45 protein-coding genes and 4 pseudogenes are annotated in these 51,374 nt (G+C 57.7%); 17 read left to right on the top strand and 32 right to left on the bottom strand.

Annotated features, from left to right (window positions below):
* The first annotated feature begins 95 nt into the window (after positions 1–95).
* Positions 96–889, top strand: a pseudogene (locus tag KMP13_RS16820) (IS5 family transposase).
* A 150-nt stretch (positions 890–1,039) separates the two neighbouring features.
* Here the strand turns inward: KMP13_RS16820 and modC are convergent.
* The 5 genes from modC to KMP13_RS16795 all read right to left on the bottom strand — a co-directional run bounded on the left by modC (position 1,040) and on the right by KMP13_RS16795 (position 5,244).
* Positions 1,040–2,116, bottom strand: coding sequence for a molybdenum ABC transporter ATP-binding protein (gene modC / locus KMP13_RS16815; protein ID WP_215267138.1), 1,077 nt, complete (start codon positions 2,114–2,116; stop codon positions 1,040–1,042).
* Positions 2,116–2,811, bottom strand: a complete 696-nt coding sequence (gene modB / locus KMP13_RS16810) for a molybdate ABC transporter permease subunit (RefSeq protein WP_215267137.1) — start codon at positions 2,809–2,811, stop codon at positions 2,116–2,118. Before modB ends, modC begins: the two co-directional genes overlap by 1 nt.
* Before the next feature lie 9 nt (positions 2,812–2,820).
* Complete coding sequence (gene modA, locus KMP13_RS16805) at positions 2,821–3,573, bottom strand: molybdate ABC transporter substrate-binding protein (RefSeq protein WP_251363916.1); 753 nt, start codon at positions 3,571–3,573, stop codon at positions 2,821–2,823.
* Between the two features lie 169 nt (positions 3,574–3,742).
* Positions 3,743–4,303 (bottom strand): chemotaxis protein CheD, encoded by a 561-nt coding sequence (locus tag KMP13_RS16800; protein ID WP_215267135.1) that lies wholly within the window; start codon positions 4,301–4,303, stop codon positions 3,743–3,745.
* Between the two features lie 23 nt (positions 4,304–4,326).
* On the bottom strand, positions 4,327–5,244 hold the full coding sequence (locus KMP13_RS16795; protein WP_215267134.1) for a CheB methylesterase domain-containing protein: 918 nt from the start codon (positions 5,242–5,244) through the stop codon (positions 4,327–4,329).
* Positions 5,245–5,846: 602 nt separating this feature from the next.
* Between KMP13_RS16795 and KMP13_RS16790 the strand changes: the two genes are divergently transcribed.
* From KMP13_RS16790 to KMP13_RS16755, 8 genes are all read left to right on the top strand, one after another.
* Positions 5,847–6,134, top strand: a complete 288-nt coding sequence (locus KMP13_RS16790) for an STAS domain-containing protein (protein ID WP_215267133.1) — start codon at positions 5,847–5,849, stop codon at positions 6,132–6,134.
* Positions 6,131–6,505, top strand: coding sequence for a response regulator (locus KMP13_RS16785; RefSeq protein ID WP_215267132.1), 375 nt, complete (start codon positions 6,131–6,133; stop codon positions 6,503–6,505). Before KMP13_RS16790 ends, KMP13_RS16785 begins: the two co-directional genes overlap by 4 nt.
* Position 6,506: 1 nt before the next feature.
* A complete protein-coding gene (locus KMP13_RS16780; RefSeq protein ID WP_215267131.1) occupies positions 6,507–8,657 on the top strand; it encodes a chemotaxis protein CheA in 2,151 nt (716 codons plus the stop codon).
* The gene (locus KMP13_RS16775; protein WP_215267130.1) at positions 8,641–9,129 is read left to right on the top strand and encodes a chemotaxis protein CheW; all 489 of its coding nucleotides are present in this window, start codon (positions 8,641–8,643) and stop codon (positions 9,127–9,129) included. Before KMP13_RS16780 ends, KMP13_RS16775 begins: the two co-directional genes overlap by 17 nt.
* Positions 9,126–9,980 carry a CheR family methyltransferase gene (locus tag KMP13_RS16770; protein WP_215267129.1) on the top strand — a complete coding sequence of 285 codons (855 nt, stop codon included), beginning with the start codon at positions 9,126–9,128 and terminating at the stop codon, positions 9,978–9,980. The genes KMP13_RS16775 and KMP13_RS16770 overlap by 4 nt, the downstream gene beginning before the upstream one ends.
* Before the next feature lie 33 nt (positions 9,981–10,013).
* Complete coding sequence (locus KMP13_RS16765; protein ID WP_215267128.1) at positions 10,014–10,400, top strand: response regulator; 387 nt, start codon at positions 10,014–10,016, stop codon at positions 10,398–10,400.
* Between the two features lie 56 nt (positions 10,401–10,456).
* Positions 10,457–10,729: a hypothetical protein gene (locus KMP13_RS16760; RefSeq protein ID WP_251363912.1), complete on the top strand. Its 273-nt coding sequence runs from the start codon at positions 10,457–10,459 to the stop codon at positions 10,727–10,729.
* Positions 10,730–10,909: 180 nt separating this feature from the next.
* Positions 10,910–12,406 (top strand): caspase family protein, encoded by a 1,497-nt coding sequence (locus KMP13_RS16755; protein WP_215267126.1) that lies wholly within the window; start codon positions 10,910–10,912, stop codon positions 12,404–12,406.
* A 2-nt stretch (positions 12,407–12,408) separates the two neighbouring features.
* Here KMP13_RS16755 and KMP13_RS16750 read toward each other — a convergent pair whose 3' ends face one another.
* Positions 12,409–13,248 (bottom strand): M15 family metallopeptidase, encoded by an 840-nt coding sequence (locus KMP13_RS16750; protein WP_215267125.1) that lies wholly within the window; start codon positions 13,246–13,248, stop codon positions 12,409–12,411.
* A 167-nt stretch (positions 13,249–13,415) separates the two neighbouring features.
* Here KMP13_RS16750 and KMP13_RS16745 point away from each other — a divergent pair, with 167 nt between their 5' ends.
* Positions 13,416–14,000 (top strand): OmpA family protein, encoded by a 585-nt coding sequence (locus tag KMP13_RS16745; protein ID WP_353055723.1) that lies wholly within the window; start codon positions 13,416–13,418, stop codon positions 13,998–14,000.
* A 44-nt stretch (positions 14,001–14,044) separates the two neighbouring features.
* Positions 14,045–16,165: a serine/threonine protein kinase gene (locus KMP13_RS16740; protein WP_215267124.1), complete on the top strand. Its 2,121-nt coding sequence runs from the start codon at positions 14,045–14,047 to the stop codon at positions 16,163–16,165.
* On the opposite strand, the gene KMP13_RS16735 is transcribed toward KMP13_RS16740, so the two are convergent.
* The 22 genes and pseudogenes from KMP13_RS16735 to tssA all read right to left on the bottom strand — a co-directional run bounded on the left by KMP13_RS16735 (position 16,162) and on the right by tssA (position 44,689).
* Positions 16,162–16,884: a PP2C family protein-serine/threonine phosphatase gene (locus KMP13_RS16735; protein WP_215267123.1), complete on the bottom strand. Its 723-nt coding sequence runs from the start codon at positions 16,882–16,884 to the stop codon at positions 16,162–16,164. The genes KMP13_RS16740 and KMP13_RS16735 overlap by 4 nt on opposite strands.
* The gene (tagF, locus tag KMP13_RS16730; protein WP_215267122.1) at positions 16,881–17,564 is read right to left on the bottom strand and encodes a type VI secretion system-associated protein TagF; all 684 of its coding nucleotides are present in this window, start codon (positions 17,562–17,564) and stop codon (positions 16,881–16,883) included. Before tagF ends, KMP13_RS16735 begins: the two co-directional genes overlap by 4 nt.
* Positions 17,564–21,133 carry a type VI secretion system membrane subunit TssM gene (tssM, locus tag KMP13_RS16725; RefSeq protein ID WP_215267121.1) on the bottom strand — a complete coding sequence of 1,190 codons (3,570 nt, stop codon included), beginning with the start codon at positions 21,131–21,133 and terminating at the stop codon, positions 17,564–17,566. The genes tagF and tssM overlap by 1 nt, the downstream gene beginning before the upstream one ends.
* The gene (gene icmH, locus KMP13_RS16720) at positions 21,133–22,548 is read right to left on the bottom strand and encodes a type IVB secretion system protein IcmH/DotU (RefSeq protein ID WP_215267120.1); all 1,416 of its coding nucleotides are present in this window, start codon (positions 22,546–22,548) and stop codon (positions 21,133–21,135) included. Before icmH ends, tssM begins: the two co-directional genes overlap by 1 nt.
* 12 nt (positions 22,549–22,560) lie before the next feature.
* A complete protein-coding gene (tssK, locus tag KMP13_RS16715; protein ID WP_215267119.1) occupies positions 22,561–23,901 on the bottom strand; it encodes a type VI secretion system baseplate subunit TssK in 1,341 nt (446 codons plus the stop codon).
* Between the two features lie 63 nt (positions 23,902–23,964).
* Positions 23,965–25,368, bottom strand: coding sequence for a type VI secretion system-associated FHA domain protein TagH (tagH, locus tag KMP13_RS16710; protein ID WP_215267118.1), 1,404 nt, complete (start codon positions 25,366–25,368; stop codon positions 23,965–23,967).
* Positions 25,369–25,374: 6 nt separating this feature from the next.
* Positions 25,375–25,674 (bottom strand): PAAR domain-containing protein, encoded by a 300-nt coding sequence (locus tag KMP13_RS16705; RefSeq protein WP_215267117.1) that lies wholly within the window; start codon positions 25,672–25,674, stop codon positions 25,375–25,377.
* Positions 25,675–25,733: 59 nt separating this feature from the next.
* Complete coding sequence (locus KMP13_RS16700; RefSeq protein WP_215267116.1) at positions 25,734–26,327, bottom strand: DUF6931 family protein; 594 nt, start codon at positions 26,325–26,327, stop codon at positions 25,734–25,736.
* A 9-nt stretch (positions 26,328–26,336) separates the two neighbouring features.
* Positions 26,337–28,448: a type VI secretion system Vgr family protein gene (locus KMP13_RS16695; RefSeq protein ID WP_215267115.1), complete on the bottom strand. Its 2,112-nt coding sequence runs from the start codon at positions 28,446–28,448 to the stop codon at positions 26,337–26,339.
* Between the two features lie 60 nt (positions 28,449–28,508).
* The gene (locus KMP13_RS20985) at positions 28,509–31,106 is read right to left on the bottom strand and encodes a type VI secretion system contractile sheath domain-containing protein (protein WP_353055724.1); all 2,598 of its coding nucleotides are present in this window, start codon (positions 31,104–31,106) and stop codon (positions 28,509–28,511) included.
* 519 nt (positions 31,107–31,625) lie between these two features.
* Positions 31,626–32,123: pseudogene (gene tssB / locus KMP13_RS20645) on the bottom strand (type VI secretion system contractile sheath small subunit); the annotation flags it as partial.
* Positions 32,116–32,976: an ion transporter gene (locus KMP13_RS16685; RefSeq protein WP_215267113.1), complete on the bottom strand. Its 861-nt coding sequence runs from the start codon at positions 32,974–32,976 to the stop codon at positions 32,116–32,118. The pseudogene tssB (KMP13_RS20645) and the gene KMP13_RS16685, both read right to left, overlap by 8 nt.
* A gap of 29 nt (positions 32,977–33,005) precedes the next feature.
* Positions 33,006–33,959: a hypothetical protein gene (locus KMP13_RS16680; protein WP_215267112.1), complete on the bottom strand. Its 954-nt coding sequence runs from the start codon at positions 33,957–33,959 to the stop codon at positions 33,006–33,008.
* Between the two features lie 38 nt (positions 33,960–33,997).
* Positions 33,998–36,718 (bottom strand): type VI secretion system ATPase TssH, encoded by a 2,721-nt coding sequence (tssH, locus tag KMP13_RS16675; protein ID WP_215267111.1) that lies wholly within the window; start codon positions 36,716–36,718, stop codon positions 33,998–34,000.
* Between the two features lie 13 nt (positions 36,719–36,731).
* Complete coding sequence (gene tssG / locus KMP13_RS16670) at positions 36,732–37,757, bottom strand: type VI secretion system baseplate subunit TssG (protein ID WP_215267110.1); 1,026 nt, start codon at positions 37,755–37,757, stop codon at positions 36,732–36,734.
* A complete protein-coding gene (gene tssF, locus KMP13_RS16665) occupies positions 37,721–39,598 on the bottom strand; it encodes a type VI secretion system baseplate subunit TssF (protein ID WP_215267109.1) in 1,878 nt (625 codons plus the stop codon). The genes tssG and tssF overlap by 37 nt, the downstream gene beginning before the upstream one ends.
* A gap of 3 nt (positions 39,599–39,601) precedes the next feature.
* Entirely contained in the window at positions 39,602–40,099 is a 498-nt protein-coding gene (gene tssE, locus KMP13_RS16660; RefSeq protein WP_215267108.1) for a type VI secretion system baseplate subunit TssE, read from the bottom strand.
* Positions 40,092–40,895: a type VI secretion system accessory protein TagJ gene (locus KMP13_RS16655; protein ID WP_215267107.1), complete on the bottom strand. Its 804-nt coding sequence runs from the start codon at positions 40,893–40,895 to the stop codon at positions 40,092–40,094. Before KMP13_RS16655 ends, tssE begins: the two co-directional genes overlap by 8 nt.
* 71 nt (positions 40,896–40,966) lie before the next feature.
* Positions 40,967–41,470, bottom strand: a complete 504-nt coding sequence (locus tag KMP13_RS16650; protein WP_215267106.1) for an Hcp family type VI secretion system effector — start codon at positions 41,468–41,470, stop codon at positions 40,967–40,969.
* Between the two features lie 67 nt (positions 41,471–41,537).
* On the bottom strand, positions 41,538–43,034 hold the full coding sequence (tssC, locus tag KMP13_RS16645) for a type VI secretion system contractile sheath large subunit (RefSeq protein WP_215267105.1): 1,497 nt from the start codon (positions 43,032–43,034) through the stop codon (positions 41,538–41,540).
* A 14-nt stretch (positions 43,035–43,048) separates the two neighbouring features.
* The gene (gene tssB, locus KMP13_RS16640; protein WP_215267104.1) at positions 43,049–43,561 is read right to left on the bottom strand and encodes a type VI secretion system contractile sheath small subunit; all 513 of its coding nucleotides are present in this window, start codon (positions 43,559–43,561) and stop codon (positions 43,049–43,051) included.
* A gap of 69 nt (positions 43,562–43,630) precedes the next feature.
* Positions 43,631–44,689, bottom strand: a complete 1,059-nt coding sequence (gene tssA / locus KMP13_RS16635; RefSeq protein ID WP_215267103.1) for a type VI secretion system protein TssA — start codon at positions 44,687–44,689, stop codon at positions 43,631–43,633.
* Positions 44,690–44,864: 175 nt separating this feature from the next.
* Here tssA and KMP13_RS16630 point away from each other — a divergent pair, with 175 nt between their 5' ends.
* From KMP13_RS16630 to KMP13_RS16605, 6 genes are read left to right on the top strand one after another with little or no spacing between them, the layout of a single operon-like run.
* Positions 44,865–45,713: a hypothetical protein gene (locus KMP13_RS16630; RefSeq protein ID WP_215267102.1), complete on the top strand. Its 849-nt coding sequence runs from the start codon at positions 44,865–44,867 to the stop codon at positions 45,711–45,713.
* Positions 45,714–45,748: 35 nt separating this feature from the next.
* Entirely contained in the window at positions 45,749–46,177 is a 429-nt protein-coding gene (locus tag KMP13_RS16625) for a hypothetical protein (protein WP_435370369.1), read from the top strand.
* Between the two features lie 3 nt (positions 46,178–46,180).
* Complete coding sequence (locus KMP13_RS16620; protein WP_215267101.1) at positions 46,181–46,798, top strand: MotA/TolQ/ExbB proton channel family protein; 618 nt, start codon at positions 46,181–46,183, stop codon at positions 46,796–46,798.
* A gap of 4 nt (positions 46,799–46,802) precedes the next feature.
* Entirely contained in the window at positions 46,803–47,213 is a 411-nt protein-coding gene (locus KMP13_RS16615; RefSeq protein ID WP_215267100.1) for an ExbD/TolR family protein, read from the top strand.
* A complete protein-coding gene (locus KMP13_RS16610; RefSeq protein ID WP_215267099.1) occupies positions 47,210–47,617 on the top strand; it encodes an ExbD/TolR family protein in 408 nt (135 codons plus the stop codon). Before KMP13_RS16615 ends, KMP13_RS16610 begins: the two co-directional genes overlap by 4 nt.
* Positions 47,614–49,044 (top strand): DUF4384 domain-containing protein, encoded by a 1,431-nt coding sequence (locus tag KMP13_RS16605; RefSeq protein ID WP_215267098.1) that lies wholly within the window; start codon positions 47,614–47,616, stop codon positions 49,042–49,044. Before KMP13_RS16610 ends, KMP13_RS16605 begins: the two co-directional genes overlap by 4 nt.
* Before the next feature lie 97 nt (positions 49,045–49,141).
* On the opposite strand, the pseudogene KMP13_RS16600 reads toward KMP13_RS16605, so the two are convergent.
* The 4 genes and pseudogenes from KMP13_RS16600 to KMP13_RS20980 form a co-directional block, all read right to left on the bottom strand.
* Positions 49,142–49,742 (bottom strand): annotated as a pseudogene (locus KMP13_RS16600) (transposase).
* A gap of 63 nt (positions 49,743–49,805) precedes the next feature.
* Positions 49,806–50,555, bottom strand: coding sequence for a transporter substrate-binding domain-containing protein (locus KMP13_RS16595; protein WP_215267097.1), 750 nt, complete (start codon positions 50,553–50,555; stop codon positions 49,806–49,808).
* A 34-nt stretch (positions 50,556–50,589) separates the two neighbouring features.
* Complete coding sequence (locus KMP13_RS20640; protein ID WP_251363911.1) at positions 50,590–50,883, bottom strand: hypothetical protein; 294 nt, start codon at positions 50,881–50,883, stop codon at positions 50,590–50,592.
* Between the two features lie 61 nt (positions 50,884–50,944).
* Positions 50,945–51,190, bottom strand: a pseudogene (locus KMP13_RS20980) (ABC transporter permease subunit); the annotation flags it as partial.
* Positions 51,191–51,374 lie beyond the last annotated feature (184 nt).

The following is a 51,374-nucleotide window of genomic DNA, read 5'->3' as shown; positions in this document are numbered from 1 at the left end:
AAAACGGATCTGAAGGCGTATTAGTCTCAGGACCGATTAATCCACTTGGGGCGGAGATGGCTGCGTGATTCATTGCCCTCAATCTGGGTGACCTTATGAGCAATGTTTACTGGCTGAACGAAGATCAAATGGCGCGGCTTCGGCCCTATTTTCCAAAGAGCCATGGCGTACCGCGCGTTGATGATCGACGTGCCTTAAGTGGCATTATCTTTATCAATCGCAATCGCAATCGCAATCGCAATCGCAATGGCTTGCGCTGGCGTGATGCGCTGTATGAATACGGTCCTGCCAAGGCGCTCTACAATCGTTGGAAACGGTGGAGTGACATAGGGGTGTTTGCCCGGATCATGGAAGGGCTTGCTGCTGAAGCACCGGACAACAAACGATTTCTATCGACGCAACGTACCTCAAAGCCCACCGGACTGCTTCCAGCTTGTCGGTTAAAAAGGGGGGGGCGTGGACGTCTGATAGGGCGCACCAAAGGCTGCATGAATACAAAGTTGCATGCTGTGACTGACACGATGGGGTGACCAGTTCGCTTCTTTATGACAGCTGGTCAGGTGATGAGCGATTGGACCGGAGCCAGAGCGTTTGTGAGTAGCCTGCAGCTGACTGGCTGCTCGGGGATCGTGGCTATGATGCGGATTGGTTCCGAGAAGCCCTTGTGAGTATGGGTGTCACGTCTTGCATCCCAGGCCGAAAATCACGAGACAAAGCAATCAAGTATGACAAGCGCCGCTACAAAAGGCGTAACCGGATTGAGATCATGTTTAGCCGGTTGAAAGACTGGCAGTGCGTAGCAACCCGTTACGACAGCTGTCCAAAGGTTTTCCTGTCTGTACGCGCACTCGCAGAAACCGTCATATTCTGGTTATGTGTCCTGGCCTAACCCTATCTCTCGACGGAAATTCTAAGAAAAATTCAACTGCAGCCGATGGTCAAAAAGCGAAACTTAGGTTGCAGATGGCGAAGGGACCCGAGCCCCTATAGCTCAAAAGAAATGTCCCGCCTTTTTCGATCAAAATCTGCTAGGTACAATCTAATGAATATCTCGGGGCGCTATCGCGACTGACTTGATGATCGCAAAACATTTCGCACCTGGAACAAGGTCCAATCGATGGACGCTGCGTTGTGTGACCCGCGCCAGAAAGCGTCCGGCAGGGCTTTCGATTGCAACCATGGCACCCGGCCCCTCACCCATATGTATTTGCGTCACGAGGCCCGGCAAAATGTTCAAAGCAGAAATCTCCTCCGGCAATTTGCGCGCTAGAATAACGTCATGAGCAGCAATGCGAACGCTCACCCGGGCACCAACCGCCTGTGGCGTATGCGGTACAAATAGCCGCTGACCGCCGGCCGACAGTTCAGTCAAGCCATCGGAATGTTGTTTGCTCACAACGACTTCCAACACGGACCCAGCCCCGCGTGGCCCCATAGGCAAGACCGCAGGGTTCCCAAAAACCGATGCCGGGTGGCCTTGTTGCAGAACCCGCCCCTCGGACAATGCAACCACGGTTGACGCCAAACGCGACACTTCCGAGCTGGAGTGGCTGACATATAGCATCGGCGTGTCAATCGCGTCTCTAAGACGTTCAAAATACGGCAATATTTCCGCTTTACGTGCTTGATCCAAGGCAGCAAGAGGTTCATCTGCGATAATCAATTCCGGCTCGCACAACAGCGCGCGCCCAATCGCAACGCGCTGCTTTTCACCCCCTGAAAGATGCGCAGGGCGACGTTCCAGCAGAGAATTCAACCCCACCAGATCAACCACATGGGCAAATTCCTTTGGATCGTTTGGCGCTTTGGAAAACCACCGACCATAAGTCAGGTTCTTGCGCACCGTGAGATGCGGCAAAAGTCGCGCATCTTGAAAAACATACCCGATCCGACGGCGATGCGGCGGCACCCAAATGTTGTTCTGGCGATCGCATAAAACACGGCCCCCCAAAACAACGCGACCTTCTTGTGGACGCAAGAGTCCCGCAACCAAATTGGCAATCGTCGACTTTCCCGACCCCGACGCTCCGAACAGAACCGTAATCCCACCGGACGTCGCAAAACTTGCATCCAGTTCAAAGTCCGCAAATCGGTGGCGCGCTCGAACGTCCAACATCAGATGCCCTCCAGCCGTTTACGCGCACGACGCGCCAGCGCCTCGGACAGGAACAACGCGGTCAAGGCAAGACAGACCGAAATCACTACAAGCCGCGCAGCGACGGCTTCCTGGCCGGGAACTTGCAACAATGCATAAATTGCTGAGGGTATCGTCTGTGTCTGCCCCGGAATATTCGCGGCAAATGTGATCGTTGCGCCGAATTCCCCCAAGGCTTTGGCGAAGGCAAGGATCGTTCCCGTCAATACCCCCGGTATCATCAATGGAAGCGTGACGGTCACAAAGATCCAAACCGGCGAGGCTCCCAACGTCGCAGCCGCCTGTTCCAGGCGAATGTCGATCGCCTCCAATGACAAGCGCAGGGCCCGCACCATCAACGGAAATGCCATGACCCCAGCCGCCAATGCGGCTCCGGTCCACCGAAAAGCCAAAACGATACCGATGTCTTGAAGCCAACCACCGACTAACCCTTGGGTGCCAAACAGTAAAAGCAACATGTATCCCGTGACCACCGGCGGCAGGATCAAGGGTAAATGCGCCAAACCGTTCAATATGGACTTGCCCGGAAACTCCCACCGAACCAACGCATAGGCCGTCAACAAGGCAAGCGGCGTCATCGTCAAGGTCGCCCAGAACGCAACTTTGATCGAGAGCAGCACCGCCTGCCATTCCATAGGGCTGAGCAAGTTTTGCATCGCGCGCCCTTACGGGTTTGCCGGGAGGAAGCCAAATTGCTTCAACCGCGACTTTGTGACATCGGATCGCAAGAAAGCCAGAAACTCCAACGCGGCGTCGGATGGAGACTGACCAATAACTGCTACAGGGTATTCGATTCGTGGATGGCTTTCTGACGGAAACAGCCCCACCAAATGCACTTCAGCCAGACTGGCTGCATCAGTTGCATAAACGACGCCCAATCGAGTTTCCCCCAAATGTACAAGCGTGAGCGCCGCGCGCACATTGTCCACCTGAACCACCTGATCGCGCAGATCATCCCACAATTCCAGGTATTCAAGCGCTGCTTTGCCGTATTCTCCCGCCGGCACTGCCGTGACCAATCCCATGGCAATCCTGTCGGGGCCCTCGAGGTTCGAAAGCACAGGTTCAACGTCCGCTGATTGATCATCCTCGGAAGAAGAAACCAAAGCCAGTCGATTGCCAGCAAGCTGAAAACGATTTGCGTTTTCAACCCACCCAATGATTTCCAGATGATCCATCCATTGTTGATTGGCTGAGACAAAGACATCAACTGGCGCGCCAAGCTCTATCTGTCGGGCCAACAGCGAGGATCCGGCAAAATTCACTTGGGCACTGTGGCCTGTTTCCGCCTCGAAATCTCGCACCAACGTATCGAACACCGGTTTCAGGCTCGCAGCAGCAGAAACCGTAATTGTATCCGCGAGAACAGGAGTTGTGGAACTAACAAATAGGGCAGCGCATGTGCCACGCCACCACATCCTTGCCAAAAATGACAAAGGGTCTTGCAGCAGCGTGCGATTGCTCAAGTGTTTGCGCGGGCTCAAAAGTTTCACCCAAACTGGGTGCGGCATTCGAAGGCGCAAGTCAATAACAAGAAAAGCCGCACCCGATATGTGCGGCCTGTACCTGCATACGTAGTTGTCGCGATCAGAACAGCATGACGTCGCCCGTGCCTGCCGCCGGTTTGGCAGCTGGCGCAGGTGTCGGCCGCGACACTGTGCGTTCGATGTTTTCCAAAGTTTGGTCGTTTTGAACGCGGGTTTGCTGTGCTGCGCCGCTGACCGGGTGAAAGCGAACCCGGCGCGCCGAGGTTCCCCCAACGCTGGAGGAGACACATGGGATGCCTTCGTCGCGTAGGAACCCTTGGATAAACGATGCGTTCTTGGAGCCGATATCCGACAGATTGACCGACATTTTTGCGCCACCAAACACTTTGGCTTGCAGGTGACGACGATCGGCACCCTGTTTCATGACACCGTTGATCAAAAGTTCCATCGCGTGCACACCATATCGGGCACTTGCAGGTCCGCCATTGGATTCAGCCAATAGGAAGTGGTTCATACCACCCACTCCCCTCTTTTCATCAAAAATGCAGGCCGCAATGCACGAGCCAAGGACAGTCGACAAAACCACATTCGGGTCTGTTGTCAGTTGGAACTCCCCTTGGAGTACCGTAACGATTTTCTTATTCACAAAGACAGTGCTCACGGTAGGTTCCTTCCCAAAAACTCTTATGTCTTGCAGGCTTGCAGCAGCGCATTTGCCATGCGCGACAATGAAACTTGTTTCTGTGCACCGCCGTTCTCCCATGCCACGCGTGGCATGCCATAAACGACAGAGCTTTGTTCATCCTGTGCGAATGTCGTCGCTCCGGCTTTGCGCAGCTCCAAAAGGCCCTTTGCGCCGTCCTGGCCCATACCCGTCAGGATCGTTGCAACAACATCGCGCGCAAAAGGCACGGCAGATGTGAACAACGCATCCACCGATGGCATATGGCCCGAGATTGGGGGGCCGTCTTTCAGACGTGTCCGCAGCGGTTTGCGTTGCGACATGCCAAAATGTCGAGTTTGACCTGCCGCGACATAGACATGCCCCGCCTCGATCGGCCGATTGTCATCCACAGAGACCACTTTCGCCGGACAAATCCGATCCAACAGAGAGACGAGACCCTGGCCAAAGTTCTTGCCAGTGTGTTGGACAATCAGGGTTGGCGGGCAACTGGGTGGAAAACCCACCAAAACATTGCGCAGCGCTTCTACACCACCGGTCGAAGACCCGATCAAAATCATTTTGTTGGATCTCGGTGCCGCCGGTGCAGAAGGTGACGCCGCACGCATACCGGGTTGGTTACGACGTGGCGCGTTCACCATCATGTCGTAGTATTGAATGAACTGACGTGGGCTGTCGGATTTGGTAAGTTCGAAAATACCCGCGCCGACGTTCAACAGCGGCGATGCACGCCGTGCAGGATCGGCGTTCATGTCGTCCATGACCGAAACCCAGCGCACGTCCAAGGCATTAAACAGCGCCAGCATCATCTCAAATTCAGGAAGTTTGGTAAAACCATCCTCCACAAATGCGAATTTGGGTTGCCCGGCCTCTGCTTGATTATAAGCCATCATCAGGTTGTTGGCCAAGAGCACTTGCATGCCAGCATAGGCCGCCTGAAGATTACTTTGCAGAGATCGTGCGAAGTTTTTGTCAGTTGTAATGATTAAAACGCAAGAAGACGGCAATTCAGCACCTTTACTTTTATGCGGCACGGGTGCCGTGTTTAGTCAATTTGGTCTGGCGAGATAAATCTCTCTGCCGGAGTGTTCCAAGAAGGAAACTCGCTTGAAAAGCTTTCGGAAGAGTTTCTCCCACTGCTATTTTGACGCTCCGACGCCCAAATACGCCAAAGAATATCTCCAATCCGCCTGCAAGCTAACCAAATTAACGGTCCTGGTAAGAATTGGACCTGATAGAACGGCAACCAAAGGCTTGAGGCACCAAAATGCGAATCTTTTATGTACCTTTTACAGTGACGCCAAAACGTCGCCCTGGAGCCACTATAAACCTGTATCAGGTTCACTGGTCCCATGGTTGGATGGAATTTATATAAAACTCAACCAATCCAAAAATATCGGGCTGATAAAAAAATGGCCGCAAGTTGGGCGCGGCGGCAATCAAATATTAAGGCCCACGCCCTACCAATATTGCATCGAAAGTCAAATCTGTCGCCAAACAACGGGGGTGCGAATCGCTGGACATGTCGATGGAAGCACAAAAATTCTCATTGGATTTGCCAAATCCATTTGCCGAGCTTGAACCGCTTATCACTTTTCTACGCGGTGCTCAGGCACAAGCAGTTGAGATCGACTGCAGCAACGTAAAGGTCATGCCCTCGCGCGGCCTGCAATTGCTGCTGAGCGCTGAACAACAATGGCGTTCTGAGGGGCTTGGTTTTGCCGTTAAAAATATCGGTGAAACATGCCGCAAATCCCTGACACTCCTGGGCCTGGAGCCCACACGATTTGAAGACGAGGAAACAGCATGAAGACCAAAGTTCTGGCAATCGACGATTCCCGCACAATCCGGAATCTGCTTGCGGCCGCCCTGGAAGAGGCCGGCTTCGAATATCACAGCGCCGTTGATGGCCGCGAAGGTGTCGACATGTATCCAAATGTTGCCCCAGACGTCGTGATCACCGATATCAACATGCCCAACCTGGATGGTTTTGGCGTGATCGAAGAGCTGCGCGGTACCGGCATCAACTCCAAAGTGCCAATTCTGGTTCTGACCACCGAAAGCGCGCCTGAATTGAAAGCTCGCGCTCGGGATGCCGGCGCAACCGGTTGGATCACAAAACCTTTTGACGACCAGTCACTGATCTTCGCTTTGAAGCGCGTGACGGGAGCAGCTGCATAAGATGTCGGGGTCCATTCAAGATACATTCTTCGAGGAGTGTGAAGACCTCCTTGAAGCAATGGATGAAGGTCTAACCGCCGTCGAAGGCGGCGAACATGACCAAGAGGTCGTCAACGCGGTTTTCCGCGCTGTCCACTCCATCAAAGGCGGCGCTGGGGCTTTTGGCCTGGATGAGCTGGTGGGGTTTGCCCATAAGTTCGAGACTGTTTTTGACGAGTTGCGCAGTGGTAAACTGGAATTCGACGCGGCTTTGATTCAGCTTTTGCTGCGCTCCAGCGACCATCTTGCAGATCTGGTTGCGACGGCGCGCGATGGCGGAACAACCGATGAAGCACATCACAACGTGCTCATCGAAGCGCTGCAGAAATACATTCCTGAGGAAGAGGAAGACCTCACCTTTGAGCCTATGGGCCTGGGTGGTGGAATGGGCGGCGGCTTTGCGCCTGCGCCGATCGTTGATGACACGGAACGCGATTATCAAATCCGTTTCCAGCCGCTCAAAGAAATGTACGGCACCGGCAACGAGCCATATTTCCTGTTCCAAGCTTTGTCTGACCTAGGTGAAGTTGACATCAAACTTAATGATGCAGAGCTCCCTGGGTTCGACGCGATTGATGTCGATGAAAGCTATCTTTCCTGGGAAATCTCGCTGAAATCCTCAGAATCGCGTTCATCCATCGAAGCTGTTTTCGAATTCGTTGAAGGACTGTGTGAATTGTCAATTTCATCAGACGGCGATGCCGATGACGAGGCAGACGCACTGGCAGCACTGAATGCTGCTTTCGGCACGGATGGTGACGACGCCGCGCCCGCAAGTGAGGCTCCTGCCGCCCCTTTTGAGGCCCCGGTCCCCGCACCAGAAGCAGAGGTTTCGGTGAAACCTGAAGAGAAAGCTTCTTCTCCCAAGGCCGAGACCGCCAAGACGGAACAGCGAGGCCCAAAGCCTACACTCCGTGTCGATCTTGAGCGGGTGGACCGGTTGATTAACGCCGTGGGAGAACTCATCATTAACCACTCCATGCTCGCACAGCAAATTGCGAACTTGGATGCGGGCGATGTGCGTGACGTCGAAACCGAACTCGAAGGTTTCAAAAACTTGGCGCGTGATATCCAAGAGGGCGTGATGTCCATTCGCGCCCAACCGGTTAAACCCCTGTTCCAGCGGATGGCACGGATCGTACGCGAAGCGTCCTCTGCCACTGGGAAAACCGCAAAGCTGGTGACCGAAGGAGAAGCGACCGAAGTCGATAAGACCGTTATCGAACGTCTGTCCGATCCTCTGACTCACATCCTGCGAAATGCGGTCGACCACGGTATCGAAAAACCCGAAGGTCGTGAGGCTGCCGGCAAGGATAAAGCCGGTGAAATTCGCCTGACGGCATCGCATCGGTCTGGCAGCGTTTGTATCGAGATCAGAGATGACGGCGCCGGCGTAAACCGCCCGCGGGTCAAACAGATCGCGACTGAAAAGGGCTTGATCCCCGAAAACGCAGAGCTGACGGACGCTGAAATCGACAACCTGTTGTTTATGCCAGGCTTTTCGACCGCCAAAGAGGTGTCCAACCTCTCCGGTCGTGGCGTTGGCATGGATGTCGTGAAGAACGCCGTTACAGGGCTTGGTGGCCGGATCAATATCTCTTCAACACCGGGCAAAGGCTCAACCTTCACCATTATTCTGCCGCTGACGTTGGCGGTGATGGACGGAATGGTTGTCTCAGTTGCGGATCAAACCATGGTTGTGCCGATCACATCGATCGTCGAAACCATGCGCGGTAGCGATGAAATGATCAACAATCTTGGCGCCGATGGCACCTTGTTGTCGATCCGTGGAAATTTCGTTCCGATCTGCGACGTTGCCGGCGCTTTAGGCCTGCGTGGTGCATCGGATCAACAACCTGGCGTCTACCTTCTGGTGGAAACCGAAACCGGCCAACGAAGCGCCCTCGCTGTCGACGACATCTTCGATCAGCGGCAGGTTGTTATCAAAAGTCTCGACGGCGTCTGTGGAAACATCCCGGGCGTGGCTGCGGCAACTATCCTGGGCGATGGTAAAATCGCCATGATCCTAGATCCAGAAAGCATCATTGCGGCCTCGCCTGCGGCAGCCGCCTTTGACACCGAGCGGAGAATGAGCAATGCCATCGCAAGCTGAAGCAAAAAAGGCTGACCAAGAGGTCAAACATACCCAGTACAGTGAGTTCGTCAGCTTTGCGGTCACTGGCCAGGCATTCTGCCTGAAAATCACCCAGATCCGCGAGATTCGACGCTGGTCGCCGGTTACAATTCTACCACACGCCCCTTCGGATGTGTTGGGCGTAATGAACCTGCGGGGCGCCGTGATCCCGATTTACGACCTGTCCGCGCGGTTCGGCTTACAACAGACCGAAGCAACCGAACGCAACGTTGTGATTGTTGTCGCTGTTCATGGCAAACAAGTCGGCCTGCTGGCTGAATCCGTATCCGAGATTATCTCGATCAATCCGGAAGAGATCCAGGACACCCCGCAAGTCGATAGCCGCAACACTATGGAGTACATCCAAGGGATCATCTCCCACAATGACACCATGGTCCGGATCATCAACCTTGACGCCGTGATTTCTGCTCCGGAACAGGTGATGCTTTGACAATAGCAAGCCCCATTGATCCCAAAGGTCAGGATTTTTCAATGACCGATGCCGACTTCGAGATCGTCTCTCAATATGCTCACAAGCATTTTGGATTGGCGATGTCGAGCAGCAAAAAGCCGTTGGTGTCATCCCGGCTCGCCCGTCGTCTGCGGCACCTCAAGATCGACAAGTTCAAAGACTACATCGCAAAGCTCGAAGGCCCAAATGCTGACAGCGAAAAGAACGAGTTGTTGTCTTTGCTGACAACCAATGTGACGCACTTCTTTCGCGAACCGCATCACTTTGAGACGCTTCGCGATGATCACCTACCGTCGCTGATTGAACAGGCGCGTCGCGGTGGCCGTCTGCGCATTTGGTCGGCTGCTTGTTCCACCGGGCAGGAGCCATACTCCATTGCGATGCTTTTGAAATCTGTTTGTCCAGACATTGACCGTTTGGACGCAAAAATACTGGGAACGGATATTGATCCAGTTGTTGTGCAAAAAGCGCAGGCTGCCAAATATCCCTTGGACGAATTGGCGCAAATTCCGCGTGAATTTAAGCCAAAAGATTTAGCAGGTGACACGATGCCCTCCAGCATTACCTCGCTTGTTACATTTGGGACGCTAAACCTAATCCAACCGTTTCCCTTCAAAGGAAAGTTCGATGCGATCTTTTGCCGAAACGTGGCGATTTATTTCGACACGCCTACTCAGCAAAAGGTCTGGAGTGCTTTTCAGCGGATATTAAATCCAGGCGGGTATTTATTTATCGGTCATTCTGAACGTATATCGGGGCCCGCATCTGCCCATTTTAAGACTGCCGGAATTACAACATATATCAACACGCCAGCCGGTGGGGATTCCTAAGCGCCCGGCATAGCGAGCAAATGAGGAAATAACATGAGCTTGAAAGATCAGTTGAGAGTGATGGTTGTTGATGACATGTCCACCAGCCGCGGCATTCTAACCCAATGTCTGGATGACTTGGGCATCAGCAACTATATGGTCGAAAACAATGGTCAGTCGGCCTTTCAAAAGTTAACGGCGACACCAGTCCACCTTGTTCTTTCTGACTACAACATGCCAGGCATGGATGGTTTGGGTCTTCTAAAAGCGGTGCGCGAACATCGTGTAACACAACGCTTAGGCTTTATCTTGGTCACAGGCAAACCGACACCAGAGGTGATCGAAGTTGGCAAACGTTTTGGTTTGAACAACATCATTCGAAAGCCTTTCACGGTTGCAACCATGAAGCAGGCAATCGAACAAGTTGTGGGTCGCCTCTAACCATGAGTGGCCCAGAGAACGCTATAAACGATCTCTGTGCTGTCTCAGCACGCGAGATGCGCCAGCTACAGGAAAAGGTGCAGGTGCTCGAAGACGTCGTCTTGACGGTTTTTGAGCGCGGCACCAAGCCTAACAGCCAGGAAATTCGCGCGCTGCAAGATTTCGACCTAGTGTCTCAAACCTTAGCTGGCATGTGGAGTTTCTTTGAAACGCTGCGCGAACAAAACGTAGAGACCGGTTCGGCGGATATCGACCACGCCAGCGCGGGAGTGACTTTGGAAAAGTTGCGCTTGCGCTTACGCGATCATGGCGATCCAACGGACGTATAATGTCTTTGGCGCCGCTCCATAACTGGGGCGGCGTTGTGCATTCAAGATCCTGAAACCCACAACGCGAGTGATGTCAGCATTTTTTTGCACCGATCAGATCAGCATCATGTTGGTATGGGATCTATTTCGCAGTATAGTTTTCATGCGTTATGTTCGTTAGGTGGGTCAATGGTTTGTAAGATGCTTCGCGTATTGGGTGGTTTGGTCATTTTCACACTGACCTTCAGTCAGGCCGGATGGGCGGCGTCTGATCGAATTGCGTTGGTGATGGGGATGGCGCGCTATGAAACCCTGCCCGGCCTGGACAACACCGCTAACGATGCACGTGCCATGGCGAACACGTTGGAGACAATTGGGTTTGACGTGACACTGGCGGTTGATGCAAGCGGCGCGGAAATCACTCAACTGTTGGACGATTTTGCCTTCCGATCCGAAGTGGCCGACCTTGCGCTGGTTTATTTTGCCGGTCACGGCATCGAGGTTCAGGGCGAGAATTTCTTGATCCCAGTTGACGCTCAGGTCCAAAGCAACCGCGATGTCCAACGCCAATCGGTTTCATTAAAACAACTTCTGGCGGCAGTCGATCGGGCGCGCAAGATGCGGATCGTCATCCTTGACAGTTGTCGCGACAATCCACTGGGCGATGGCATTGATCCAGTTCAGTCTACAATCGCGCAGATAACAACTGAGCAGACTGCGCGCGGTGGTGGTGGTGGCCTTGCTGCGGCGGACCCTGATCGCGGCACAATGGTGGCTTTCGCAGCCAAGGATGGTCAGGTCGCGCTTGACGGATCTGGCAAAAACAGCCCCTTTGCCATGGCATTGATGGACAAAATGGTTGAGCCTGGATTGGAAATCAGCCTGATGTTCCGGCAAGTGCGCGACAGCGTTTTGCGACAAACCGGCAACCTTCAGGAACCCCACACATATGGGTCACTAACCGGTATACCGTTCTATTTGGCGGGTGCTGCCGACGGCCAGCCGCAATTGTCCAACAAAGCGACTGAGGCATGGGCGGCCATTCGTCCCGACCAGGAAGACCAGCTTCTTGCGCTGGCCGACCTTGGCGATACGCGGTCCATGTTGGGCTTGGCCTATATGCGATTAAACCCAAATGAGGGACGGTTTGATCCTGCCGCGGCCGTTTCATTCCTGCAGCGAGCAGCGGATGCCGGCTCACCTGAAGCGCAGTTTGAGTTGGCAAAACTGTATGAACGCGGAACGGGCGTTGAACCCGATGCAGAAAAAGCGCTGTCGCTCTATCGCGCAGCGGCGGATCAGAATTTTGCCGATGCAATCAACGACTTGGGCTTTCTTCATTACCAAGGCGGTCTGGGCCTGCCTGCCGACTCGCAAAAGGCCCTGCGGTTTTTCGAACGCGCCGCAGATCTACGTCATCCGCAAGCCCAGTTTAACTTTGCTGCGCTGATCGACGACGGTTTGATCCCAAGCAAGGGTCCCGAGGAATCAGCCTTTTACCTCTATGCGGCTTTGCGGTCGGGCAGTGCAGACGTCCTGAACCTGCTGAGTGAACGGCCCAATATGTTCACCCCGGAAACCCGCCGCGCCCTGCAGGTCAAACTGCGCGAAAAAGCGTTTTATGCAGGCGCAATTGACGGTGATTTTGGCCCCGGCACCCAACGCGGTATTCGCCGCGCTTACGGGATTGAGGAATAAGATCACAATTTGCCTTCTGAGATCCAGGCGTCCAACTGGCGGCGACTGATCTCAAAATGCATACTGTCTTCGCGGCGAAATCCAGCGCCCCAGACCCAGCCTTCGTCAAAGAAAAAATCGGCCATAATCGTCAGGCCCAGCTGGGTCTTGCCATCGGTGAAATTGTCCAGTTGGCCGTCGATATTCAGATCCACGGCCAAACCGTAACTATGGGTCGACAAAGCGTTTTGCGTGCCCCGGATGCGACGCACACACAGCGCGCCTGCCGTATTGATGCGCCGATATAGGTCTGGATCAGCCTTGCGAATGTTCTCAAACACGACCTTTAGGCTTTCGATCGCTGGCCGCAACATGCTGACACGGATGGGGCCAACCCGCTCTGTGACCAGTCTTTCTTTTAGATCCGGGTTTGTCATCGGTTGGCATTCGTCGCTTAAATTCTCGCGTGGTCGACCAAGGCGCTCCGTCAGGTAACGCCCGCCCGTGACCCGCAGGTCGCGATTTACATTCAAACGATCCGCGATCAAAACCACCTGAGCGTAATCCAGATCCGCCCCCTCGGTCTGTTCCCAAATCTGCTGTTCTGCGTCTTCATCGGCGACAAGCGGAACGTTTGGCGCAACCCCACCAGCAGGCAGGCGGGACAATTCTTCCTCAACCTTTTCGGTGCGGATTTGCAAATCTTCGATCTGTTGGCGCAACAGCTCAATCTCAATCCGGGCCCCAGAATCGATGGAGGCACCCTGCCCGCCGTCTTGGGGCGAAAACCAAGACAATGCGAACCAAATAACAGGGGCCAAAACGATCCCAATCGCCAAAACGATGGCAGGCAATAACTTCATAGCAGCCTCAAATACTCATAACCGTGTTCAGTTTGCGCGAAGTGGATGGCGCCCGTAAAGAGAGATGTGAAAATGTGAAACGCATTCTGTGCGACACCCCATTGGCAGGTCACGGGGTGTGGTATACTATTATCATCGATTGTGTATTAATGAGGGAGGGTCGGGTCGTGCGACGTCTCAGCCAAGTTTCAAAAGCCTCTGTTTTTCTTCTGTGTTTTAGCGTCCTACCAGGTCACGCCCAACAAGCCGCAGGCGAAGAATTGAGCGTCGAAGAGATCACCGAAGCCTTTCGTAAGCAAAAGACACGTGGCTTGGTGATTGTGCCAAATACCAACGTCAGCGGCGCCGCGAATGAAGCGGTCCAAGGCACCACCGCTGTTGCCGCCGCGACCGAGGATTATACCCCCGTCGAACGCGAGACGCAGATCAACGTGCAGATCTCCTTTGATTTCGACAGCGCCGCGCTGCGCTCGGATCAGGCACCAAAGCTCGACAATATGTGTACCTCGATGAAACTGATGGACGGAACCGTGTTCCAGATCATCGGCCATACCGACAGCTCCGGATCCGCGGCCTATAACGAACGGCTGTCGCTGCTGCGCGCGCAAGAAGTGCGCCGTCACCTTATCAGCACCTGCGGCGTTGCCGATGATATGCTCAAAGCGATCGGTCTGGGGGAAACTGCGCCCTTTGACAGCAATGACCCGCGCGCGGATGTGAACCGTCGCGTAGAATTCCAGGCGCTCGGTTAAGCCCCGGTCTCTGTTGATCCTTTTGCACAAACGACGAGGCCGCGATGTTGGAGTCCATGCCCGGTGACCTGTTTCAACCGGGTGACCTTCTGAATAATACCTATCGGATTGAAGGGCTGTTGGGTCGCGGAGGCACCTCTGACGTCTACAAAGCCCGGTCCGAGATTTCCGGTAACCTCGTCGCGGTTAAAGTGCTGAAACGCGAACACGCAGCGAATGAGGATTTCCATGTCCTCATGGCGCGTGAGGAAAACATCCGTGAAATCCGTCACGCGGCGGTGGTGCGCTATTCCGAAAACCACCGGACGCCAGACGGGCATATCTATCTGTTAATGGATTTTGTTGACGGCCCCGCGCTGGACAAAAAACTGCGGCAGGGCCCGATGGAGATGGAAGATCTGATGATCATCTGTCGCTGTGTCGCCCAAGGGTTGGAAGCCGCACATCTGCGCAATATCGTGCACCGCGATCTTAGCCCCGACAATATCATCCTGCGCGGTGGCAACCCCGCCGAAGCGGTGATTATCGATTTTGGCATCGCCAAGGACACAAATCCCGGCGCGCAGACCATTGTTGGCAATGAATTTGCCGGAAAATACTCCTATGCAGCTCCGGAACAGCTGAGCGGCCAAACCGATGCGCGTTCCGACATCTACTCGCTCGGTGCATTGATCCTGGCGAACTTCCGGGGTGCGGCACCAAAACTCGGCAACAACCCGATGGAAGTGGTCGAGAACAAACAAAACCCGCTCGACACGGATGCGGTGCCGGAACCGCTGAAGACCCTGATCGAACGCATGTGCGCGCCCAACCCCGATGACCGCTTCCAATCTGCGACCGAGGTGGTGCAATTCATTGACCACCCTATTGCTGCGCCCGCGCCGGAATCCATTGAAGAAGCGACAATTATTGTCCCGCAGGCAGCCAGTAAACCAACAGCAAAACCAGATCCCGACCCAACGCCAAAATCGCGTATGCCAATGGTCGCCTTGGTTGCTGTTGCGGTAATTGGCGGCGGCGCGGCCGCGTTCTTTTCCGGTGCGCTGGACGGTGTTTTAGGGTCAAATCTGCCCAACGCCGACCCCTTTGCGCTGGTGGTCGAAAAGGTCGATGGCACGATCTCTGCCAGTGGGTTTGTCCCGGATGACCGGATCTTGACCACCCTGTCCGAACAATCTGGACAGGCCGATTTGACCATCGCAAACGGAGATATTGCCGACAGTTGGAGCGTCGATATTGAAACCGTTCTGGCCGCTGTGTCGCCGTTCCCGGCCTGGAAGTTGAGCTTGTCTGGAAATTCCGGCACCCTTACCGCCGCCACAACGGATGCGAGCCAGGCCGCGATGTTGGAACAGGCCTTTGGTGGCCGTTTGCCCGGTGCCTTGGACGGCCCGGTTGAGGTTGCCTTTGAACTGCCAATCTTGGCCGCACATACCGTGGCCGACATCTTGAAAGACCACGCCGATTGCGGCGCTCTTACGGTGAACCCGCCCTTGTCGACCACGGGGTATTCGCCGGACGAAAGCCTGCAGGTCAAAGGGCCGGTTGCAGATACCGCCACCCGAGTCACATTGTTTGATGCCCTGCACGCCCAAGCGGATGAGCGGCGGATCATTCTGGACGTGGAAGTCCTGAACGCCGCCCTATGTGTGGTTGAACAACATTTGCCCAAAGCGCCGGTGGGCCCGGTCGATGTGGCCTTTTCCGTCGGCGGTGAAGGCACGCCAAACCCATCGGGTCGCTTTTATGTGGGTGAAAACCCGGTGATCGACCTGGTTTTACCCGCCAGCCTGACCGATGGTTTTTTGACGGTGTCGATCCTCGATGTCTCGGGCAACGTCTTTCACCTGCTGCCCAATATAAACCGTCCCGACAATGCGGTGGAAAACTTGCGGGATGGGCGCGCGGGCGAGGTTGCAGTGCGGGTGGCCTTTGATTTACAGGAGGCCGCCACAAACGGTGGCATCGCTTTTCAGGTCGATGACAGCTCGCTTGGCAAAAGCAAGGTCCTGGTGCTCCACTCCAACGCGCCGCTGTTCGAAGGTCTGCGTCCAACCACCGAAAGCGCCACAGGTTTTGCCGAAGCGTTGAAAGAAAGTTCAGACGCGGATGTTGGCCGGATCACATCGCTCAACACGCAGATGCTAGTCACCGCCAATCCCTAAAGCACATCCACCACAATGACCGAGATATTGTCAGCCCCGCCCCCGGTCAGCGCGATCTGCATCAACTGATCGCCAACGGTTTCCAGGCTGGCACTGCCCAAAACGTCCTGCAACATCGCCTCGGTCGTGTATTTCGTCAGCCCGTCCGAGCAGATCAGAAAACGGTCGCCGGACTGGGTCTCACCGCGGATTTTGTCAATCTCAACCACATCCCCGACACCCACCGCGCGGGTGATGGCGTTGGATTGCGGGTGTTGGTCAGCTTCGTCCCAGGTCATCTGCCCCGCCAGAACATACGCCGCCACCGCTGAATGATCGGTGGTTAACATCTCAACTTGGGCATCACGCAGGCGATAAATCCGACTGTCGCCCGCCCAAAGCGCCACGAAATGACCGGGAACCATCAACAAGGCGGCAACTGTTGCGCCAATCGTGCCACCGCCACGGCGCTCTGCTTCCTGAATGATGGTGCTATGCGCCGCTTGGATGGCGTCGCGCAGCGCATGCATGCGCGCAGTGGGGTCCAGGCCGACCGCAATTGTTGCAACGCTGTCCGCAATCAACCGGCTGGCAAAATCACCGGCGTCATGGCCGCCCATCCCATCCGAAACCAGCCAGATATCGTGATCCGGCAGGGCCAGCACCGCGTCTTCGTTCACCTTTCGCACCAACCCTGTATGAGTCTGCGCCGTATAGCGAAAATCACGTTGGTTGGTCATAGCGGTGGTGCCTCCCTCCAGATGGGAGCATGCATGTCAAACAAGGCCGTCGCCATAGGTCCCCGGGGCAATCCCGGACAGGCCAACATACGTGGCACCCCGTCCAGAACCGCACTCCAGATCGCGGCTTCGGGCATTGACTTTGCCATCAGCTGACCCGCCAGGATCCGCGCCAGACTGTCCCCTGCTGCAATCCCGGTCACCACAATATTTCCCCCGCTGCCCCGCACAGGCGGCACATCTGGTAAGGCCAGATGGGGGATATCGGCCAGGCCTTCTCCCAAAAGTTCCAATGTCGTATTGTCGTCCAGCGCCATCAACGCCAGGTCTTCCAGTTTTTCAAATACCGCGTTTGCGCCCATGTGATCTGCTGAGGCCGGCCCCGAGGTGGAGACCGCCTGCACCAGCGTCAACGGAAACCGACGCCCAACCCGGTCCACCGATGGCATCAAAACGCCCATGACTTTTCCCGCACCCGCAACCCCCCGCGGCAGGGTGAACCGCCAGATCGGCGCAGACATGTAATGGGCATCAAAATCCGCGCCGTAGGCGGCCTGCGCCTCGGACAGGATCTCTTGCAACCAGGCGTCCCAAACACGGACAAATCCATTTGGCGGAGACAGGCGAAAGAAGTCTCCAACGGCTGGGATTTTCCCGTATGCTCCGAACCCCTGCGCCATTACATCGACTTGGGGCAGCTGAATTTGGCCATGGCAGGCAGGGCGAATGGATTGACCACAGATCCCGACTGCATCTCAAACAAGGCAAGACGTCCGCCAACCCGGAAGTTCACCCGGCGGCGGTCCGACACATTGGTCCTGCGCACTTCGGCAGCGTCGAGCAGGCGAAACCAGGCCCAGGGCCCATCCCGCGACAGGGTGCTTTCGGCATCACGTTTGTCCGGCAACAGCGTAATACGTGCCAAACCAACCGAGCCCGGCCAGGTCACGGCCACCGGCGTCGGCTGGCCGTCTTTGTGAGCATAGCCCACTTTGGCGCCGTCGATTTCGAGCACAACTTCCTTGGCCTTGGGGTCCAACGCCTTGGCCGTGATCTGGAACTGCACCTTGGGTGCCGCTGCCCCAGCAAAAAACGCATCGCGAATTTCGGCGGCATATTGCATCTGCTGCAGAACCGCCGGGCTGATGCCAAGATCCACATCGTTGACCCGTTTCCACGTCCAGGGACGGTTGCGGGTATCGATATGTTTCAACAAGTTATCATCAACAAACGCGTCAATCAGACCACCCGGCGCAAAGAGTTTGGAGAAATCCGCCATTGCCACATCCGCCCGCGCGCGGCGGTTGAACGGGTAGCGATTGTCCAAGGCCTTCTCGCAAAACGGCAACACATTTGCCTGCCAGCTTGCATTGATCGAGGCCCGCGTGCCCTCGGATGTGATCCCCGAAGACCCCACGGTGATCTGCTTGGCCCAGCGTTGCAACGGCCCGTCAACCCGCGCAGCCGCCTGTTGGAACTGCAACAACGCCTGCCCGCCTTCGCCGGATGTGATGCCGCTAAACGACATCTTGTTCAGCTCTTGATAGACCAGTTGCAGCGCGCCCATCAGATCGTCCAATTGTGATGGTTGCTGTTCGGGCCGCGCCACCAGATCGTGCAGCCATTGGAAGCGGTCTTCGACATATTGACCCGGCGTGCGCGGCGGCTCACCCGGTGCGTTTTGCGCCGAATCCACCAGCGCTTCCAACAGGATCTGCGCCTCCACACTCAGCACCGAACGCGCCTCGATCGAGGCCACATTCGACACGCCTTCGTTGATAGCGCCTGAATCCAACAAGGACCGGTCTTCGGTCAGGCGGGTCTCGTTTGAAACAGCGGTCAGGATGTTTTTGATCGGCGAGGTCGGCCCCGACAGCACATTGGTGACCTCCACCGCATGGCTGAGCGACTCCAGCGGGATGATATCAATATCGCCAAGGATCTGATCATACCGGGTCACATAGTCGTTGTAATACAGGTCCAAAACATCGCGGCTGAGCGCGACTAAAACCGCCTGGCTCTGAGTGTCTTCGGCAGCCTGTCCCAGAACCCAGCTTTCGCGCTGCACCCGTTTGGCGACGCTCACCGCTTCGGGCAGAAAGACATTGTTGAACCCGTCATAGGTAAAAATGCCCTCGATCCCGTCGTTCAACGCCTTACCGGAACTGCGCACCAGGGCACGTTTGACCGAAGGGCCGCCAATTTCGGTCAGACGCCATTTCGGCAAGCTGGTCGCCTTGGTCGAGTTGATGATGCCTGTGTAAACCCGCTGCGCCAGCGGCATTTCCGACAGGATGTCCTGCGCCTGTTGGATCAATGGGCCATTCAGCACGACCTCCTGCATGGGTTGGTCCAACAGTGCCTCAAGATGCGCCATCAGATCATCGCGCAGGGTGATCCGTGCCGCACCAGGATATTGCACCAATTCCCAATCGATCCGCAGCCATTCCTTGACCAGATCCTGGTTCATCGGCCCTTGCAGACCCAGCATCAGATAGATTTTGAGCGCCTCATACAGCACATCCGGATTGTTCACATTGGCCGAGATCTGCTCTTCCAAACGTACCAAAAGCCGCGGAAGCAGGCGCTGGTTCAAAGCACCGCGATAGGTTTGCGCAGCCTGCGTTCCAATCACATCGCCCTGATACAGACCGTATGTCATCGCGCGCGCCGGCTTGGGCGTGGCGACAACCGGGTTGCCGGGCAGGTCGCGCAGAATGTTCAGCGCTTCGACCACGGGCACCAGATCGGTGTCACCAATCGGGCTGGGTGGCAGCGTTGCGGCGGCGGCCTGGAACGCATCCAATTGTTCGCCCACATCGTCGGTAAATTCCGCGTTCTTCAGATAGGAATTCACCCACAAACCACCGGTCAACAGCGACACAAGCACGGTTGCGGTAACCGCCGCACGCCGGGTCCAGCGATAGCGGCGCTCCACACGGTCATCGGCAGAAACCAGTCCGGCCTCAGGGAACATCACCCCCTCGAACAGGCGCGTCAGGAAATAGGACCGCCCGGAACCGCTACCGGTGCCAATCGCCTGGCGACCAATGCCAAAGGTCTGCGCCATACCCAGCATCAGGCGGTCAATCGGCGTGCCTTCCTGGGTGCCAGAGGTGAAATAGATCCCGCGCAACATCTGACGGCGTTCGAATTTATTGTCCTGAAACACCTCGTTCAGGAAATCACGCGCGACCCCGCGCATCGAGGCCACCTGCGCCGGGAAACCCGCCACCAGCGCGCGCCGCTGGGGATCGGTCTCTACCTGCATCTTCTCCAGCAACTGCGCATTCAACTGACCCAGAAGACCGGCGAATTCTTCATCAAATCGGGCAATGGGGCCCGCGTCTGACTTGCCCTTGGGCAGATCAAGCGTAAAGCCCCAAACCTGTTCGCGATCCTCTTTGCCCAGGACATCAAAATACTCCTGAAACCCGGCGATCAGATCGGCCTTGGTGAACAGAACATAGACCGGAAACCGCACGCCCAGTTCTTCGCGCAGCTCGGACAGGCGGCGACGAATGGCTTGGGCGTGGGACTTCTGGGTGATCTCATCCTGCAGCGACAGATCCGACAGTGAGATCGCGATCATCGCACCATTGATCGGCTGACGTTTGCGGTATTTCTTGAGCAGCCCCAGGAAGCCGACCCAGGTCGCATTGTCTCCCTCGGCGTCGCTGTCCTGCGTGGTGTAACGGCCCGCGGTGTCGATCAGAACCGCATTATTGGTGAACCACCAATCACAGTTCCGGGTGCCGCCAATCCCGCCCACGGCGGCCTTGCCCATCTTGTCCGCCAGCGGAAATTGCAGCCCGGAATTGACAATCGCCGTGGTCTTGCCCGCGCCCGGAGGGCCGATAATCACATACCAAGGCAACTCTTTCAGATGGCGGCGGCCGTTTTTCGATTTGCGCAGTTCAGACATCGCGGTTTTGAACTTACCGCGCAGCTCCACCAGTTCCTCGGCCCATTCGTCATCGTCTTGGGTGTCCCCCGCCTCGACGATTTCTTCGGTCATCGCCTTATCGCGTTTGCGACGCACCCAAAACACCGTCAGCAGGATGGCCAGGATCAGGAACCACACGACGCCAATTGCGACCACACGCGCGGTCACCGCATCAAAAGGACGCCATGCGTCATTGCCGATAAAGGGGGCAAAAAACCAAATACAGCAGGATAGAACGACCGCCAGCAGCAGCATCACCGTATAGATCGAGCTGAAGAAGGGGATAATGAAGCGCCTCAGCATTATTCGGCCTCCTGGATCAGCAAGACTTCAATCCGCCGGTTGCGAGCCCGCCCGGCTCTGGTGCCATTGTCGGCGATGGGTTCTTTGTCTGCGCGACCCTCGGCCGACAGACGCTCCGGATCGGCGATCACTTTGGCCATGCCCGTCATCACCGATTTTGCCCGCGCCAGGGACAGCGCCATATTGGACGGAAACCGAGACGAGCGGATGGGAATATTGTCCGAATGTCCAACCACGATCAGCCGCCCCTTTTCATCGTTCAACGACCGCGCCACCCGGTCAACCGGGCCCACAAATCCGCGTTGCAATTGGTCCGATCCGGACCCGAACATGCCAGAGCCGACCAGTCGAATGATCAACGTATTGCCCGATTGGAAAACCTCGACCACGCCATCGGCGATTTCTGCTTCAAGGAAGCCTGACACTTTGGCCACCTGTTCCTCGATCGTGGGCGTTGGGGGTGGCGGCGGTGGCGGCGGCGCGCGCCGTTCCAGAACCGCAACGGGACCGCTTTCGACCACCGACAGCTGACCAACCACATTTTCGGTATCGCGCGACAATGCCCAGCTGAGGCCCGCAAACTGCAGCGCCAGAACCGTGCTCAGAACCGCCAGCGTCAACCAGACCAGACGCCAGGCAGACAGGGCTTTGAACGGTTTGTCCAACCCCTTCCAACGCGGTGACAAATCCCGTTCCACATTGCCCCGTTGGCCGCGAATAATCCGGGCCAGACCGGCGCGGATCTGTAGGTGTTTTTCGCTGCCGCCCTGCTCAACGCGCAGGCGGCCCTCAAACCCCAGCGACATGCACATATACAGGAACTCCAGCATGTCGATATTGGTAGCGGGTTCCTTTTCCAGCCGGGCCAGCAGATCATAGAACCGGTCACCGCCCACGGTTTCGCGGTGAAACGTGCCGACCATGGACTGCAGACCCCAGGACGACTGCCCGCCCCATGGCGTGTTCAGCACCACATCATCCAATGTCGCACATAGCGCATAACGCGCGATTTTGACCGTCTGCGCGGTGATCCCCGCCTTGAGCGCACGATTTTCAAAGGCGCGCACCTCGGCCACAACGCTTTGGCGTAACTTATCTGGGTCCATATGCTGGGCACGGTTGCGGATCCGACTGATCAGCGCAAACAGCGAGGTCGCGCAAGCCGTCAGCTGGTTCATCCCGGTCAACGCCACCTGCGTGGCCTTGGAGGCTGCCGCCTTGGGCGCGGCCGGAGCTGCCGGTTGTGGCAGGCCAAAGGCGTCCAACTCAGGCGTCTCGGCCACGGGTTCCGCAGCCTGCACCGGGGGTTGCGCAGCCATAGGAGCCGCCGCCGGGCGACGCCCGCCCGGATTGGGTTTGATCACCGTTTTATCGGTATCACCCGGTTCTGCAAATGGATCGTCAAAATCTGCCATGCTGCTTCCCGCTTACCCGTTCCGAATTGCCCAAAGCTCCATCTTGAGCCCCGGATATTGCCCCGATACATGCACCGCGATACCGCCCGAGGTGGTCATTTTCCCCCAATAGGTATTGTCCGCGTCCAGCTCGAAGTAGACCACGCCCGCGTGATAAGGGATCTGACGCGGTGCCACCGGCAGTGGCCGCAATGTGATCCCCGGCAGGGCCGAGTTCACCAATTGCCGGATCTCTTCCACCGGGCCGATCTTGGTCTGACCAGCGAAGTGACGGCGCACGTCTTCGGCGGGGATGTCGGCATCCACCGCCAACACGAAACCCGCGTTGCCGATCAGCTTGCGATCTGCAATTACCCCGACCGAGATGCCGTATTTGCGCGGCTCCAACTTAATCGGAATGGCGCTTTGTTCCAGCACCGCGCTCAGATATTGGCGCAGGGTGCGCACGGTTGGCGCAAAACAATTGGTCAGATCCGCATGGGTATAGGGCGGCAGAACCGGCGCTTGTTTGTCCGCCGCCATAAAGGTCGACAGCTCGCCGGCCAACATCCCACAGGCCGCAAACAGATCTTCGGGGTGCAGGTTTTCGACCTGTGCCATATGGCGCACCAATGGCAGCGCGCGGTTGACCACGGTCAGCAGCATAAAGTCCGAGATATCGGCCACACCCCGTGCACCGCCCGCCTCGGCCAAACGACCGGCTAACGCCTCCATCCGGTGCCCCAACAGACCTTCCAATTCCCGCAGGAACCCGAACAAGGCAGGCGCAGCCCGCACATCCAGGCACGACGGGATAAAGGCCTGATCCAGAATGATTTCCTGATCTGCGCGCACCTCGATCACCCGCGCGATCGGGATGGCCAGCAGATCCGCCAGATCATCCACCTCCAGCGCAAATTGCAGGCGCAGCTTGCCCACGTCGATCTCAACCGGTTTCATCTCGGTTGAGGTCACATCGGTCACTTCCTGCGTAGCCGGACGCAAGCGGCTGGCGGACCGTTCCGTGCCGCTCAGGTCGACTTCGACCGCACCTTGCCTGCGTTGCGGCACCGTCAGGTAAATCACACAGTCCTTAACCGTTTGCGGCACTTCCAGCGCGGGCGGATGAGCATCCGCCATCGGCACCCGAAACACGGTTCCGTCATGGGTCAGCCCCTCGCAGGACTTCACCGCGAACTGGCCGATTTTCAACGCTTCATGGTCGATCTCAAGCGCGGTGACGCCCCAGGCATAGGGGCGAATACGTCGCGCTAGGCCGGAGATCAGCCCCTCGGCATAACGGTCCTGCTGTTGCAGGTGATGGGGCTGTAGAAACAACCCTTCGGTCCAAAGCACCTTACTGTCCCAGGACAAATGCCTCTCCTTCTCCTTGGGGTGCGATCTGCACCCAATCTCCCGATCGGCGCGGACCGCGCCTTAATTTTTGAGCCGTTCCAACTGGGCCTGATAGGCCTTGGCGAATTCACGGCTGAACAACTCATGGAAATCGTTTTTCGCCTGATCTGCGATCTCGGCGTAAAGCTTTTCGTAGACGTCCCAATACTGCGCCTTCTTCCCCCGCAAGAGCCCGCCAAGACCTCCGCGTTGTTCGATCTGGCCTTCCAGCATCTTGGGATCCAAGCGCGACAATACCCCTTTGAGGGCGGCTTCCATACCGGTGACCATCGCCACCTCATGGGCTTTGATGTCATCCAGCGCCTGATTGGCGGCGCTTTCCGGGCTGAGGTATCCTTTGGTCGCCGGGCGCACCATTGCCTCGATCGCCTGTTCCGGCGTGATCGAGAATTTCAGCGGGTTATTGCCCCCGGCCGAAATCATCGTCTGCTCAATGCGAAACTCGGACTTGATCGTGGTGCGCGTCATCAGGATTTCGCGCAGCCCCGTGACCAAGGTTTTCATCACCCGCCCCATCCGCAGGAAGGTGCTGTGATGCTCATCCGCGTCGATTTTCAGATCTTCAGCGCCCAAACCCTGCAACAAGGCCTGCAACGCATCTGCGGACTCGGCTGTGGCAACAGGCGCAGCAGCGGGTGCGGGCTCAGGCGGGTCATCAAACGGTGTATCTGCTACGGGTTCAGCCGCTAGTGGCGCGGCGGCAGGTGCCGGGTCTGGCGCGTCTTTTGGGCCAAGGTCCGAGAAAAACTCATCATCCCAATCATCCGGAATGACCGAGGATTGCGGCGCGGCAGAGCTTGCAAAACTGTCCGAGGCAGACGGGGCGTGATGTGGCAAGCTGGCACCTTCGCCGTCGCGTCCGTCCTGTGGTTTGGCAAAAAATGGGTCTTCGTCTTCGCCCATCGGGGGCAACAGATCGTCAATCGGGTCGGCAGGTTTCAACTGCGACGGGCCGGTCGGCCCCTCCCCCAACAGATCATCCAGGAAATCACCACCGGGACCTGCATCATCCAACAGGGCCAGCGGGTCGGGTGCATTTTCCGCCACACCGGGGGAGGCCGCAACCGCAGCCGCCGGGGCCAAATTCAGCGGATCCATGGCGGCGGCACTGTCGAAAACCTCAACCACCAGCTCATAATTGCCCACACATAAAACATCACCGTCATTCAACGGCGTCGGCGTGCGGCCCAATGGGATCTTGGCATAATTCAAAAACGTGCCATTGGCGCTCAGATCCACAACAACCAGATTGCCATTGTGGTCCTCAATCACACAGTGATTGCGCGACAGCTGCTGGTCCGGGTCGGGCAAGACCAGATCACAGCCCGCACCCCGCCCAACGGTCAGGCTGGGTCCGTTCATCACAACCGGCTTGCCCCGTCCGGGCACCGATCCTGAGCTTTGAAATTTAAGCCGTACGCCCATGGCCGATCACCCGCCGACAAGCACGGTGAATTCACCTTTGACGATCATCCCACCACAGGCTGCCTGATCCATCATCCGCGCTGCCGGCAATTTCTGGATCAAAACCGTACCGGACCCTTTGATGATGGGGTGCGGCGGGACCGCCGTGCACATATCAGTCATCCGGGCTGCGGGCATTTTGCCCACCAGCACTTGCACCGCACAAGGTGGCAGGATCGGCGTCGGCACCGGCAATACGGGCGGTGGCGGCGTAGAGGGCAACATACATGCGTGCAGATCCGCCACTCGGGCCTGGGGCATAGTCATCCGTTACCTCATATACTCTTCAAACAAATCACATTTCGCGCGACCGACCCAAGCGGCGATCACGCGTCGTTGACCGCGATCACACCACGGCCTCCTTTGGCAATATCCAATGCGCGGTCTACCAGCAAGCGGCCGTGTTCTTCAAACTTATCAGACAATTGACCCAAGGCTACCATATTCATCGCAAAAGCCGCAGTTTCTGCCGCCCCGGCAGGGGCCGGATATTGCCGCAAATCGCCAGGCCCAAGGGTTCCGTCGTGATACAGAACCGCCAGCGCGCAGTTCACCGTGTCATCATCCACATAGGCGTGATCAATGGTCACCCGCGCCGCATCACGGTTTTCCTCGGACGGATCCAGCACCCAGGCCTCGGACGTGGCCAGTGACGGTGGATCGTTGGGGCTGCGCGGCCCGATATAGTCGCGCGCCGCCAGACAGGACCACCACACCCGTTCACGCGCAGGCAACAACACGCCCCAGACCCGCAACAGATCCACCAGGGCGCTTTTTTGTTCCAGCTCATCCAAAACCATCGCAGCCGAAGCCGTCGGAGGCGCCTCCAGAGGCGTCTTCAACAACACATTGGCACGCGACAACAATTTGGCCACAGGATCCGGTGGCACTTTCACCAGATTATCAAATCGACCGCTCATACCCACCACCTAGTTAATCATCGTCAGGCCACCCTTTAGGGTAAGCATTGCATCGCCTTTGACCGTCGTCATCGGGGCTTTGGCTTCCACCATACCACTGCCCTCGATCTTGATCATCGGTCCTTTGATTGTCACACCGGAATTGTCGATCTTGACCGAGGACGCACCGACCTGCAGCAAGATCTCCATCCCCGCCGTCATCTTGACCTTCCCGGCCGTCACATCCACCGTCAGATTGCCAAGCTTCACGGTTTCCTTGTGATCGCCCATCTCGATGGTTTCCGTTTTGTCGCCCATCTTGATCGTCTCGGTCATGTCGCCTTTTTCGATGGTCTCGATTTTGTTGCCCGTCTTCACGGTTTCGGTCCGATCGCCCTTGTTGACTGTCTCGGTGACATGTTCCTCAACCGTCATCACATAGGATTTGTCATCCGCCGACGTCACCTCGGGCGAGGGAGCCTCCAGACCGATCGTCACCGTTGACCGGTCCTTGATCAGCATCTGATGGTCTTTTTGCGCCTGAACGCGCATCAGCTCACTGTCTTTTTTATCGTCAAACATCAATTCGTTATAACCACCGCCCCCTTTGGAGGAGTTGGTCTTGATCCCCAATTGCGTCTGATCATCCGGGTATGTGTAAGGCGGCATCGTGTCCTTGTTGAACAACATCCCCGTACAGATCGGCCGATCCGGGTCACCTTCCTCAAACTGGATCACCACTTCCTGACCCATGCGCGGGATCGCAACCATGCCCCAGTCTGTTCCGGACCATGGCGTCATCACCCGCACAAAACACGAGGATTTCTCGTCCTTCTTTCCTTCGCGATCCCAATGGAACTGGATCTTGATCCGCCCATGTTCGTCGGTCCAGATCTCTTCGCCGCTTGAGCCCACAACCGTCGCCGTATGCAGACCGCTGATCTCAGGCCAGGCGGTCACCAGCGGGGCGCGGAACTGCTCGGCCTTTTCGATCGCCCCAAAGGTGGAGGAATATGAGTCCCCGGCAACTTCTTCGGGGAATTCCAAATTCGCAGGCTTGATATCGCGCCGCATCTCGCCCTGATCGCTGTCCTTGGTCTTGCGCTGTTCCCGTTCGGAATAGTCGCCTGACACTTGCAGATAATGCGTCGCATCCGTCACCAGATACTCGCCGTTCAAAACCTTGTCCGGGTGTTCTTTCAGCTTGAACGTATTGCCGGTCCCCATTGTGCGCACATTGGACGCACCGCGCCAGCGCTTGTAGCGGATCGCCTCAGCCTCCATCCGCACCCGCGCCTGTTTGTTCCCCAGCCCGGTTTCCTTGCGGTAATGGCCGGGATAGTCATAGAATTCGAAACTCTTATGATTGTGCGAGCCTTTGGGAATGGCACTGCTGACCTCCAGCCCCGCAGAGGGGGTCAGGAAATCAAAGTCATTCAACGACACTTTCCCGGTGGTCAGGTTCTCTGCCATCGACAGTTCTGAGATATGATCCTCGCGGCGGCGGTCATTGTCATCACGCGCATGAAATTCGATATCCGCATGGCCCGCGACCGGCGAATGCGCACTGATCCCATCGCATAGGATCATCTTCTCCACCGTGTCAGCACCGCTTTCGCTGTCGAAATAAAAGTAGATCCCCTCTTCTTCCATCAACCGACAGATAAAGTCGTAGTCGCTTTCGCGGTATTGCACGCAATATTCACGCACCTCATAGGTCTCGCTCAGCTTGTCTTGGAAATCGCTGAACCCATGATCGCTAAAGATCTGTTTGATGATCTGAACGGCGGTCTTTTCCTGGAACACACGGCAATCCGTAGTACGCGTCAACAGCCACAGCCAAGGGCGCACCTCTGCTACATAAAGCCCGTATCCATCGCGAAACCCCATGTTTTCGATGGACACACACAGGCCTGCAAACCGGCGCTCGGTCTTGTCCGCCGCGCTCACATGCAGGTTCATGGTTTTGCCGACCAATTGATCCAGCTTCACCGCTTTGTTCTTGGACTGGATCTCGATTGTGGTTTCGGTCAGTTGGCTCAACCCCTCCCGCACAATCGCCCGCTTCATGAACAGATCTTTCACCGAATAGCTGCCCGCCATCCAGACCATGTCACTTTCGTGGGATTTACTAACTACCATGTCTCCTCCTTCCGGGATCGGAGGCTTGCGAGCGTAAATTCGTCATATCTCGCCTCATCATCACAAATCATCCAACAATGCGGCAAGCTCCGCATCAAAATCATCCTCACCCTCGCTGGTCACGTCTGCATCCGGCGTGGTGTCGTCAAAACCGGCCAACAGTGCATCCAGTTCTGCATCCAGATCTGCCGGATCCTCTGCATCAGCGGGTGCCTCCGACGCAGGCGCGGTCGTATCAGGCGCGGGTTCTGGCGTGGCCGTGACCTTGGGCGGCGATGGCGGCGGCGGTGGAATATCGCTCCACGGACCAGCCAAAACCCCGCCACTGACCGCCATGAAAGAGGTCAGCCGCACTTCATCGCGCCCTTTGACCGCCGACACGGCCATAAACCCACGTTCCTTGGCGGCGGCGATCTTGTCCAGATCTATGTTGCGCTCGGTACATGGCAGCGCCACCTGATCGCCAAAGCGGTCCAAAACATAGTGATAGGGCATCTCACCCAAGGACATGATCGAGCCCAGATTCAACCCCGGACCGTTCTCCTTGAACGAACGCGCCATCAGGACCGCAGCCAGGGCAACCGGATTGCCCCACAACATGCCTTTCAACCCTTCGGATTGGGAAAACTCTTCAAAATCAAACTCGTATATCGGATCGGTTTTGGCACCATAAGGTCTGCGCAACAGGAAACGCGGCGACACCAGGCCAAGGTGGCTGGCCTCGGCCATGCCGGTCAATGTATCCCAAGCCTCTGCCACCAGTTTGGGCCGCTCTTCCTTTGCGCTTGCCAGGAATGTGGGCGCAATCGCCGTCAGAAACGGCGCATCCACATGGGCCGCAACCCGCGCCAAACGTCCCAACAGCTCCGCATGGGGGGGCGTTTCCTCAAACGTATAAAGCCCGACAATCGCCGAATAGCCGCCGCGCCCCAATTCCGGATCCATCGGCTCATCGGTCAACAGCCGCAAAAACCCGCTTTGTGTCAGGTCTTCCTCTGCCGCCAGATCCGCCGCCAACTCCTCGGCTGAGACGTCATAGAGCATCAATTCAAGCGTATCGTCGGTCTGGATCGACCGCGCCATCAGATCCAGCGTGCGCCACTGCGCCTCAACCGCCTGAAACTCCGGATGGTGCAAGACCATGCGCATCGCATGGGTCAAGGATTGCGTCACCGCACCCGCCATCGCCGTGGCATTGGGATCGGGCAAGGCACGGATATGGGGCCCCACCACCCGCTGCAGCAATTCCTCAACCGGGGAACTTTCGACGGCTTGCGGCGTGGTATCGCCAATCAACCTTTGAAAATCGCTCAACCGCAGATCGGCGGGAACAGTTGTCGCCGAGGACGTCAACCGGGGTGCCGCCGCCGGGGTGCCGTATTTCTCACCCCAGGCTTTTAGCGATTTCGCCGCATGATCCGCAGTCGCACCGCTGGACAGTTGCTGTTTCAACCCGGCCAATTCCGAAAACAAATCCAGCTTTTCATACAGCTCATCCGGGTGCAGATCATCCAACCCGCCCAAAGGCACGTTCAAAATCGCGCCGTCTTTGCCGATGGGCAAGGCCAGATCCCCGGCAAAACCCTCGATCACCTCTTCAACCGTATCCACATCCAACAACTGCGCGGGCCGGTTGGCCAAGTCATCGCCGATCCCCAGCACGCTTTTGGCAGAACGGCCAGAAAAATCCCCCAAAACCGCAATCCGGAAGCGCCGGCGTTTCAACTGCTCTGCAGCCGGGCGCGTGGCGGACATTGTGCCAAAAGGAAACTCAATAGCGTCCCGCGCAGGTGCGACGGTTGTCTCGGACGCACCCTCTGTCGCCGCGTCCAGATCAAGCGCATCCAACAGCCCCGCCAGATCATCATCCACGTTTTCTGGCGCATCCGCCAAAAGCGCATCCAGATCCGCCTCTCCGTCACCTTCGTCGCTGCTTTCGATATCAGACAGCAGATCATCCAGCCCTGTATCGCCTGCGTCGTCGTCAAGACCCAGATCGCCCAGCAAATCGTCCAATCCCAGATCATCCGACGCGTCTGCGGCTGGCTCAGAGGTCCCCTCGGGCTCATCATCAAGGCCCAAATCGGCAAGGATGTCATCCAGACCCTCACCCGCCTCCGCACCCTCAGTTTCGGTGTCCGTCAAGTCCCCCAACAGGTCATCCAGACCAAGGGCATCTTCCACCGCAGCAGGCTCATCCTCAGCCAAAGCCGCCAGCATCTCAGTCACATCATCGTTGGGGGGCGTCTCATCCACATCAGACGACAGATCACCAAGGATATCGGCGAGCTCATCCGATGAATCCTCTTCTCCTTCGCTCACGAGGTCGCCCAGAATATCATCCAGCTCGGCCGCCGAACTCTCTTCGATCTCAGTCGCGGGTGCGAATGTGTTTAACGCATCTCCAGCTTCATCACGCGTAGACCCCTCAACCACGTCTGCGCACTCCAGACCCGCCAGAATTTCCGCGACCCCTGCCCCATCTTCCTCAGTCGGCGCGGGGTCCAGCTCGCCCAGTAAATCACCCAGATCAATGTCAACCTCGGATATCTCCTCCGGAGCGGCATCTGCCAGCGCGGCTAGGGTCGCTACAGCTGCATCAGTGGGTTCGGGCGCATCCGGAACAGCCGCTGCCAGCTCAGACAGAACGTCGCCCACATCGGCCTCATCCCCTTCCAAACCCTGTGGTGCGGCAGCGCTCAACTGCTCTAACACATCAGTGGCCGTGTCCTTGTTTGCGCTCTCCTCAGCCGTCTCAATCGCCGCCAAATCGCCGAGGATATCTGCAACATCATCCGCCACGTCGCTTGCTATCTGCACCCCTGCATCCGCAACGCCCGCCAAAATCCCGTCCGTATCAACCACATCGCTGGCGGTCTCTGTCGGCGCTTCGGCCCGCAATGCGTCCAGAACCCCTTCGGCGGCAGACTCTTCTGGCCCCTCATCAGGTGCCGCATCGGCAAGGGCACCCAAAACATCTGCGGCCGTATCGCTGACCACAGGCGATGACGGCGCGGACGCCGCCAATCCATCCAGCACCGCTTGCGCGTCGGGTTCTGGCGGCGCATTGGTGACAGGTGTTGCCGCCGCCAAGCTCGCCAGAGCCGCAGCAGTGTCATCCACCGCGTCTTCTCCATCCGGGGTCTGCGCGCGCAATTCATCCAGCACAGCCGCAAGATCCCCCGGCGCGCTGGCATCTGGCTCAAACCCGGACAACAGCTTGGGGTCTTGCAGGATCTTCTCCACCAGCGCCTCGGCCCCCGCCTTGCCGTCCATATAGGCCAACAGGGTTGTCAACTCTTGGCGCGCTTGTAACAGCGGTTTCAGCGCATCAACCTTGGCGGCAATCGCACCAGGAGAGAAATCCTCAAGGCTCTCAAAGGTCAGATCAACCGGCAGATTGCCCTCACCGGTCAGTGTATTTGGCACCGAAAACGCCGCACGCGGTGCCATGGCCCGCATGCGCGCGTCAAAATTGTCGACATCAATTTCCAGAAATGTCCGGTCCGCAACAGCGGGCTGCGCCACCTGGGATTTGCCCACCAGATCGCTCATTACCCCCATAACAAATGGCAGCTGCACCTTCTTTTCCGCGCCATAAAGCTCAACATCGTATTCAATCTGAACACGCGGCGCGCGATTGCGGGCGATGAATTTTTGCGAACTATCAGCCATCCGTGCCTCCTTTGAGGGCGGCAACTTCGCGGCGCAAGGCTTTGATTTCCTCGTGCAGCGCCAGCACATGGGCGTCGACCATATCGGTCTCGGTCCGGACCAGATCGCGCAGTTTTTCAAACTCCTGCTCGGCCTCTTCCTCCACGGCGGACTGCATGGTGTTGACCAACAGACCGATGAACAGGTTCAGGACCGAGAAGGCGGTGATGATGATAAACGGCACAAAAAACGCCCAGGCCGCCGGATAGGTCTCCATCACCGGGCGCACGATGCCCATCGACCAGCTTTCCAATGTCATGATCTGAAACAAAGAGTACAGCGACCGGCCAAGGGTGCCAAACCACTCGTTGAAACTGGCGCCATACATCAGGGTCGCCATCACGCCAAAGACGTAAAAGACGATGGAAATCATAATGATAACCGCGCCCATGCCGGGCAGCGCATCCAGCAAAGCCTGCACCACTGCCCGCATCTGCGGGATCACCGACAACAGCCGCATGGCGCGAATGACGCGCAGGCCCCGCAGCGCCGACAGGCCCTGACGGTCCGGCAACAGGCCCAGGCCCACCACAACCAGGTCAAAAATATTCCAGGCCGAGGTAAAGAACCGAAAGCCATATGCGTACAACTTCAACAACAGCTCGATGACAAAAATCGCCAGAACGATATCATCAAGAACTGAGATAAAGCCGCCCGCCACAGCCATCACATGCGCCGAGGTCGAAAGCCCCAGCATAATGGCGTTGAAGATGATGATCGCAAGAATGGCATTGCCAACCTTGTCGGTTTCCACAAAGGCGCGCACCCTGTCACGCAGGGTGTTCTCACTTGGATTGGCTTGGTCTGCGTTCATCATCCCTCTCCCCGTCAGCCCTTAGCTGATCACAGAATATCCGACGCGACTTCGAAAACTTTCAGCGCGATATCGATGGCTTTCTTGACCTTTTCCGCATGGGCTTTGATCGTTTTCAGATCCAAAGTCCCTTGCGCTTCCTTGGTTTTCTTCAACGCGATATCGGCGAACTTGCGGCCGTTCTGTTCGGTCGTGTTGAATTCAATGATCTGCGAAATCATCGAATTGATCGTCGCTTCCTGCTTTTTGGTGACGGCCACGCCATCGTCTTGCAATTGCAGCAGTCTTTCCAAAGGTTTCGCCATCGACGACGCCTTTTGCCGCGCGGCGGTCAGCTTGACCTTATATTGCTTCACCGTGTCTTCAACGGCGGTGATGTGGCTTTTGCCAACCTTGCCGTCCTTGGTCGCCTTGGCCATCTTCTCCAAAGCTTTCATCAGGTCTTCGCGCACCTTGCTTTCAGTGGCGATGGCCTTTTTGACCTCTTTGGCGATGCCATAGACCGATTTGGCGACCTTGTAATATTCATCCAGTTTCGCGCCGGAACTGGCCACAAGCGCGGCGATGGACTTGCCGATTTTGACCACACCCCAGGTGATATTGGCCGCGATCTTCAGCTTCCACTTGGTATAGGCCTTGTTCTCTTTCTTGATCTTTTCCCAAGACGCTTTGATCCGGTTCTGGGCTTCTTTTTCCAGGTTGCCGACCAGTTTTTTCAGCTCGGCGTTGACCAGTTTGGCCTTCTTTTCGACCTCGGACTTGTCGCTCATCCCTTCGAATTCTTTGTCGTATTTCTGGATCGCCGGGTTGATGGCGATTTTGCGGTAGTCGTTAAGATAGGCGTAAACCGGCTCCATGATCCGGGCCAACAGCGAGGTATCGACCTCTTTGCCGGACACTTTCAGGGTGATTTTCCCATCCGGCAGATCCAGGTTCTTGGCTTGCACTGTAATCAGTTCGAAGGTTCTCGTGACTTCGGCCATTTTATAGTCTCCTCGCACGTCGGAACGCGTCCCGTGTCTTAATCAAAGCTGTAGGTGAATTCGCCGTCGGCGACGTCAATTGCGACTTTCTCGGCGTCCTTGCCTTCGATCAGGCGGCGCAGGAACTCGTTTGAGACTTCGGGCAGCATGGTATTGGTTACAATCGCATCGATCATGCGGCCGCCACTGTCGAGCTCCTGACAGCGGTTGACGATCTCTTCGACCACCGCGTCGGTATAGACAAAGGGCACGCTGTGCGCTTCTTCCACTCGTTTCTGGATCCGACCGAGCTGCAGTTTGGTGATCTCTGACAGCATATCAGGGCTGAGCGGGTAATAGGGGATGGTGACCAGACGCCCCAACAGCGCCGGCGGAAAGATTTTCAGCAACGGATCGCGCAGCGCCTTGGCAATGCCATCGGGTTCCGGCATCAGATCGGGGTCACTGCACAGATCCATGATCATCTCGGACCCGGCATTCGAGGTCAGCAGGATCAGGGTGTTTTTGAAATCAATCACCCGCCCCTCACCGTCTTCCATGATGCCTTTATCAAACACCTGAAAGAAGATCTCATGCACGTCCGGGTGGGCCTTTTCGACCTCATCCAATAGGACCACGGAATAGGGTTTGCGCCGCACCGCTTCGGTCAGAACGCCGCCTTCGCCGTAGCCGACATAACCGGGAGGGGCGCCTTTGAGCGAGCTGACCGTATGCGCCTCTTGGTATTCGGACATGTTTATGGTGATGATGTTTTGCTCACCGCCATAAAGCACCTCCGCGAGGGCCAGCGCAGTTTCGGTTTTCCCGACGCCCGAAGTGCCCGCGAGCATGAAGACACCGATGGGTTTATTGGGATTATCAAGCCCGGCGCGGCTGGTCTGGATGCGTTTAGAGATCATCTGCATCGCATGATCCTGTCCGATCACCCGTTTGGCCAGATGGGTTTCCAGGCTCAAGATGGTCTCAATTTCATCCTTGACCATGCGCCCCACGGGGATGCCGGTCCAATCGCCCACAACCGAAGCCACCGCCTGATGATCCACAATCGGCAGGATCAGCGGGCGGTCGCCTTGCAGGGTTTCCAGCTCGGCGTTTTTGTCTTTGAGCTCTTGCATCAACTTGGCGCGGTCTTCGTTTGACAAGTGGCTCTCGGTGGCGCCCTCCGCCGCTGGTGCGTTTTCGTCAACCGGTGCATCCAAGGGCGCGGCCCCGTCACGCAATGTGGCACGCAGGTCAAGGATCGCATCCACGCAGGCCTTTTCCTTGTTCCATTGCGCGGTCAGATCGGCCAGTCGCACCTCTTCCGCTTCCTTGGAGGCGGTCGCAGTCGCGCGTCGGTCCGCGACCTCATAGCCGGCGGTCTCATCACGGCCGATGATCTCCAGCTCGGTGGTCAGCGCCTCAATGCGGCGCTGGCTGTCGTCAACTTCGGCCGGGACCGCATGTTGGCTGACAGCCACGCGGGCGCACGCCGTGTCCAAGAGGCTCACGGATTTATCGGGCAATTGCCGCGCCGGAATGTAACGCGCGGACAGGGTCACTGCCGCCTCGATCCCTTCGTCCAGCACCTGAACCCGGTGGTGACCTTCGAGCATGGTGGCAATGCCACGCATCATCAGAACGGCCTTGGGGATACCCGGCTCATCCACTTTTACGACCTGGAAACGACGCGTCAGCGCCGGGTCTTTTTCGATATATTTCTTATATTCCGCCCAGGTGGTTGCGCCAATTGTCCGTAGGGTGCCGCGCGCCAATGCAGGTTTCAGCAGGTTCGCAGCGTCCCCGGTCCCAGCCGCACCGCCAGCACCGACCAGCGTGTGGGTCTCATCGACAAACATCACGATGGGAACTGGGCTTGCCTGAACCTCATCGATCACCTGACGCAGGCGGTTTTCAAACTCACCTTTCATGCTGGCACCCGCCTGCAATAGACCCACGTCCAGCACCATCAGGCGCACATCCTGCAGTGCAGGCGGCACGTCACCGCGTGCGATCCGCAGGGCAAAGCCTTCGACTACAGCCGTCTTGCCCACGCCCGCCTCACCGGTCAGGATCGGGTTGTTTTGACGGCGACGCATCAGCACATCGACAATCTGGCGGATCTCTTCATCACGGCCCACAATGGGATCAATCTCACCGTTTTTGGCCTGTGCGGTCAGGTCGGTGCAGAACTGCTCCAACGCCTCACCCTTGCCCATGGCACCCGGCGCCATTGCGCCCGAGGCTTCGCCCGGCTCAGCCCCACCCCCAACGTTTGAACCATCTTGTGGCGCCAACCCTTCTTCGGGAGAGCCATCGGTGGCGTCATGGAAGTTATCCGCCAGATCATCGGCGCCGATTTTCGACAGCTCTGGCGAGATCGAGGTGAGAATATTGCGCAAGGCCGGGGTCTTCAAAATTCCCAACAGCAAATGCCCCGAGCGCACCTGATTGGCGGAATACAGCAGCGAGCCCCAGACCCAGCCGCGCTCCATCGCGTCCATCAAATGGTCCGACAGATCCGAGATCGTCGAGGCCCCGCGCGGCAACCCATCCAGATTGCGGGTCATCTCAGCCGCGATCTTGCCGGTGTCCAGATCGTAATGGGCGATAATCCGGTGCAGGTCGCTGTCCTGTCCGGCCAACAATTGATGCATCCAATGCACCAGTTCCACATAGGGGTTTCCGCGCATTTTGCAGAAGACCGTCGCGCTTTCGACGGCCTGATAGCCCAGTTTGTTCAACTTACCAAAAAGCGCGACGCGGCTAATTTCGGTCATAACTCGTTACTCCTCACTGAGCTGTGCCAGGGTACAAATACAAATCATCTACATCCGGCTGGTCGACGTCCGGATCGGGACGCGATCGGATCCAGCTGGTGTGTCCCAACCGGGTGCTGCCACCCAATTGGCTGCGCGGGACAGCATCGCCCGCCAAGATAAGGTTCACGTCCCAATCCAGCTGATCCCCGATATAAGTGCGCACAATGGCGCGCAGCCGGCCCATCGAGTCACCACCGGGCAGCAGACGTTCGTAATCGGCCAGCGACAAGGGTCCGATCCGCAAGCGGAATTTAGAACTGCGGCTCCAGACCTTTTGACCCACATTTGTGGTCTGGCCCAACGTGCCGCGCCCCAATTGCCACAGATCATCCGGTTCCAGATGCAGCCAGCTGCCGACAAATTCCTCAAGCGTGACCGGCACGCCCAGGAATTCTTCCAGGATGGTCTCCAACCCTTCCGGATTGCGCGCGCCCTGGGACAACAGCCCCGAAAAATGCAACCGCGCCAGATCCGGCATATCATCACGGTCCGACAGCGCATCGGCGTTATATCCGCAGGCCGAGGCGATGCGGCGCGCCATCTGGTCATCATCACGGTCAAAACTATTGGCGAGCGCCCCTTGCGACCAGGCCCGGTACAACAGACCCATCAACCGATGCGTCAACATATCGGCGAACGCCACCATGGCCCCGTCGCGGTGGTTACGTTTGCGATCACGCGCATACCCGGTCAGGTGCAGCGGCAGCGGCCCCTGGGGCCCAAACAGGCCAAAGAAACGGTTCGTCAACTGAGCCGGTGCCCCGCCACCTCCCGGTTTGAAATCGGCAATGGTCGTCGGCGGAAAGGCCAGCTCGGCCTCCTGCCCCAAACGCACCGCATCCTGGCGGGGACGGCGGCTTTCGCCCAAACGCGGCGCGTCGGCGTTATGCGCTTCAAGAATGCGCAACGCCTGAAAGATATGATGTGCCTTTGGATCAGCCGCCAGACGGCCGTAAAGGCCTAGATCATCCGGCCGAGGCCCACCGTCGGACGCCATCGGGCAATCTCCCCCCGTTTTTCGGTTTTTAGGACTGTTTCAGTAAAACTGTTGATCGTGGCATAGCCGCGGAAGAACCGTTCCAGCACGGCCCCCAGGGCATAAATATTTGATCCCTCAAAGAAACTCTCATCGAACCCCAGCGTAATCTCGATCCCGCGCACGGCTGTCGACAGGATCTGGTCACTCATCCGGCGCACGATGGGCCGCGAGCTGACAGAGAGGATCCCTTCCAGCTGTTTCTCGGTCACCCGATTGCCAAGCGGCGCATACAGACCAATCAACTCCCGCAAGGCTTCGGCGGATTGGCCACGGTCCGTCTGCGCAATCGACGCGTAGTTGAGGCTGAGATGTGAGATCAGCCGCCACGCGGTGTCGCCTTGGGCCAGCGTCGGATGTGGACGCGTGGGAGACACCGGCAAGGTGATTTTCTTGATCGGACCCCCTTCGGGCAGATGGAACACATCCGCATCACCCGTGGCCAGCAACATCGGCAAATCGCGGTTGGTACACAGCGCCGTGACCGCCAATTGCTCCAGCTTCGCACTATAGGGCGCCTGCGCGCGATCCACCAACGACAGGTAGACCTCAGAACCCAGATAGGAACTGCGCACCCCGCGCAGACGTTCTTTTTCGGACCGTTGCCGCATCCGGCGTTTGATCGCGTAATAGGCTGGGTGGGTTTCACCAGCGGCGGTGAAATCATCGGCGGAATAGAACGGGCGGAACTCCACGTCATCCGCACCGGCCGCGCTGATCCCGGTGACCGATTTCAACGCATAGAGCTCGAAATCCAGCCCCGCCGTGCGGTTTGGCACCACGTGGTGTTCGGTCTCGGTCGGGGTGACGCGCACCCGGTCACAGCGTTTTTCAAACAGGTTCACCGCAGGCACGGCATTCAACATAAAGGTCTCGGGCACAACCAAAGGAGCCACCGCGTTCATCCCGTCGCGCAGCAGAATGTAGATATCGACCTCGGCGCCTTCTGCACGCGTCAAAGCCTCCCGCAGCCCCTGAAGCTCCACAAAACGGAAGCGTTCGGGCATGGCAAAGAACTCTTGCAGCAAACGGTAGCCATCAAACACCCGGCGCGGCAGCGGCAACAGCGCCTCTTCCGGGCTGAAGCCTCGTTGGACAACTTTGCCCTCGCTCACCCGGTGGGTCCAATCAGACCGCCGGTTGGTGGATTTGGCGGTGATCCCCTGCACCTGAGTGCACAGAAGTTCCAGCAACGGCCAGCTGTTGCCCGCCCCGCTGGACAAAAACAGCGTCAAACGATCCATGTCCAGATCGCGGATCGGCTCCCCGTCACTGCGTTTCAGACGCAGGCGAATACCGGCGCGCGCATCAACATTGGCGGCCACTCCGGCTGCCACCAGATCACCGCGACCACTGATATATTGCGCCTCAGTGATCTCGATCGGCCACATCACGGTGTCTGCAGCGGTGCGAAACTCGCAGGCGGTCTGCGCCCCGTCGGTCAGACGCGAGCGCAGCACAGAGCCACGAGGCAGTTTAAACCCTGATTTTACAGCCGAATTCGCCTTGTCCGGTTCAAAGGCCGCAATCATCATCGACGGTGTTGGCGCCAGATAATGCGGGTAGATGATCTCAAGCAGGTTAGAGGTGAAATTGGGATATTGCAGCTCCAATTCGAGCTGCACTCGCGCCGACAAAAAGGCCACGCCCTCCAACAGGCGCTCCACATAGGGGTCCAGAACCTCGACCCCTTCCATGCCCAGACGGGCGGCGATTTTGGGATAGGCAGAGGCAAACTCCGCCCCCATATCGCGCAGGAAGGTCAGTTCAGATTCGTAATGCTCCAGCAGTCGCGTGTCCAAGGATCAGCCCCCCCGATCCACGTCGACTTCGCCGGTTGTCAGGTCGACCTTGCTGCGCAAATACAGCTCCAACGGCATCGGTTGCGCCCACATATCGGCGCGAATATCCAGACCGACGGTCATATCAGCCGCATCGGTCCCCTCGCTCAGCTGCACGTCGACCGAACCTTCGATAATGCGCGGCTCAAACTGGGAAATCGCGTTTTCAATCGACAGGCGGATCGCCTCGGCGCGTTCGCTGCCGGTGTATTTTCCCGAAACCTCCGACAGGCCGAAATTCAAAACCGAGGCCGCCGCACGGGGAAACCGTTCCGCATCAAAATGGCATTCGGCGTTTTGCGTGTTCAAGAGCCACGACAGATCCCGTTGGATGATCATCCGCAACCGGTGCAGGTCGATCACCCGACTGTCGCGCGCTTCTTTTCGATTTCCGGGATCGTTGTCGGTCAACCGATCCAAAAGGGAGGGTTGCAGCCGTTCCGCAAGAGACTTGTCAACCATCTGTGTCGGCATCTCCCGCCATCACCAGCGACCGCACATCCATCAGGGCCACATCGCTTTGATCGGTCGCCAACAACCGCTGGCCCAGCCCGACAAATGTGTCATGGCCCAAATCCTGCCACTGGGTGGCGCGGGCCATTTTGGTCGCCGCGTCGCCCTGGGCAGAGCCCGGATACCGCGTCGGGATCAAGGCCGCCAGCTCACCGCCATTGACCAGCGTCAAGACACCCGCCATCCAAACGGTGTCGCGCAGATCGCTTGGCTCTTCGATCTCAAGGCTTTGGATCTGGGCGAACGGCAGCCAGTAATATTTCCCATTGATCAGCACTTCCAACACCGGGCCAAGCCGCACATCGGCGTCGGCAACCCATTGAAAGGACACACCATTCAGCGCCCCGCTGCTGCTGGGGGCTTGGTCGAACGCTTTGGCGCGCAATGTCGCCGCCTCTTCGACGCGACCGGCGCCCAGATGTTTCTGCGCCTCGATCAGATGCGCCAGCCACGGCTCGGGCTCGCCCAGGATCAAAGGGTCCTTTTCACCGGCAAACACTTTGTCACGGTAAACTTCGCAGATAATCGCTTCGCGGTAGGTCTGCGCCATCATGGTGGCGCTTTCGTCCAGTTCCGCGCTTAATTTCAACTGGGCAATCGCCCGTTTCCAATCTCCCAGGACACACAGCAGCTGAAACAGAAAGATCCGCAGCTTTGGATTGGACGGATCCTTGCGCACACTGTCTTGCAACGCAGCCAGCGCTTTTACGGGATCGCCCGCTTTGAGATAGTCTTCGGCGGTCATGGCACGGCTCCGGGGATACTGGTTACTTGGGCCATGCCCCGCAATCGATGCGGGGCATGAAATAGTCCGGATCAGTACTCGAACTTGCCTTTTTGTACGTTCCACTTAAAGACCACTGGGCTTTCCAGCTTACCGGTCTTTTGGTTGGTGGACTTATACGTGTGCTCAATCGCGGCATAGGCCAGCGACCAGGTCTCTTCCGGGATGCCATCCGCGCTGGAGGACAGGGAATAGCTGTCGATCACCACTTCCTTGAACTTCCAAACGGAATATTCCAGCAGACCATCGGCCTGTGCGTCACCCGAGCGGCACCAGTGCATGGTGATTTCAGGACGAATTGTGCCGTTGGCCACCGATTTGGCGATCTCGTTGGAGGCTTTGCCCATCTGCGACGTCAGCTCAACCTTACCAAAGTTGGAGTTGGCGTGCATACGCTGGGTAGACCCCAGATCGCTCATCTCGACGGAGCGTTCAACGTTCCAGCTCGCCGATTCAATAACAATCCACTTTTCGTGTTTTTGCTCCATCGAATCCCCTTCGATGTCGGAGATCTCGATAAACATATTCGCAGCCATTGTGCTGTCCTTTCAAAAATCAGTAACCGTTTACGTGCGTTGAGAACCAAGGGTGATTTGTGAAATGTTAACCTCCCTTTTCTGAAGGCAATTTGGATACCAGGCGGAGCGAAATCGACAGTCCCTCCAGCTGGTAATGGGGACGCAGGAAGAACTTGGAGCTGTAGTAGCCCGGGTTGCCTTCGACCTCTTCCACAACCACTTCTGCCGCAGCCAGTGGTTTGCGCGCCTTTTCAGACTCTGACGAAATGTCAGCGTTGAAATCCACGTAGTTGTTGATCCATTCCTGCAGCCAGTTTTCCATATCCTGACGGCTCTTGAAGGAGCCGACTTTGTCGCGCACCATACATTTCAGGTAATGGGCAAACCGGCAGGTCGCGAACAGATAGGGCAGACGGGCGCCCAGGTTTGCGTTGGCGGTTGCATCCGGATCGTCATATTCGGCAGGCTTGTGCAAAGACTGCGCGCCCATGAATGTTGCCACATCGGTGTTCTTGCGGTGGATCAGCGGCATCATACCGTTTTTCGCCAGTTCCGCTTCGCGACGGTCGTCAATCGCGATCTCGGTCGGGCATTTCTGGTCCACGCCACCATCGGTGGTCGGGAAGGTATGCGATGGCAGATCCTCCAGCGTACCGCCGCTTTCAACACCGCGGATCCGCGAGCACCAGCCGTACATTTTGAACGAACGGGTGATGTTCACCGCCATGCCATAGGCCGCATTGACCCAGCCATATTTCTCGCTGCCCGCACCTGCGGTGTCTTCCTCAAAGGCGAATTCCTCAACCGGGTCGGTTTTGGAGCCATAAGGCAGACGTCCGAGGAAACGCGGCATCGCAAGGCCGACGTATTTCGCATCTTCGCTGTCCCGCAAGGAGCGCCAAGCGGCGTATTCCGGGGTCTGGAAGATCTTGGTCAGATCGCGCGGGTTCGACAATTCCGCCCAGCTGTCCATCTGGAACAGGGTTGGTTTCGCACCCGTTATCAGCGGCGCATGGGTTGCGGCTGCGATCTTGGACATCTCACCCAGCAGTTCGATGTCTGGCGGGGAATGGTCAAAATGGAAGTCCGCCACCAGCGAGCCATAGGGCTCACCACCCAATTGGCTGAATTCTTCGGTATAAAGCTTCTTGAAGATCGGGGACTGGTCCCAGGCGGTGCCTTTGAACTTCTTGAGCGTTTTACCCAGCTCTTTCTTGGTGATCGGCATCACCCGGATCTTGAGCATCTCGTCGGTTTCGGTGTTGTTCACCAGGTAGTGCAACCCGCGCCATGCGCTTTCGAGCTGCTGGAATTCCTCATTGTGGAGGATCTGGTTCACTTGTTCCGTCAGCTTCTTGTCAATCTCGGCGACAATGCTCTCGATCGAGCGCAGCGCGTCGTCCGAAATCAGCCCGGTGTTTGCCAGCGCCTGTTCGGCAAGGGTTTTGACGGCGCTTTCAACAGCCGTTTTTGCCTGATCCGACTTGGGGCGGAATTCCTTTTGCAGAAGGTTTGCAAATTCGCTGGAACCAAATGCCGCTTCGCCAGCGGCCGCTTCCTGTTGGAGATCTTGTTCAGCCATCATCCGCTCCTTTCTTATTCTTCGCTCTCATCGCTGCCCGGTTTGGACTGCGCGGCAAGGGTTTTCAAAAGGCTCGGATCCTGAATGATCTTTGAGATCAAATCCTCGGCACCGGTCTTACCATCCATATAGGTCATCAGGTTCGACAGCTGGGTGCGGGCTTCCAACAACTCGCGCAGCGGCTCGACCTTGGCGGCGATAGCGGCAGGTTTGAAATCATCCATGCTTTCAAAGGTGATGTCGACCGCCATATTGCCTTCACCCGTCAAGGTGTTGGGCACGGCAAAAGCCGCGCGCGGCGCCATCGATTTCATCCGGTCATCAAAGTTGTCTACATCGATTTCCAGGAACTTCCGGTCCGCAACAGCAGGCTGTTCGACTTCGGATTTGCCGACCAGATCGCTCATCACCCCCATGACAAAGGGCAGTTGGACCTTCTTCTCGGCGCCATAAAGCTCCACATCATATTCAATCTGGACCCGTGGCGCCCTGTTACGGGCAATGAACTTCTGTGAACTGTCGGCCATCTAGCTCTCCTTAACTCGTCACCTGATAGAGGCGAAGGGTTCGTGCCCATCGCCCTGTTCCCAATTGGGTCAATCGTCGTCTTCGATACCGCCGATCAGATTGACATTGTCGACACCCTCGGGCGCCATGTCTTTCATGATCGTCATAAAGTCTGCGCCCACCAATCGTTTGGCACGATGCAACATGATCGGCAGCGGGCTGGACGGTTCAACCCGGTCATAATAGGCAATAATGCGGTCCAACGCGTTGGACACATCCGCAGGGGTATTGATCGCACCGGGCACGCCAGCCGTCGCAGGGGCTGCAGCAACAGCGCCGCCTGTCGCTAGGGCATCATCCGCCGCAACGGGCGCATCATCTGCATCACCGGCACCGCTCATCCCGCCCAGATCGCGCATCTTGGCAGACAGCGTGCGCAGCAATTTGATCAGCGGATCCAGCTCGGGGCCCTGCCCCGGTGTCTTGTCATCAAACACGGCCGAAATCGCGCGCACGTCCGCCTCGGCCTGTTCCCACGCCGCCAGCCAACCAGCCAGCTCCTCGGCGTCACTGTCCTGAAAGGCCGCACCAACTGTTGCCGTATCCGGCGGGTTCTCCATATCGCTCGGCGCGGCAGACAGCCCTTCGGCCACCTCAATGTCGCGCAGGGAAAAGCGGCCAAAACCACGGCTGTTGGTCAAGGGCACCCGCCGCAGCGACCGGTAGACCGGCGATGGACCCGCCATCCCATCGGGCTGACCACACAGATCCTGCACCGCGTTGATCCGCATAGTGGGATCGCCATCGTCTTCATCCAGCTCGGGATGACAGCTGTCCCAGAATTGCTCCAGACAGCCCCGCACATAGGTGGTCACTTTAGCAAAGCCTTCGGGCCCATCGATGTTCAACATGGCATCCGCCAGGAACACGGCCGCACGCAATTCGTGGCTCTGCTCCAGAACCTCAACCGCCTTGGTGCGGACCTCGCGATAGTCGGGATCACTCGCCTCAATCCGCTCGTCACCCATCACCGACTCTTCGCCGGGTTTGGCCGCCAATTCCATTTCGGCAAAGACGGGATCGTATTCCAGATTTTCGCCGCTCGGCGCGGCTTCACTTTTTGATTGCAAAAGGATCTCAGGATCCATGCAATGACCCCCCAAAACTCGACAACGTGTTCAATTACGGCAAAAAACGTGACCGGCAGATCCCCTCCCGCTGCACGTCCAAACCACAGAACCCAAAACAATAACTTGACCCAGAGGAAGCCTTATCGGCATCCTAAAGTCAATTCTTTTCACGAGTTTCTGAGAGTGTCGAAATATGGCTGCGACAAGGATCGAAGGGGCGGATATTCGCGTTATGATACGCGAAGGAGCCAAGAAACGCATGTGTTTTGGGTTCTGTATGGACGCTGGCAAGGATCCGTTGCTGATGATCCAACCCGGCAATAAGCCTGAAACTCTTAGACCTTTAATGAAAAAGTCGGGCGGCACCGCGCCCATGATGTGGGGAACCTACACCGCGCGCTCTGATGTGGCCGAGATGATCTGTGAAGATTACGCAAAATCGACGCTCGGACTGTTCAAACGCTTCCTGAAACAGAATCGTCCGGGCGTGAATGTGGTCTTTGTCGACAGCGGCGGCAATATGCTCGACAGTCTCAAACCCGAAGGTGGCGGCCAGTCGGCCGAGGCCGAGGATACCGACGATCTGGATACCACCGGACAAGAAGACCAGGCCGTGCAGCCGCTGATCCGCCGTCTGAAACGGATTGAACCCCGCATCGCGCTGGCCCCCGGCAAGTTGGAGCTGAAACTCAAACGCGCGCTGGCCAAATGCGTCACCCAGATCAACAATGGTGACCTGCAACCGGCCGAAACCACCCTGACCGTGATCGAACGCGCCATCGCCCGTATCGGTGCGGATCGCGAAGACGAAGGCGCCGCCATGGACCGCGCCCAGCGGGAACAACAAGGGCGCGCCCTGCAATCCGGGGCCGAACGCGCCCGCAAACTCAGCTCCAATATCGCACGCTCCTCTGGGGGGCCTGCACGCGACAAACTGGATCGCGCCGTCCACCTGGCCGCGCGCCTTCTGAAAGACAAGAACCCCGACAAGGCAAGCGCGGTGATGGACCGGGTCGAAGCGGCGCTGACCCAACTCACCTGACATTACGCATCAAAGAAATTTGGCTGGAGAAGACGATGTTTCAACAATTCCGAGGATTTGCGATGGCTCTGACGGTGGCACTCCTGCCCGGTGCCACCATGGCCCAGGAAGCGGGGCCCCTGGGCGTCGAACTCAACAAAACAGAACAGATCGACGGCGGCGGGTGCCGGGCCTTCTTCCTGTTTCGCAATGGCTCCGGCAAATCCTTTGAAGCGTTTGAGATGTCGCTGGCCATTTTGGACCAACAGGGCGTGATCGACCGGCTCTTGTCGATCAATGCCGCCCCCCTGCCCGTGCAACGCACCACGTTGAAGCTGTTTGAAATCCCCGACATCGCCTGCGCGGATATTTCCGAGATGCTGCTCCACGATATTCCCGCCTGCACCCCCCAGAACGAGGAGTCGATGGATTGCTTCTCGATCCTGTCGCTGTCGTCCCGCGCAACCGCCCAATTGGTGCAGTAACCCATGGGCCTGCCGTTTGACACATTGGGCAACAGCGCCCCGATCCTTGTGCTTTTGTTGCTGATGTCGCTGGTCTCGATCGGCATTATCATCGCCAAGATCGTCCAGCTCTGGCCCGCCGCCGCCGGTGCCTCCAACCGCTCTGCCGCGTTGCAGGAGTGGACCGGGGGCGACCGGACCGCCGCCAGCCGCCGGATTGCCGCCTCCCGCGTGCCCGCCGACCGGGTGTTGCATTTCGCCATGTCCTCGCTAGAGCGCGGCGTGGCCGCGGGCCCGCTGGAACGTGAACTGGAACGGCGCGGCAATGAAGAAGTCAGCAAGCTCAACACCCTGATCCGCCTGTTGGAACTGATCGCCATGGTCTCTCCGCTTTTGGGTCTGTTGGGCACCGTCTTGGGCATGATCCAAAGCTTTCAGGATCTGGAACTGGCCCAAGGCGCGGCCAATGCCTCGATCCTGGCGGGGGGCATCTGGCAAGCGCTGTTGACCACCGCTGCGGGCCTGTTGGTGGCCATCCCTGCAGCAGTTGCCGCCGGTCTGTTCGCCGCCCGCATCGACCGCACCGCCCAAACCATCGAAGGCGCGGTGAGCGAGTTGATGTTGATCGAAAGCACCCGGTAGCGCGATGAAACTCACCCGTCGCCAATCCCCAAGGGCTCTGATCTCCCTCGTTCCGATGATCGATGTGATGATGATCCTCTTGGTGTTTTTCATGGTGACCTCGACCTATCTGAACCTCGATATGATCCCGGTGGTGCAGCCCGCCAGCGGGTCGGGGGCCGCCCAAGGCACCGACCGTGCCTCGCTGATGATCCGCATTTCCGCCGACGGTGGCTTTATGGCACGCGGCACATCCCTGTCGCGCGAAGATCTGCGCGCACTTCTGGCCCAAACCGCGCGCACCGCGCCGGAAACCCGGTTGCTCCTGCTGCCCTCGGGCGCAGCGCCGTTGCAATCCACCGTCGTGCTGATGGATCTGGCAGCACAATCCGGCCTGTCTGACCTGCGTATCCTACGGCTTGAGGCGCGTCCATGAAGCTGCGCCGCCCCCGTCCCCCCGTGCAATCCGACACCATTGTCACCCTGATCGACGTGGTGTTTTTCCTACTGGTGTTCTTCATGTTGATTGGGCGGATGGATGCCACAGCGCCGTTTGATGTCTCCCCACCGGTCGCGCTCAGCGGGCAGGACATGCCCACCGGCGGCGCAACCATTTCGGTCGCCCAGGACGGCGCGCTGGCCTACGCAGGCGCCGTGGTCACCCTTGCGGATCTGGGTGAGACGCTAAAACCCAATGACGCCAACCTCCGCCTGCGCATCAACGCCCACCATCTGACCGCCACCCGTCACGTGCTGCCGCTGATCACCCTGGGCGAAGAGCTTGGCTTTGCTGAGGTCGTGCTGGTGGTCACCCCAAACACCGAACAGGCGGCGCGATGAGGCACCGGACAAGCCTCTGGGCGCTGGCACTTGGCGGCTCGCTGGCGTTTCATGCTGCGGTGGTCATGGTGGCATGGCAGCAGTTCAACGCCCGCCCCATCGCGCCGCAACCCACGGTGACCAGCCAATTATCTGTCCACTCTGAACCCGTCCGCCAGGACAGCGCTCAGGCCCGTGACACATCCGGCGACGCAACGCCCGCACAAGACACACAGGGCCAGTCGCTGACCTCTGGCGCTGTGCCGCTCTCAACCGCGCCCGCCCTCGCGCCGCACACGACACCGCTGACTGCGGTCACAGATCCCAGCACGCCCCTCACCGCCAGCGCATCTCCGGTAGCGACCAGCCAACCAGCCGCCCTGCCAAGCATTTCGGCCAGCGCGGTAACCGCACCCACGGCCCAACTGGCCGCGACCCGCCTGCCGGTCGCCGATCTCCCCGCGCAACGCCCTGTGACGGCGACCCTGGCCGCATCCACCGCGCCGGTGGTGCAAGCTGCGGCGCTCACCAACACGGGCGCGCAGATCCCACTGGCGGCGATTGCTGGTGACACAACAACAACCCTCGCCCCGCCGTCCCAAACCTTGGTTGTGCAAACCCCAAGCGGCCAGGCGATCAAGGCAGAACTCGCCTTCCAAGGCGAAAGCCAGGACATCGACGCGCAATCCCTCGCCGCCTTCCAAAGCTTTACTCAACCCGGCGACCTGTCGGCCCAATCCGATCCGTTGCGCGACGGGGTGGCTCAGATCCTGGCGCAGGTGCCGTGTTCCCGGCTGCAAGTAGAATTCGACCCCGACTCCACAACGCTCAACGTACGCGGCCACCTGCCCGATCCGGGTCTCAAGGCTCCGGTGCTGGCGCTTTTACAACAACAGATGGGCAGCAATATCGCGGTCTCTGACAAGATGGCGTTGCTGCCGCGTCCCCAATGTGGCGCGCTGCAAGCCATCCAAAGCGTCGGCCTGCCGCAAAGCACTGATCAGATCACCAACCCGGCCCTGTTGGGGGCGGATGCGCACGTAAAGACCTTTGATTTCCGCGCCGGCGATCTGCTGTTTCTGGACCTGACCGGCCCGGACTACCCGGCGCATGTCTATGTGGATTATCTGGATGCGGCGGGAAACGTTCTGCACCTCAGTCCCAACGAACACGCGCCGCTGATTGAGCTGCGCGAAAAACAGCCCTTTTCCGTCGGCGCCCGTGCGGGTCAGACCACCGGGCTGCAACTGCTCATCGCACCCCCCTTTGGGCGGGAAATCGTGGTGGCCTTTGCCGCCTCGCACCCGCTGTATGACGGGAACCGCCCCTTGATTGAACCTGCCGCACCCTATCTGGACTGGCTGACGAACCGTGTCGCAGACATGCGTGCGACACATCCCGACTTCAAAGGGGAATGGGTCTATTTCCTCGTCTCGACCGGGCCATAAACCGCTGAAACCTTGGTGAGATCTTGCAAACAAAAACTAGCGCATCCATTGACGCGCCACTGGAGATTTTAATGTGACCGCAGCTTAGGTTCAGGCCTCATAGCCAACAGATGACGGTTGCGGCGAGGGCGATGGCTGACAGGAAGACCTTCTGGCAGCGGCCGTAGCGGGTTGCCACACGGCGCCAATCCTTGAGCCTGCCGAACATGATCTCGATCCGGTTGCGCCGTTTGTATCGGCGCTTGTCGTATTTAATGGTTTTCTTCCGCTGTTTCCGGTCAGGCGTCCACGCCCCCTTTCGTCGGGGCATTGTTTCACTGGACCAATGCCTAATCCTCCTTACTTCACGCCCATGCTGGTCGCTGTTCGGTGGGCCTTGAGATAAGTCGGGTCGATCATGACGGTCTTCTGTTCGCCGTGCTCGGCAGCCAGACCCACCATTATCCGGGCGAAGACGCCCTTGTCGCTCCACTGCTTCCAGCGATTGTAGAGCGTCTTTTGCGGGCCATAGGCCGCAGGCGCATCACGCCATCGTAAACCATTGCAGTTAATGAAAATAATCCCGCCCAAAACACGGCGATCATCCCCTCTCGGGACATTGCTATGCAATGACCTGCCGGGCAGTGAACGCGTGATTTCAGGAAGAAGGGTTCAAGACGCGCCATCTGCGCATCCGTCAGCCAAAATAGATCAGACATGGTCACCACTCGGTTTTTGAATCGTGAATCACGACCCTAAGCGGAAATCAATGGGTCCTGACCCTAGAGGCTGGGCAGATCGGGCAACTCTTGGCCCAACCACTTTACGGACAGCTCATTCAGAACGCCGCCCAGTTTCTTGTGCAGAACAAATACGTTGACCCACTGCTGCATGTTCGATTCACCGGATTTCACGCCGATAGACGCCGGGGACCGACGCACGATGAATTTGGTTTCCAGCGCTTTGTCCGGGTTTTCCGCGACAAGGCCGGTCGCAACGGTGTTGCCGGTCACCAGCACGTCAACTTGACCTGCAAGATAGGCCGACAGGGTGGCGGCGTTGTCACCAAAACGGATCAGCTCCGCGCCTTCAGGCAGGGCTTTGAACAATTCCAGATCTTCGATGGTGCCGCCGGTCACGCCAGGTGCTGCAAATGCGCCGGAGAAGAAGGGGGCGTAGGCAGAGGAGAACCAGACGGATTTGGCACGCTCAGGGTTTGCACCCATCGAGGAGACCACCAGATCCACAGTACCCGACGTCAGGAACGGGATACGCTGCTTGGAGGTGATCGGCTTCAGTTCCAGTTCCACACCCAGATCTTCGGCGATCAGCTTGGCGATGTCGACGTCATAGCCTTCGTGCTCGAAATCGGCACCCACCGAGCCAAACGGCGGGAAGTTTTCTGGCACACCAATGGTGATGGTGCCTTTTTCCAGAATGTCGGTCAGCTGGTCAGCCACCCCACCCAAGGGCAGCAATGCCAGCGTGCTGACGGCACCGGCGATCAAAGTGGTTTTCAACTTATTTAGCATGAGGTTACCTTTCTGTTGGACGTTTGGTTAAAAGCTATCGAGTGGCGTTGCGTGCCCGTTTGCGCTCTAGGGATTTCGACCATCGAGAGAGCGGAAAACACAGCGCGAAATAAACCAGCGCAACGATGGGAATGACGACAAAAGGTTCTGTGCCGGGCACCGGGCTGTTGGCAATTTTCTTGCCCCAGCGCACCAGGTCGGTGAAATCGATGGTATACGCCATCGAGGTGCCCTTGATCACCTGCACCATGAACCCAACGGTCGGCGGTGTGGCGATGCACAAGGCCTGCGGGGCGATCACATCCATCAGGATTTGCGGACAGCTCATGCCAAGCGCGCGCGCCTTCCCGTTGGCCGTTGGAAACGCTTTGCAATGCACCGCGCCAGACCTCGGACATATAGGCGCTGGTCAACGGCGTCAGCGACAGGCCCGCCGCCACCCAGGGTGAGACGCCGATGCGAAAGAAGGACGGCACGCCCAGCCCGATCAGGAACAAGAGCATCAGCAAGGGGATTGATTGAAACAGCCAGATATAGGCGGTGGCAAAGGCGCGTGTGCCCTTGTTTGGAACAATCTTCAGCACCGTCATGACCAGGCCAATCAGACCGTCGCCAATAAACGCCACCAGCGACAGATAGATCTGTGTACTGTGTCGCCTCCAGCAAGATAAAGATCATCTTGCCGTAGAATTCGCCAAAAAGAGATTGCAAGAACGCGGTCATCGGCTCTTCCCCCACCATGGAAAAGCTGTGCGGAACAGCATGGCAAAACCACCTTTGAATGCATCAAACGCTACAGGGCACCTCGATTTTTCACCT

The organism is Epibacterium ulvae, assembly GCF_018678075.1.
Taxonomy (GTDB): Bacteria; Pseudomonadota; Alphaproteobacteria; order Rhodobacterales; family Rhodobacteraceae; genus Epibacterium; species Epibacterium ulvae_A.
The sequence above is the reverse complement of the archived record's forward strand: the minus strand, read 5'-3'. Positions and strand labels throughout refer to the sequence as shown.

Excerpts from the sequence above, each read along its gene's own strand:
- modC (WP_215267138.1), bottom strand. The coding sequence starts at position 2,116 with ATGTTGGACGTTCGAGCGCGCCACCGATTTGCGGACTTTGAACTGGAT.
- modB (WP_215267137.1), bottom strand. The coding sequence starts at position 2,811 with ATGCAAAACTTGCTCAGCCCTATGGAATGGCAGGCGGTGCTGCTCTCG.
- modA (WP_251363916.1), bottom strand. The coding sequence starts at position 3,573 with ATGTGGTGGCGTGGCACATGCGCTGCCCTATTTGTTAGTTCCACAACT.
- KMP13_RS16795 (WP_215267134.1), bottom strand. The coding sequence starts at position 5,244 with ATGCAAGTGCTCTTGGCCAACAACCTGATGATGGCTTATAATCAAGCA.
- KMP13_RS16790 (WP_215267133.1), top strand. The coding sequence starts at position 5,847 with ATGTCGATGGAAGCACAAAAATTCTCATTGGATTTGCCAAATCCATTT.
- KMP13_RS16785 (WP_215267132.1), top strand. The coding sequence starts at position 6,131 with ATGAAGACCAAAGTTCTGGCAATCGACGATTCCCGCACAATCCGGAAT.
- KMP13_RS16780 (WP_215267131.1), top strand. The coding sequence starts at position 6,507 with ATGTCGGGGTCCATTCAAGATACATTCTTCGAGGAGTGTGAAGACCTC.
- KMP13_RS16775 (WP_215267130.1), top strand. The coding sequence starts at position 8,641 with ATGCCATCGCAAGCTGAAGCAAAAAAGGCTGACCAAGAGGTCAAACAT.
- KMP13_RS16765 (WP_215267128.1), top strand. The coding sequence starts at position 10,014 with ATGAGCTTGAAAGATCAGTTGAGAGTGATGGTTGTTGATGACATGTCC.
- KMP13_RS16760 (WP_251363912.1), top strand. The coding sequence starts at position 10,457 with ATGCGCCAGCTACAGGAAAAGGTGCAGGTGCTCGAAGACGTCGTCTTG.
- KMP13_RS16755 (WP_215267126.1), top strand. The coding sequence starts at position 10,910 with ATGCTTCGCGTATTGGGTGGTTTGGTCATTTTCACACTGACCTTCAGT.
- KMP13_RS16750 (WP_215267125.1), bottom strand. The coding sequence starts at position 13,248 with ATGAAGTTATTGCCTGCCATCGTTTTGGCGATTGGGATCGTTTTGGCC.
- KMP13_RS16740 (WP_215267124.1), top strand. The coding sequence starts at position 14,045 with ATGTTGGAGTCCATGCCCGGTGACCTGTTTCAACCGGGTGACCTTCTG.
- KMP13_RS16735 (WP_215267123.1), bottom strand. The coding sequence starts at position 16,884 with ATGACCAACCAACGTGATTTTCGCTATACGGCGCAGACTCATACAGGG.
- tagF (WP_215267122.1), bottom strand. The coding sequence starts at position 17,564 with ATGGCGCAGGGGTTCGGAGCATACGGGAAAATCCCAGCCGTTGGAGAC.
- tssM (WP_215267121.1), bottom strand. The coding sequence starts at position 21,133 with ATGCTGAGGCGCTTCATTATCCCCTTCTTCAGCTCGATCTATACGGTG.
- icmH (WP_215267120.1), bottom strand. The coding sequence starts at position 22,548 with ATGGCAGATTTTGACGATCCATTTGCAGAACCGGGTGATACCGATAAA.
- tagH (WP_215267118.1), bottom strand. The coding sequence starts at position 25,368 with ATGGGCGTACGGCTTAAATTTCAAAGCTCAGGATCGGTGCCCGGACGG.
- KMP13_RS16705 (WP_215267117.1), bottom strand. The coding sequence starts at position 25,674 with ATGACTATGCCCCAGGCCCGAGTGGCGGATCTGCACGCATGTATGTTG.
- KMP13_RS16700 (WP_215267116.1), bottom strand. The coding sequence starts at position 26,327 with ATGAGCGGTCGATTTGATAATCTGGTGAAAGTGCCACCGGATCCTGTG.
- KMP13_RS16695 (WP_215267115.1), bottom strand. The coding sequence starts at position 28,448 with ATGGTAGTTAGTAAATCCCACGAAAGTGACATGGTCTGGATGGCGGGC.
- KMP13_RS16685 (WP_215267113.1), bottom strand. The coding sequence starts at position 32,976 with ATGAACGCAGACCAAGCCAATCCAAGTGAGAACACCCTGCGTGACAGG.
- KMP13_RS16680 (WP_215267112.1), bottom strand. The coding sequence starts at position 33,959 with ATGGCCGAAGTCACGAGAACCTTCGAACTGATTACAGTGCAAGCCAAG.
- tssH (WP_215267111.1), bottom strand. The coding sequence starts at position 36,718 with ATGACCGAAATTAGCCGCGTCGCGCTTTTTGGTAAGTTGAACAAACTG.
- tssG (WP_215267110.1), bottom strand. The coding sequence starts at position 37,757 with ATGGCGTCCGACGGTGGGCCTCGGCCGGATGATCTAGGCCTTTACGGC.
- tssE (WP_215267108.1), bottom strand. The coding sequence starts at position 40,099 with ATGGTTGACAAGTCTCTTGCGGAACGGCTGCAACCCTCCCTTTTGGAT.
- KMP13_RS16655 (WP_215267107.1), bottom strand. The coding sequence starts at position 40,895 with ATGACCGCCGAAGACTATCTCAAAGCGGGCGATCCCGTAAAAGCGCTG.
- KMP13_RS16650 (WP_215267106.1), bottom strand. The coding sequence starts at position 41,470 with ATGGCTGCGAATATGTTTATCGAGATCTCCGACATCGAAGGGGATTCG.
- tssC (WP_215267105.1), bottom strand. The coding sequence starts at position 43,034 with ATGGCTGAACAAGATCTCCAACAGGAAGCGGCCGCTGGCGAAGCGGCA.
- tssB (WP_215267104.1), bottom strand. The coding sequence starts at position 43,561 with ATGGCCGACAGTTCACAGAAGTTCATTGCCCGTAACAGGGCGCCACGG.
- tssA (WP_215267103.1), bottom strand. The coding sequence starts at position 44,689 with ATGGATCCTGAGATCCTTTTGCAATCAAAAAGTGAAGCCGCGCCGAGC.
- KMP13_RS16630 (WP_215267102.1), top strand. The coding sequence starts at position 44,865 with ATGGCTGCGACAAGGATCGAAGGGGCGGATATTCGCGTTATGATACGC.
- KMP13_RS16625 (WP_435370369.1), top strand. The coding sequence starts at position 45,749 with ATGTTTCAACAATTCCGAGGATTTGCGATGGCTCTGACGGTGGCACTC.
- KMP13_RS16620 (WP_215267101.1), top strand. The coding sequence starts at position 46,181 with ATGGGCCTGCCGTTTGACACATTGGGCAACAGCGCCCCGATCCTTGTG.
- KMP13_RS16615 (WP_215267100.1), top strand. The coding sequence starts at position 46,803 with ATGAAACTCACCCGTCGCCAATCCCCAAGGGCTCTGATCTCCCTCGTT.
- KMP13_RS16610 (WP_215267099.1), top strand. The coding sequence starts at position 47,210 with ATGAAGCTGCGCCGCCCCCGTCCCCCCGTGCAATCCGACACCATTGTC.
- KMP13_RS16605 (WP_215267098.1), top strand. The coding sequence starts at position 47,614 with ATGAGGCACCGGACAAGCCTCTGGGCGCTGGCACTTGGCGGCTCGCTG.
- KMP13_RS16595 (WP_215267097.1), bottom strand. The coding sequence starts at position 50,555 with ATGCTAAATAAGTTGAAAACCACTTTGATCGCCGGTGCCGTCAGCACG.
- KMP13_RS20640 (WP_251363911.1), bottom strand. The coding sequence starts at position 50,883 with ATGAGCTGTCCGCAAATCCTGATGGATGTGATCGCCCCGCAGGCCTTG.